The sequence below is a fragment of the Dryocola clanedunensis genome (assembly GCF_038405435.1).
In the GTDB taxonomy this organism is placed as follows: domain Bacteria; phylum Pseudomonadota; class Gammaproteobacteria; order Enterobacterales; family Enterobacteriaceae; genus Dryocola; species Dryocola clanedunensis_A.
Window position 1 is genome coordinate 327,833 of the sequence record NZ_JBBYHZ010000001.1, and the last position, 57,671, is coordinate 385,503.

39 protein-coding genes, 1 tRNA gene and 2 pseudogenes (2 of these 42 running past the window's edge) are annotated in these 57,671 nt (G+C 53.3%); 13 read left to right on the top strand and 29 right to left on the bottom strand.

Annotated features, from left to right (window positions below; all coding sequences use genetic code 11):
* On the bottom strand, window positions 1-1,780 hold the 5' portion of the coding sequence (locus tag AAE045_RS01550; RefSeq protein WP_455546183.1) for an ornithine decarboxylase. The gene continues 356 nt to the left of window position 1, outside the view; 1,780 of the gene's 2,136 nt are visible here — the first part of the coding sequence; it begins with the start codon at window positions 1,778-1,780; the stop codon falls past the left edge of the window.
* Window positions 1,781-2,216: 436 nt separating this feature from the next.
* On the opposite strand from AAE045_RS01550, the gene AAE045_RS01555 reads away from it, so the two are divergent.
* A tRNA-Phe gene (locus AAE045_RS01555) sits at window positions 2,217-2,292 on the top strand.
* Between the two features lie 1,142 nt (window positions 2,293-3,434).
* Here the strand turns inward: AAE045_RS01555 and AAE045_RS01560 are convergent.
* The 10 genes from AAE045_RS01560 to AAE045_RS01605 all read right to left on the bottom strand — a co-directional run bounded on the left by AAE045_RS01560 (window position 3,435) and on the right by AAE045_RS01605 (window position 15,516).
* Window positions 3,435-3,986 (bottom strand): helix-turn-helix domain-containing protein, encoded by a 552-nt coding sequence (locus AAE045_RS01560; protein ID WP_455546184.1) that lies wholly within the window; start codon window positions 3,984-3,986, stop codon window positions 3,435-3,437.
* 293 nt (window positions 3,987-4,279) lie between these two features.
* Window positions 4,280-4,483, bottom strand: coding sequence for an autotransporter outer membrane beta-barrel domain-containing protein (locus AAE045_RS01565; protein WP_455546572.1), 204 nt, complete (start codon window positions 4,481-4,483; stop codon window positions 4,280-4,282).
* A 253-nt stretch (window positions 4,484-4,736) separates the two neighbouring features.
* Entirely contained in the window at window positions 4,737-5,549 is an 813-nt protein-coding gene (locus AAE045_RS01570) for an OmpA family protein (protein ID WP_455546185.1), read from the bottom strand.
* 74 nt (window positions 5,550-5,623) lie between these two features.
* Entirely contained in the window at window positions 5,624-9,022 is a 3,399-nt protein-coding gene (locus AAE045_RS01575) for a YadA-like family protein (RefSeq protein WP_455546186.1), read from the bottom strand.
* A 176-nt stretch (window positions 9,023-9,198) separates the two neighbouring features.
* Window positions 9,199-10,197, bottom strand: coding sequence for a fimbrial protein (locus tag AAE045_RS01580; protein ID WP_455546187.1), 999 nt, complete (start codon window positions 10,195-10,197; stop codon window positions 9,199-9,201).
* 84 nt (window positions 10,198-10,281) lie between these two features.
* Window positions 10,282-12,813, bottom strand: a complete 2,532-nt coding sequence (locus AAE045_RS01585; protein ID WP_455546188.1) for a fimbria/pilus outer membrane usher protein — start codon at window positions 12,811-12,813, stop codon at window positions 10,282-10,284.
* 227 nt (window positions 12,814-13,040) lie between these two features.
* Window positions 13,041-13,553, bottom strand: coding sequence for a fimbrial protein (locus tag AAE045_RS01590; protein ID WP_455546189.1), 513 nt, complete (start codon window positions 13,551-13,553; stop codon window positions 13,041-13,043).
* Between the two features lie 37 nt (window positions 13,554-13,590).
* Window positions 13,591-14,103, bottom strand: a complete 513-nt coding sequence (locus tag AAE045_RS01595; RefSeq protein WP_455546573.1) for a fimbrial protein — start codon at window positions 14,101-14,103, stop codon at window positions 13,591-13,593.
* Window positions 14,104-14,253: 150 nt separating this feature from the next.
* Window positions 14,254-14,925, bottom strand: coding sequence for a fimbrial biogenesis chaperone (locus AAE045_RS01600; RefSeq protein ID WP_455546190.1), 672 nt, complete (start codon window positions 14,923-14,925; stop codon window positions 14,254-14,256).
* A 69-nt stretch (window positions 14,926-14,994) separates the two neighbouring features.
* Entirely contained in the window at window positions 14,995-15,516 is a 522-nt protein-coding gene (locus AAE045_RS01605; RefSeq protein ID WP_455546191.1) for a fimbrial protein, read from the bottom strand.
* Window positions 15,517-15,910: 394 nt separating this feature from the next.
* On the opposite strand from AAE045_RS01605, the gene AAE045_RS01610 reads away from it, so the two are divergent.
* Together AAE045_RS01610 and AAE045_RS01615 are read left to right on the top strand one after the other, a co-directional pair.
* The gene (locus tag AAE045_RS01610) at window positions 15,911-16,573 is read left to right on the top strand and encodes a helix-turn-helix domain-containing protein (protein ID WP_455546192.1); all 663 of its coding nucleotides are present in this window, start codon (window positions 15,911-15,913) and stop codon (window positions 16,571-16,573) included.
* 120 nt (window positions 16,574-16,693) lie between these two features.
* Window positions 16,694-17,344, top strand: coding sequence for a helix-turn-helix domain-containing protein (locus tag AAE045_RS01615; RefSeq protein WP_455546193.1), 651 nt, complete (start codon window positions 16,694-16,696; stop codon window positions 17,342-17,344).
* A gap of 58 nt (window positions 17,345-17,402) precedes the next feature.
* Here the strand turns inward: AAE045_RS01615 and AAE045_RS01620 are convergent.
* The 9 genes and pseudogenes from AAE045_RS01620 to AAE045_RS01660 form a co-directional block, all read right to left on the bottom strand.
* Window positions 17,403-17,653: pseudogene (locus AAE045_RS01620) on the bottom strand (integrase core domain-containing protein); the annotation flags it as partial.
* A 221-nt stretch (window positions 17,654-17,874) separates the two neighbouring features.
* Window positions 17,875-18,537 (bottom strand): 4'-phosphopantetheinyl transferase family protein, encoded by a 663-nt coding sequence (locus AAE045_RS01625; RefSeq protein ID WP_455546194.1) that lies wholly within the window; start codon window positions 18,535-18,537, stop codon window positions 17,875-17,877.
* Between the two features lie 98 nt (window positions 18,538-18,635).
* Window positions 18,636-30,203, bottom strand: a complete 11,568-nt coding sequence (locus AAE045_RS01630; RefSeq protein WP_455546195.1) for an amino acid adenylation domain-containing protein — start codon at window positions 30,201-30,203, stop codon at window positions 18,636-18,638.
* Between the two features lie 224 nt (window positions 30,204-30,427).
* Window positions 30,428-32,374, bottom strand: a complete 1,947-nt coding sequence (gene macB, locus AAE045_RS01635; protein WP_455546196.1) for a macrolide ABC transporter ATP-binding protein/permease MacB — start codon at window positions 32,372-32,374, stop codon at window positions 30,428-30,430.
* On the bottom strand, window positions 32,371-33,483 hold the full coding sequence (gene macA, locus AAE045_RS01640) for a macrolide transporter subunit MacA (protein ID WP_455546197.1): 1,113 nt from the start codon (window positions 33,481-33,483) through the stop codon (window positions 32,371-32,373). The genes macB and macA overlap by 4 nt, the downstream gene beginning before the upstream one ends.
* Before the next feature lie 491 nt (window positions 33,484-33,974).
* Window positions 33,975-34,712: an acid phosphatase PhoC gene (gene phoC, locus AAE045_RS01645; protein WP_455546198.1), complete on the bottom strand. Its 738-nt coding sequence runs from the start codon at window positions 34,710-34,712 to the stop codon at window positions 33,975-33,977.
* Between the two features lie 207 nt (window positions 34,713-34,919).
* The gene (locus AAE045_RS01650) at window positions 34,920-35,417 is read right to left on the bottom strand and encodes a TIGR00645 family protein (RefSeq protein WP_455546199.1); all 498 of its coding nucleotides are present in this window, start codon (window positions 35,415-35,417) and stop codon (window positions 34,920-34,922) included.
* 72 nt (window positions 35,418-35,489) lie between these two features.
* On the bottom strand, window positions 35,490-35,936 hold the full coding sequence (locus AAE045_RS01655) for an NlpC/P60 family protein (RefSeq protein ID WP_455546200.1): 447 nt from the start codon (window positions 35,934-35,936) through the stop codon (window positions 35,490-35,492).
* A 265-nt stretch (window positions 35,937-36,201) separates the two neighbouring features.
* Window positions 36,202-36,705, bottom strand: coding sequence for an ESA_00282 family adhesion-associated protein (locus AAE045_RS01660; RefSeq protein ID WP_455546201.1), 504 nt, complete (start codon window positions 36,703-36,705; stop codon window positions 36,202-36,204).
* Window positions 36,706-36,809: 104 nt separating this feature from the next.
* Here AAE045_RS01660 and AAE045_RS01665 point away from each other — a divergent pair, with 104 nt between their 5' ends.
* A complete protein-coding gene (locus AAE045_RS01665; protein WP_455546202.1) occupies window positions 36,810-37,199 on the top strand; it encodes a hypothetical protein in 390 nt (129 codons plus the stop codon).
* Between the two features lie 3 nt (window positions 37,200-37,202).
* On the top strand, window positions 37,203-37,589 hold the full coding sequence (locus AAE045_RS01670; RefSeq protein ID WP_455546203.1) for a cytoplasmic protein: 387 nt from the start codon (window positions 37,203-37,205) through the stop codon (window positions 37,587-37,589).
* Here AAE045_RS01670 and fucR read toward each other — a convergent pair.
* Window positions 37,579-38,310, bottom strand: coding sequence for an L-fucose operon activator (gene fucR, locus AAE045_RS01675; protein WP_455546204.1), 732 nt, complete (start codon window positions 38,308-38,310; stop codon window positions 37,579-37,581). The two genes, AAE045_RS01670 and fucR, sit on opposite strands and share 11 nt — an antisense overlap.
* Window positions 38,311-38,497: 187 nt before the next feature.
* Between fucR and AAE045_RS01680 the strand changes: the two genes are divergently transcribed.
* Window positions 38,498-39,394: an SDR family oxidoreductase gene (locus AAE045_RS01680; RefSeq protein ID WP_455546205.1), complete on the top strand. Its 897-nt coding sequence runs from the start codon at window positions 38,498-38,500 to the stop codon at window positions 39,392-39,394.
* 38 nt (window positions 39,395-39,432) lie between these two features.
* Here the strand turns inward: AAE045_RS01680 and exbD are convergent, their stop codons facing one another.
* Together exbD and exbB are read right to left on the bottom strand one after the other, a co-directional pair.
* On the bottom strand, window positions 39,433-39,858 hold the full coding sequence (gene exbD, locus AAE045_RS01685; protein WP_455425742.1) for a TonB system transport protein ExbD: 426 nt from the start codon (window positions 39,856-39,858) through the stop codon (window positions 39,433-39,435).
* A 4-nt stretch (window positions 39,859-39,862) separates the two neighbouring features.
* Window positions 39,863-40,597, bottom strand: a complete 735-nt coding sequence (gene exbB, locus AAE045_RS01690; RefSeq protein WP_455546206.1) for a tol-pal system-associated acyl-CoA thioesterase — start codon at window positions 40,595-40,597, stop codon at window positions 39,863-39,865.
* A 256-nt stretch (window positions 40,598-40,853) separates the two neighbouring features.
* Between exbB and metC the strand changes: the two genes are divergently transcribed.
* From metC to AAE045_RS01705, 3 genes are all read left to right on the top strand, one after another.
* Window positions 40,854-42,041: a cystathionine beta-lyase gene (metC, locus tag AAE045_RS01695; protein WP_455546207.1), complete on the top strand. Its 1,188-nt coding sequence runs from the start codon at window positions 40,854-40,856 to the stop codon at window positions 42,039-42,041.
* A gap of 161 nt (window positions 42,042-42,202) precedes the next feature.
* Window positions 42,203-42,862, top strand: a complete 660-nt coding sequence (yghB, locus tag AAE045_RS01700; protein ID WP_455546208.1) for a DedA family general envelope maintenance protein YghB — start codon at window positions 42,203-42,205, stop codon at window positions 42,860-42,862.
* A gap of 327 nt (window positions 42,863-43,189) precedes the next feature.
* Window positions 43,190-45,796: a hypothetical protein gene (locus AAE045_RS01705; RefSeq protein WP_455546209.1), complete on the top strand. Its 2,607-nt coding sequence runs from the start codon at window positions 43,190-43,192 to the stop codon at window positions 45,794-45,796.
* Between the two features lie 42 nt (window positions 45,797-45,838).
* Here AAE045_RS01705 and AAE045_RS01710 read toward each other — a convergent pair whose 3' ends face one another.
* Window positions 45,839-46,729, bottom strand: a complete 891-nt coding sequence (locus tag AAE045_RS01710; protein WP_455546210.1) for an AraC family transcriptional regulator — start codon at window positions 46,727-46,729, stop codon at window positions 45,839-45,841.
* A gap of 192 nt (window positions 46,730-46,921) precedes the next feature.
* On the opposite strand from AAE045_RS01710, the gene yqhD reads away from it, so the two are divergent.
* Both yqhD and dkgA read left to right on the top strand, forming a co-directional pair.
* A complete protein-coding gene (yqhD, locus tag AAE045_RS01715) occupies window positions 46,922-48,085 on the top strand; it encodes an alcohol dehydrogenase (protein ID WP_455546211.1) in 1,164 nt (387 codons plus the stop codon).
* A 105-nt stretch (window positions 48,086-48,190) separates the two neighbouring features.
* Window positions 48,191-49,018, top strand: a complete 828-nt coding sequence (dkgA, locus tag AAE045_RS01720) for a 2,5-didehydrogluconate reductase DkgA (protein ID WP_202308497.1) — start codon at window positions 48,191-48,193, stop codon at window positions 49,016-49,018.
* 138 nt (window positions 49,019-49,156) lie between these two features.
* On the opposite strand, the pseudogene AAE045_RS01725 reads toward dkgA, so the two are convergent.
* From AAE045_RS01725 to AAE045_RS01745, 5 genes and pseudogenes are all read right to left on the bottom strand, one after another.
* Window positions 49,157-51,408 (bottom strand): annotated as a pseudogene (locus tag AAE045_RS01725) (YgiQ family radical SAM protein); the annotation flags it as partial.
* A gap of 107 nt (window positions 51,409-51,515) precedes the next feature.
* On the bottom strand, window positions 51,516-52,928 hold the full coding sequence (gene ftsP, locus AAE045_RS01730) for a cell division protein FtsP (RefSeq protein WP_455546212.1): 1,413 nt from the start codon (window positions 52,926-52,928) through the stop codon (window positions 51,516-51,518).
* A 78-nt stretch (window positions 52,929-53,006) separates the two neighbouring features.
* A complete protein-coding gene (locus AAE045_RS01735; protein WP_455546213.1) occupies window positions 53,007-53,762 on the bottom strand; it encodes a 1-acylglycerol-3-phosphate O-acyltransferase in 756 nt (251 codons plus the stop codon).
* A gap of 86 nt (window positions 53,763-53,848) precedes the next feature.
* Window positions 53,849-56,119: a DNA topoisomerase IV subunit A gene (gene parC, locus AAE045_RS01740; protein ID WP_455546214.1), complete on the bottom strand. Its 2,271-nt coding sequence runs from the start codon at window positions 56,117-56,119 to the stop codon at window positions 53,849-53,851.
* Between the two features lie 196 nt (window positions 56,120-56,315).
* Complete coding sequence (locus AAE045_RS01745; protein ID WP_455546215.1) at window positions 56,316-56,726, bottom strand: YgiW/YdeI family stress tolerance OB fold protein; 411 nt, start codon at window positions 56,724-56,726, stop codon at window positions 56,316-56,318.
* A gap of 203 nt (window positions 56,727-56,929) precedes the next feature.
* On the opposite strand from AAE045_RS01745, the gene qseB reads away from it, so the two are divergent.
* Complete coding sequence (qseB, locus tag AAE045_RS01750) at window positions 56,930-57,589, top strand: quorum sensing response regulator transcription factor QseB (RefSeq protein WP_455546216.1); 660 nt, start codon at window positions 56,930-56,932, stop codon at window positions 57,587-57,589.
* A protein-coding gene (gene qseC, locus AAE045_RS01755) for a quorum sensing histidine kinase QseC (protein WP_455546217.1) crosses the window boundary here: on the top strand, window positions 57,586-57,671 show its beginning. It continues 1,267 nt past the right edge of the window; only the first 86 of its 1,353 coding nucleotides appear in the window; its start codon is at window positions 57,586-57,588; its stop codon lies beyond the right edge, outside the window. The genes qseB and qseC overlap by 4 nt, the downstream gene beginning before the upstream one ends.

Here is a 57,671-nt window from a genome sequence, read left to right on the forward strand (position 1 = left end):
GATCGTGCATCTCCTGGCAGAGCTGGCGCAGCGTGTAGCCTTTGTAGCGCACGGAGTACTTCTGGTAGATAGTCGGCAGCACGTCGGCAAGCGGCGTGTCATCTTCAATATGCTGTTCGAACTGGGCGAGCATCGCTACCAGCTGCGCCATCTTCTCTGCACTTTCCGCAGGCGTCAGCAGGAAGAGGATCGAGTTGAGATCCGCCTTCTCCGGCACGATGCCGTTTTCACGCAGATAGTTTGCGAGGATCGCCGCAGGAATGCCGAAATCGGTGTAGTCACCGGTTTGCGGATCGATACCCGGCGTGGTCAGCAGCAGCTTGCAGGGATCGACAAAATATTCGTCCTTCTCATACCCTTCAAAACCGTGCCATTTCTCGCCCGGTTCAAAGCTGAAGAAGCGCCGCTCCTGAGCGATTTTATCCGTCGCATGATCCTGCCACGGACGCCCCGCTACCGTCGGCGGGATAAACGGTTTGATCATCTTACAGTTGGCGATTATCGCCTTGCGGGCCTCTATGCCCAGCGCCACACATTCCGCCCACAGGCGGCGACCGCTCTCCCCTTCGTGGATTTTTGCGTTCACGTCAAGCGCCGCAAACAGCGGATAAAACGGACTGGTCGAGGCGTGCAGCATGAAAGCATTATTCAGCCGCTTGTGCGGGCAGAAGCGGGACTGGCCGCGAATGTGATTATCTTTCTTGTGGATCTGCGAAGTCTGCGAGAACCCGGCCTGCTGCTTGTGCACCGACTGGGTGACGAAGATCCCCGGATCGTTCTCGTTGAGATCCAGCAGCAGCGGCGAGCAGTCCGCCATCATCGGGATAAACTGCTCATAGCCAACCCACGCGGAGTCAAAGAGGATGTAGTCGCACAGGTGGCCGATCTTATCCACGACCTGACGCGCGTTGTAGATAGTGCCGTCGTAGGTGCCTAGCTGGATGACGGCCAGGCGGAACGGGCGTTTCTCCTGCGCGCGATCGGGTGCCACTTCGCTGATTAAACCGCGCAGGTAGGCATCATCGAAACAGTGCGCGTCGATGCCGCCGATAAAGCCAAACGGATTGCGCGCCGCTTCCAGATAAACCGGCGTCGCGCCCGCCTGAATCAAAGCGCCATGATGGTTGGATTTGTGGTTATTACGATCGAACAGCACCAGGTCGCCACGCGTTAACAGCGCGTTGGTCACGACTTTGTTTGCCGCCGAGGTGCCGTTCAGCACGAAGTAGGTTTTATCCGCATGAAAAACTTTGGCCGCAAACTTCTGCGCATCCTTTGCCGAGCCTTCGTGGATCAGCAAATCGCCGAGCTTAACGTCCGCGTTGCACATATCGGCGCGAAAAACGTTCTCGCCGAAGAAATCGTAGAACTGTCGCCCGGCCGGGTGCTTTTTGAAGAACTCACCATGCTGATGGCCAGGACAGGCGAAGGTGCTGTTTTCCATCGCCACGTATTTTGTCAGCGTGTCGAAGAACGGCGGCAGCAGATCCTCTTCATAGCCGGAAGCTGCCGTTTCCAGCTCCAGATAATCCTGCGCTCTACCCGTGATAACGCCGGTAAACTCCGCCTGCTCGTCAGGCTGGGTTTCCGAGGCCAGGAAAACAGGAAGGTTAAAGCCCGTGCGTTTCAGCAGCGCCAGAATGCCGCTGCGGCTGTCGGCGGCAGACAGCACGACCGCCGCAACATCGGTAAAGTCCGTATTATCGAGCGTGACCACTTCACGATGGGTGGAAAGCGTGGCGGCCACGTCGCGGCTGGCGGCAATTTTCAATGAGTTCATATGCACAAATCCCAAAGCTCAAGGATGAGTGGGTGCCATAAGGCACGGCAAAGGGAGCATTCCCCGACGAATGTGTCTGCGAGTCTGAAGGAGAGTAGCCACTCCGACCGCGAGACATCAGTAAAACCAGGCGTCACCTGATTTTACTGTTGTCCGGCAGCGAGCTTGCGTTGCCCTCACCGCATGGTGAGCGAGGGTCTTAGGGATACGGCAGAAAGGGAGCGGCGCGCCATCGGGTGACGTCGGTGAACATTGACTGTGAACATCAATAAGCGCCCCGTTGCAGATATGCGAAATTTCGCGCAATCATGGCACCTTCTCACGCGGGGTTCAAGCCGCAGAGTCCAACATGGCGCACATTATTCATGCAAACGGACGCCGTAAGCTGACAAAATCATTGACGAAGAATGGGCTTTACGGTTTAATGCGCCCCGTTGCCCGGATAGCTCAGTCGGTAGAGCAGGGGATTGAAAATCCCCGTGTCCTTGGTTCGATTCCGAGTCCGGGCACCACTATTTAAAGAAACCAGCCTAAGGGCTGGTTTTTTGCTTTCTGGCGTCTGGACTCGTCATCGAATTTGGTTCGATTATTCGCTGCGAGCAGCTCACCCCTTCGGGGCCAGCGCGAAGAGCGCGCTGTTCAAACGCCTGCGGCGTTAGTCCGAGTCCGGCACCACTATTTAAAGAACCCGCCCATGGCGGTTTTTTGCTTTCTGGGGTCTGGACTTTGTATCGAGCTCCGTTCGATACATTATACTGATAAATATATGGATGGTTCTGGCTCATTAAGAGAATGAACAGAATTAGATGAAAATAGCAACCTGGTTAATATTTTCATCTCATCTCAATAAATCGGCTTTCCATATATTCGTCTGTAATAAACACGAACCCAACCGCAAATGACTCTAAACCTCATTTTCACTCCCGGGCTCTGGACTCTTTATCTTTTAATCCTTAGCTTAAGTCTATTCATAGTTTTCTCGTTCTTCACGGGAAATAAAAAAAACTATTCATTATCTTTCATACTGAGATAAAACTTTTCCCTTAGAGACTGATTTAACGTTTTCTTCTTTTTACGGTTTTCTTCACAATCAGACCTCAGAAGGTGTTTTCAGCACAGCTTAATAATCCGCGGCTATGCCCTCCCTGAAAAGCGCGATGATATGCCTGATTTTATTATCCCGGTATTAATTGACAACTGCTTTACATTGAGATCATGTCGCCAGCACATAACCACTCTATCTATAACCTCATCACGAAGCATTCCCTACCGGGCGAATGATATAAAAAACATTGCTACCGTTCAATAGCTTCACTCTGTATAAGGTCTAAGTGATTTAAGAAAAAATCACTCCTTGAATACGTACTACCCTGCGACACCAGGGTGAAAATCAAGCCCCCTTTTACCAGATAGACCTAAACCCCACTGTCCCTGCATATCCTGGTGCAGGTGTGCAAACTAAAACCGTTTATTGTCACGTCGCTTCCACAGACTCAATGTTCAAACTGGCACTGAATTCGCTGGGTGGGAAGAAAAAGGACTGATAAAGTTATCCGTCTCTTCATTCCATTATAGCTGCAGACAAACAGGTTTCTCCGTCGAAATTTCAAGGGCTAGCTTTTATTTCAAAATATCTGTCCATTTCCATTAAAAATCAAACTTTCATCATCAAGTACATCCTTCCCCTGTGTATCAAGCCTGCATCACTTGCTGTGCCTAGTTTCTTCATAGCATTTCTTTTGTGTAATGAGATCGTTTTATATTCCCTGTTCAAAATTTTTGATATTGACCCAACAGAAATACCCTGTAGAACTAACTCCATCATCTTTTGTTCCGTATTAGTGAGCATCATGGAACATCTGTTTTTCCTGGATCTACAGACAAATGAGTGTGTGACTGGACTGAGGAATTGCTGCAGGGAGAAAGTGATTTCTTCCATACTCGCACTACAATCTCCGAATGCAATATTTTTCGTCCACCTCATTAACTTTATAAAATCATAAAGCTCCGGACGGGCAAATATCAGAAGATCATTAGCATCACAACTCATAAGTTCATGGAGCTCTTGCTCCCCAAGCCATTTTTTTTCAAATATAAAAACAGCTACCTTTTTACTTAAACAACCGTTACTCCTGACATTGAGAATTAACTCTGCAATAGCCTTTTTTGTGTACGTATTATCACAGATAATCTGAATAGTATCCATGTGTCTCTTCTTATATACAAATATATGCATGCGTTTTTTCGAACGAAAATCACTCAAGTCTGAAATTCGCGGAATTATTTTCATTGCCGCTTAGAACGAATATCTAAAGCCAACTGTGCCAGCGGCATCGTTATAAACCTTTGTCACCGATCTGCTCCGTAACGTTAGCAAGTTATTGGCAGTTTTATTCAGCTTCCCTTCCATACCAACTTTCAGTACAACAATATTACCTATCTGGATCAGAGTGGTGCCATCGAGGCTTACACAGGCATGTTCGATGTTGAGGATCCACTTCACCTCAACATAGGGGTGTTCAGCTTGTCTTTGTCCATTCTAATCACAACGTCGCGGGAAATTTTCGCACTCAGGCTTGTCTGCACGTTGTTAATTCCGGCCGACTTGATGCGCGTTTTATTAGCTTCGGTCAGGCCATTAGAATCTATATCACACCAGGTTATCTGAGCCTGAGGCGTGAAAAAAACATCACCATTCTTCACCGCTGATCTATTTATTACTGCTGGTTTCAAAGATGAATACTGTTGGCGAGATGACTGAATCAACTGTCAACTTTATTAAGTGAAAACATTGATGCTTTGTTGTTCCTATTAGCACGTGCTGCATTCCGTTGAATAATAAACAACTTTCATTAACAATATAAACAACTATATATACTTGGACGACAGGTGTTTCCCCTGTACTTCCCGTGAGGGCACATAACACCAGTCGCCGAAAAAAACAGAATTTATTACATCAAATAGACGCGGAGCTATTAATCACCTCTACACTAATTCTACGGTTCGGTGCCAGGCAGGTAATAATCGCTGTTGATTTCTTTCCAGGACATAATACGCGAGGCAAGGAATCTCCCATCCCTCGGGTAGTTATGATTGAAGGTGGAATACCTCGCTGAACAAGAATATGTTTTACGGACTCAGCACGCGCAAGTGACAATTGCTTATTTTGAATTTGACTCCCTATGCGATCGGTATATCCAGAGATGATAATTTTTTTACTGCTGAAGTTCATACCCTTTATTTCTTCAGCTAAGCTATTTATCTGTACAACACCCGCATAGCTTAATACAACGCTTCCAAAATCGAATAACCCAGCCGCATTCAGTATTTTATTTATTGATTTACCAGGATTCATTTTTGCATCCACTGGCTTTAACTCCCCCAGGCAACCTGCCGGAGAAAACACAAAACTCCGTGCCTGCATACTCAAATCAAAAATAACTTTATATTGGCATGTATACACAGAACCATCAGTACGAATAAAGTGAAAAATATAATCCCACTCCCTTACACGAAATACCCCTTCATTAAAATGTGGCGTACCGATAAGTTCATAGACTTGTTCTTTCGTAAGACCCGGGCGCATTTTCTGCAAATTATCAACATTGACAAAACTGCCTTCATCCCTTACAGCATGGGATGCATCAGGAAATATAGGATTATCTGTTTTACCCTGTGAATCAATATGACTTATTGAACGAGTACAAGCAGAAACCAGGACAACCCCAGCGAATGTTATAGCCAGAATAGCATATTTTGCGTATTTCATTTCCGATCTCATCTGAATTTAGCAATATATCCCCGATATAACCACCGGGGATGATAATTAATGAACTAATCGGGCTACCATTGATAACCCACACCGACAGCACCGCCCATGTCACCTTGACTAGTAGTTGTACCAGAAATTTTAGTGACCCATTTTCCATTGTCGGAGATGGTGGAAACCCCTAATGCCACGGCCGACTGGCTCTGATAAGTTCCACCACCAAGACTAACCATACTTGCGCCAGGCTGGTAAGGCTGCGGTAAACTCGCCATTGCCATTGCGCCAGAGATACCTGCACTGAGCTTATCTTTATTATCATCAACCATATTTTTCAACGCCCCGAACTTGTTATCGGTATATTGATTGGCCTGAGTTATACCTGAATTCAGCTGGTTCACATTCACTGCATCTGTACCGCGCGTCCCTGCTGCAACATGAGCAACCTGACGCTCGCCCCCGGTGTATCCCACTGACACGCTGTTATCCCGGTCTGTTAAAGAATTATTACCTAGAGCAACCGCATTGTTATGTGCGGCCTTTGCACGAGTACCGATTGCCGTACTGTTATCACCGCTGGCAACCGTACCCGCACCACCGGCGACAGCATCTTTGCCCGTTGGACGTGGCTTAGGCTGGCTGGAGGTATTGTTCACCTGGAACATTCCCTCTTTGCCATTAGTGATATTGTTCACTTTGGAATCAACGGCATTAAGCTGTGAAACATTCACCGCATCGCTGTCTTCTGTTCCGGCCGCGAGGTTGGTAATGATGGTCGTGTCCCCCGCCAGGGTAATTTTGTTGTAGTTGGTAGTGCCATCGTTGTGAACATCATATTTCGTTGAACGATTATCCAGATGGGTGACCCCTTCGGTAATATTGTTCACCGCGTCAGCCACGGCATATAACTGTGATCCATTGACCGCATCGGTACTGGTGGCTGTCACCCGCCCTGCAGCCACGTTGGTTACGGTGCGCTCTTCGCCAACATCACCGACACTGACTGTACCGACAGGAGTATTCCCCGCGAACGCGTAATCTTTCCCGCGGATATTAATCCCTTCAGTGCCAACAGTTTCTTGCGTTTTTGCACCATCACCCAGCGCAATACTGCTTGCCGTACTGGCTTCAGCTCCGTGACCAATGGCAATAGCATTCGCTGCACTCGCCGTAGCACTTTGTCCAATAGCGACAGCATCTGTTCCCGTCGCGGAAGAGTCTGTCCCAGTAGAGTTAGCGTGGAAATATTTAGTCCCGCCGCCATAGAGATTATTGATGGTGTTATTGGTTTCGGTCAGCTGCGCAAAGTTCACGGCATCGTCTGGCGCTATACCTGCGGCAACATTAACGATTTTGGTCCCACCGGTTTTGGTGGTGGTGTTGTGGGTGTCACCGCCCAGCGTGATACTGTTGTAATTCGTTGAACCATCGCTATTTTTGTCATATTTGACCGAATTTTCGTCCAGTTCAGTGATGCCAGTATTAAGGGTATTGATTGCCTGATTGGTGGCATAGAGCTGAGATCCATTGACCGCATCTGTACTGTTTGTATTAAGACGTCCTGCCGCTACGTTGGTGATAGTCCGCTCACGCCCCTGGCTGCCTACGCTAACGGTACTGAGCGGATTAGCCCCGGCGAAGGTGTAGTTGACTCCGGCAATCGTCGTGCCAGTGGTGGCTACTACGGTATCGGTTTTAGCACCTTGTCCCAGCGCCACACTGTTTGCCACATCTGCTACTGCACTCATACCAATCGCCACTGCGTCAATACCCGTTGCGGACGAGTCTGTACCCGTCGAGTTGGCATGGAAATATTTGGTGCCGGTAGTAAAGATGTTATTGATGCTGTTATTGGTTTCCGTCAGTTGCGCAAAATTGACTGCATCGCCTGGGTCAGTGCCTTCGGCCACATTGATGATTTTGGTTCCACCGGTATGGGTTGTGGAGTTATAAGTGTCGCCACCCAGCGTAATGCTGTTGTAGTTCGTGGTGCCATCCACATAGGTATCGTAATGCACCACCTGACCGCTGAGTTCGACAGTCTCTTGTTCTACCGCTTTTAACTGACGAATATTCGCTGCATCGGTTTCTTGTGTCCCGCCTGCCACGTTAGTCAACTGACGTTCCCCTCCGGCAAAGCCAACAGAGACCGCACCGTTACCTGACGTAACCGCTACTCCGGAAAACAGCTCTGTCGCCCCGCTCATGCCTACCCGGTTGGCCACGGAATTGCTTCCGATTGCTACACCTTTGCGGGTGCTGGCGACAGACTGGGTACCAATTGCAATCGCCTGATCGGCCGAAACTGCGGCCAGTGTTCCCATCGCAATACCGAATTCGGAGTTCACATCAGCAGAAGCTCTGCGCCCGATAGTGATTGCGTTGATAGCATTCGCGGAGGTTTCAGCGCCGAGTGCAATACTGCGCATCGCGTTCGACTGAGCCTGATAGCCTATCGCCAGGGAATAATCCGTAAGCGCCTTTGCCTCAATACCTGTAGCCTGCGCAAAGCGACCTGATGCCACAGAGTTGGCGCCCGATGCGATAGAATAGCTTCCGGTCGCACTGGCTCCATATCCCGTTGCAATGCTGAACTCGGCTGAATTTGAACCGGCACCAATGCTCACGGAATCCTGACCGTTGGCCTCGGCAGTATCACCAATGGCAACGGCACGAATATCATTGGCATGGGCACCAGGGCCAATGGCCGCCGATCCGAGACCGGAGGAAATAGCATAGTTACCCAGAGCAAGCGCATTAATTTCGTTGGCTTCGGCAAAGTTACCCAGGGCGGTTGCGCCCGTTGTTGTTGCCTTAGATTTTGCCCCGATGGCAATAGCGTTATCGCCTGTTGCTTCGGTCAGGTTACCGATAGAAATCGTCCATTGGCCATTCGCCTGGGATTCTGACCCCAGCGCAAATGCGGCCAGACCATTCGCCGTGGTGTTATTACCCATTGCCATGGTTTCATCGCTAAGCGCCTGTGCATTGCTGCCGATGGCCATCGCAAGATTTCCCTGCGCTTGCGCATTCATTCCGCCGGCGAATGAACCTTCGCCTGAGGCCAGTGCCTGATAGCCAAAGGCCAGAGCATCCAAAGCCGTAGCCTCAGCAGAAGCGCCGATAGCAACCGAGTTATCACCCGTCACCAGCGTGTTATCGCCCAGCGCAATCCCATTTGAAGTAGATGCAACGCTGTTTGGCCCAATAGCGATCGAGCCAGATACACCCGTTGCTTCCCCCCCATTAATAGAAGTATTTGCTACGTTATTACCATCCAGTGCTGCTGAACTAGTTCCTCTTTCAGCTACCCATGCCTCAGCAGGAAAAGATAACAATGCGGCGGTTAATGCTCCAGATGCAGTAATTATACGACGCGGGCCATTTTTGCCTTTGCCATTTGCTCGTGAATATTCCCCGGCAATAACCCAGACAGAATGGACCTTATTCCATACCAGACGATAAATTCTATTCATAAATATTCCTTCCCCGGTGCCATACCGGAAATAACGTTAATTCACTACTGCTTGTAGAGTAGCGGTGAGATCATTAAACAATACATATTCCGAGTGATGCATGGCTCACTCACGTAACGGACTAAAAAGCCATCAAAAGCAAAAGAAACTTTCGCAGTGTAAGTAGTTATTATTTATTATTGGTACGTTATATTAAGCACAGCCAAAGCATTTGCTTCACCAGGCATCACAACAGGCTTTGTCTGATAATAACGGGCAGTTAAAGGTAATGACTCTGACGCTCCCGCAGTGGACTTTAATAACAAAGACTCCCCTATTTTTAATGGCTGGCCATTATACATTAATTGCATTCCGACCCCACTGGCAGTACCCGTACTACCTTGTCCACTTAAGGCAAAGACACTGGTGTCTGCCACATCCGGATGTTGGGTCGCACTCAACGTGGCGTAAACATTCGTACCTGCAACACAGCTCAGACCTAAGTTTTGCGTTGCCGTCTTAGCCGGATTAAATCCCACCGCTGAACCGAACTCGCTGGCATTTAACGTACCCATTTCATAATTTAAAGATGTGGTAGTTAATGTACACACCTGCGGGATGAGCTTTGTAGCTCTCCCAAATGTTGGGCTAGATATGAGGTAGTTTGCTGTTGTATTTGTGGGTTGATAAGCCATGCTAACCATTGTCGACCTCATACTTCCAGTCTCCATTGGTTCGTTTGGCCCCGCTAACTTCACCCATTCAACCGTTAATGTTGTACTTCCAAATACTGTGTTTGCACTATAAGTCTGAAGCAGTAATGTAGAGTCAGGAGTAATATACTTACCCAACGCCGAATCATATATCCGAATGCCAATCCCTATATTAGTTGTTTGATACACATTTGCAAAAGAGGTAACCTGTGTCGAGTTTGCAGTGAAACTTTTATATATTTTAGTTGTCGCACCACACTTTATTGATACATTGATTGAGCCAGACACTCGAGCGATTACTGTTCCCGCAGGATCCGAAGGTTTATAAACAATCTGAGCTCCTGGAGAAAATTCCGGATACTGCTCGAAATCAGTCCCACTGCCAGTACAACCAGGTCCAGGAGCAGCTAATGCTTCAAAACTCGATGAACCTAAAAGAATTGCAATGAATAAAAAACAAATGTGAGACCTTGTTAAACTCATACAATAACACCATAAGTAATTCATACTATAGACTCTGAAATCTTTGAATAGAACACAGAACAATTAAATGAGAAAATATTCGAATTAATTGTTCTTACAAGTTACGTTCAATTGGATAACACCAGTACTTTGATCCGCAGGGAGAGACACAGGTAATACACATTGTTCACCCACACCCTCGCCCCATTCAACTTTCAGCGTTGTCTGCGGAGGCAAACCGGTGATATACGCCTGGCCGCCATCTCCAACAATAAAGCCTTCGGCACTACCGTTATCGGCAAATTTCACCGTGGCACCAAACGGAACCGCTTCACCGTTCGCTTGCCTAATGGTAATGAGCGCCCGCGCACCGATATTAGCTTTATATTCTGCACGCACTACCGCCCCCCGGGTCGGTACCACTGTTTGTGTGGTCAGATCCAGCTCAACGTCATCCGGCAGCGTTTGGGTATCAAGCGTCAGGCTGTTTTCACGATAAGGTGTCAGGCTGGTTGCTACCGTGTATCCGCGCCAGTCGGTTTTCACACCCTGCTGGCTTTGTACGCTCACACCTTTTGCCCCCGGGGCCTTCACCAGGCCAATGGTTTCACCCAGCGGTTGTGAGAACGTCACGCCGTCTTCATGTGCCAGAATCCCGCCAGAAACCCCATAATTCACCCGCTGGCTGTCCTTGTTATAACCATACCCGGCGTTCACTTCTCCATAGGTCCCTTTGTAATCCGCATTCAGGTTACCGGTATTGCCCTGGCCTTTGGTGGCATACCCTTCCTGCACACCCCAGCTCAGCGCATTGTTCTGCAATGCAACCCCGTTCATCCCCACCATATGCGACGTGCTGCCCTGCTTGCTGGAACTCATGTTGTAGTTGGCCCAGGTTCCCGCCATAAATTTATCCAGCGGCACACTCACGTTCAGTGCAAAGACCTGATCCTTGTCATACATCTTGCCACTGCTGCCTGTGCCGCTGGCCGTGCTGTTCTTGCTCCAGGTGTAGTTCATGCCCCAACTGACCCCTTTCCAGGAATTGTTATACCCGGCGCTGTAGGACTCCATCGACTTGTTCTGCGACCAGTAGTCCTCTTTGATTGCGCTGAGGCTTAAAGCCCCAAAAGCTGCGCCCAGGGTCTGGCTGACGGTCAGTTCCATACGGTTACGGCGACGTTCCTGTAACGCGCTGCTGTCGCCATAAGAGTCGAGCACTTCCTGCAGGCTGTAGTAACCGGCAGTGGAGTAGCGGTAACCAGCGATAGCAAAGTTGGTGCCACTATCCACAAAGTTTTTGCTGTAGCGAATACGCCATGACTGGCCATTTCTTTTCGCCATATCCTGCGGAGTGGACCATGCCTGAGTGACGTCAGTTGAAAACGCACCGATGTCACCCATATTTTTACCCACACCCGCCGCCAGAGACTGATAATGACTCGACTCCTGAACGCCACCGTAAAGTGTAAAACCGTGTGGCAGACCATAAATGCCCGTGCCCTGTGCGAAAGGCGTTTTATCCACGCTCCCGTCATAAGAACGATACTGCCCACCGGTTAAGGAATATTTAAGGCGTCCTTCACGTTGCAGAACCGGCAAAGAAGCAAAAGGCACCACTGAATGCTGCTCGGAACCGTCCGCTTCTTTGATGGTGACATCCAGGTCACCTGAGCCACCGGTCGGGAACATATCGGTGATTTCAAACGCGCCGGGAGCAACATAGCTTTGATAAATAATGTAACCATTCTGCCGAATGGTGACCTGTGCATTGGTACGCGCAATACCACGAACAACAGGGGCATAGCCTTTCAGGCTATCCGGTAACATCTCATCATCTGACGCCAGTTGACCACCGCGGAACGGCACTGAATCGAACACATCCGCCGGAGAAGAACTGTCCCCTAACGTCATCTGACTTTTCAGCGAAATAATATTGCGCTGCGCATAGGTGTAGACCGTATCCCAACGGTCCTGACCGTTACTGTCACGGTTCCAGGTTGTGTAGTTTCGTAGTCTCCACGCGCCGAGATTCAACCCAGGACGCAGGTTAGCGTACTGACTGTCGGTGTCACCGCTGTCTGAACCGCTAGTTTGATCGCCACTGAAACTGTAATTCAATAACGCCGCATTAATCCCTTCATCCCACCGTTCTGGTGGCATGTAACCACGCGCTTTTGGCGATAACGCGGCTTGCGGAATGCTAATCAACAGTTTTTGGGTGTTAAAAAGGAACTCATAACTGGCAGAGGGGATTGCCGCAAGATTAGCGCATTCATTGCCCTTTCCTAATTCAGGGAACAGTTCTGTTTTCACACCAAAACTGTTTAATAACGCCACGCTTAAACACGGAGCGAGCTCTTGCTGTTCATTGTTATTAATGGCCTTAAATTCAATTTCTCGCGTATCGACCATTTGATCATTAACAATCACATCTACACGATAGTTACCTGGCGCCTGGATATCATCTTCAAAACCTGATAAATCAGCACCTTTCATCGTTGGGTTGTCTACACCTAAAAATTCCGGGTTGAAATAGTCACGCGCCTGAGTTTCGCAGGAAACACCTGACAGGACCAACGCCACACAATAAGCCAGGCGAGCAGAAAATAATCGATGTAAAAATAACTTATTCATGGCTGTACTTATTCCTTCATTGTGTTGACTGCGCGTCCTGCTTGCGAAATATCAACCTCGTCATTAGCCATCAACAATACACATGGAAATACCAGGCATGCTGAATAGATGTCGCGATTAAAAAACTTAGATTAAATTCCAGAGGCTTTAATTCTTATTAAAATAATACTGCTAAGTAAAATTATTTAACGCGCAGGAAAAACATTAATAACTAATGCCTGCTGCGATTATTGATAAGTAAAATCAGCGTTCACAATAGAGGCAAATGTCCCGCCTTTCGCTCCACCCTGGGGCGTGAAAATCCTCGCTGAAAGTGGAAACCTGGAAAATCGCATCCCATCAGCCTCGCTGATTTCGATATCTTTTGTAATGAGACTCCCGTTGCTGTACACCACATCACGAGTCAAGTTTGTCAGACGCAATGCGACGCGCTCTGCACTTCCTGAATTCGCAAAAGCGGTTACATCATCATCATCTGCTGTCCCGCTGAGAGTGAGTGTCACTTTCTGGACAGACTCAGGGCAATCAATAACCTTTAACTGGAAATTCTGCCACTCTCCACCACTCCCCGCGTCGCTCAAACTTCTTGCCCCAACCGGGCTGAATTCGATCGTTTTCGATACAGTGTTTACATTTACCGTACAGGATGATGCCACCACCACCCCACCGATATTAATATTGGTCGCCCAGGCACTGCCAGACAGTAATGCTGGTATCAAAACTAACCATAAACGGGACACGAAAGCCTCCTGAATGCGTATCCTGAGCGTTCGCCCATTACTGATAGGTAAAATCGGCAACCACAACAGAGCTTATGGTTCCTGGCGTCACAGAACCGGCAGCGGTATACGCACGAGCTTTCAGTTTAAACGTCACAGTGTTATCGGCCAGTACTGGCAGCGTCAGGGTCGTACCGTTAGATAACAGTGAGCTATCCTCTGCATTTGACAGTTCCACCGCCAGAGGGGTTGCCGTACCGGTGTTTTTGTACATGGTGGTGCTGGTTGTATCAGCTGTACCAGTAAAAGTGGCTTTAACGTTGGTGGTGCCCACCGGGCAACTGGTCAGTTTCAGATCCTGTGTAACTGGCGTACTCCCGGAACCCGCCGTTGCTAATGTAGAAGCCTGAATGTTTTGCCCTAAGTCCATCGTTAAATCACCAGAACCTGAGTTAACCACGCAAGGAGAAGCCACGACTTTACCGGTGATATTAATATTCACTGGGTCAGCCGCAAAAACAGCGGCACTGCTCATTAAAAACATGCTTACCGGGATGAATAATTTACGCATTTCCACTTATCTCTCTTTCATTTCACGCCATGCGCGATATTTGATGTTAACCAGCCGCTGTATCCGGCTGGCCTTTTAATACAGGTTGACGATCGGTGACCTCTTAAGATTGGCTTTGAGTATCACCTTAAATACTGCCGCAAACGTTTATTACATTTTTACCTGGTGGATTTCACCCTGAGCACCAAAGTCAGTAATCAGACGGAAGGTAATTGCGCCGCTATTCCCCGCCATTTTAAATTTAGTATTTGCACCAGGGGCGACGTAGGTAACGTCAGGTAACGACTTGCCACCCACTTTAATTTCGTTGAAATTCATATAATAGCCAGTTGGATTCGTTACCTGTAATTCATCACCTACACGGGTCCATTTCAATTGCTCAGCTAATTCCCCTGGTACTTTTCCTTTCAGCGCTTCGGGGCGGTAGATCAGCTTTATGCGTGTTTTTACCGCTATCTGTAGCGTATTGTCTTTCTTAGGCGAGGATGGTATGGATTTAATATTCAACCAGTACATCGACTCTTTGTTTTCCGCTAAATTCCCGGCACGGACAATACGCATCACGTTTTGCTGTCCCTGATTCAGCCGGAACAACGGAGGAGTAATGACAAAGGGGGCTTTCTCAGCGCCACCGCTCTGGGTTTCAATCCAGGACTGGATAAGATACGGAACATTATCCGGGTTGCTGACGCTCAGTGAAGACTCCTTTTTACCGCCGTCGTATATTACGCGAGTGCCACCAATAATGACCCCAGCGTTCGCTGCTGTGATAGATAATATCGCCAGCAGACATGTGAATAAGGTATTTCGAATAACTTTCATTTTTACTCCAGGATTTAAGATTACGGGCTGGACATGCCAGCCCGTATTTCTTATTAAAAAAATAAGAAATTAGTTGTAGTTCAGAGTGAACTGAGTCACTGCATTAGCAGGGCCCGCAGTTACGGTGTCGCTCATTGCAATGTAGCGTGCATAGAACGGCAGCTCATTGTCACCTTCAGCCAGGTCGTATGGCGCAGAAGCGGTAAACAGAGGCAGTTTTTCCTGAGACTTGTCTGCCAGTTCGATTGCTACACCCTCAGCCACGTCTGCATCCTGAGTCAGCTTCAGTACGCTGTCGTCGCCGTCATAGCCAATACCGTCGAACTTAACGGATGCGCTGGTTACGGTGGCCGGGCAATCTTTCACTTTCAGCACAAATTTGGTGGCTGAAGCTTTAGAGCCTGCACCGTCAAAGGCAGAACGCGCAACTTTGCCCAGATCAACTGTCATCGTGTTGTTAGTACCGATATCAACGACACAGGCTTCATCCGTGATTTCACCGGTGAAGTTTACAGTGCCATCAGCAGCAAACGCGTTAGCAGCTGAGAAAGCGACAAAAGCAACAGCAACAGCAATCAGGTTCTTTTTCATTACATTTTCCTTAATATTATTTTAACTAAAGTACAAAAACACGTATAAATAACCCCCTGAGACAAACCAGGAACTCATTTAATTTCAATGTGTATAATTCATTTATACCTACACTAAGATATAAATCTTCCATTCGCAGCGAGTAACATTTTCTGAATCAGAAAACATATAGAAAGGCAGAACTCACAAGACCCAAACACCAGTAATAATGCCGGGTTGTGATGGATATTACCGCCAGGACAATTCTCATATAAAAACGCCTACTGGTTCAAGTGCTTTCTCGGTCTAACTTTAGACCGAGAAAGTCATTCATGAATAAACTTTTGCCGCGCAATAATACGCACCACCTATAAACGAAAGCTTTTTACTGTAATAATTAGCGGGCTATTTGCAGATGATTAAAAAACAAAATTTAGATTTATTTTCAGCAACATACAAAAATGAGGATCGCCGCCCCCATCAAAGCATTTTGAATCTAATCGATTATTTTGACGCTAATTCCAACAAAATTGAAACAAATTCTCAACAGATTATCCACTATATTGAGAATGAAGAGAGGAACGTTTTCATTCTTCACAAGGGGAGCGTTGGACTATATCGCTCCCGTGATTCCATGGTTCTAAATTCAGAATCATCGCCATTTATCTTCGGCTTTAGCAATCAGATATCAGATCCTGACTATCTTTTCATGCGTACTCAGGAGCCATCGACAATCAGTTATTTACCTCTGAGCGAAGCAAACAAGATTGTTGAAAAGAACGATCTCTGGAAAGATTTAGCCTTCCTGCTGGTATATACCGCTGCGAGGGTTTACGAACACTGCTCAAGTATTTCTCAGCCTACATCTTACGAAATCATAAAGTACCAACTGCTCGAGTTGATGAAAGAAAGCGATGAGATCCGAAACAATACTACCGCTGCAGGGTATATCAAGAGCAGAACATTTTTGTCACGAAGTGGAATCATGCGCATCTTATCTGAGCTTAAAGTCGGGGGCTACATCCAGATTGAACGTGGCGTATTAACCAAGATTATCCATCTACCTAAAAAATATTGAGTTTTTTGTAGAGGATGGTATGAATCGTCAGAATCTTTGCACTACGACAAGGGCTGGTCATGCGGTAAGCGCATCGCATTATTTCTGCTATATTCTTAGATAAACTCTTTGCAAGTTTGTATGAATATGAACGAAGAACCTCAAGACTTGGTTGTCTTTTTGAAAGAGCAAAACCCGTATTCCAGGGCACTCGTAGAGCAACTTGGCCCCTATGTCACCTTCGAAAATTATCCTCCGGGGGAGAATTTACATTATGAGATTGAAGGGCAAAAGTACTGTTATCTCATACGCAGCGGCGAAGTCACGATGTACCGGGAATCAGATAATGTGTTACTGGCGCTGATTCAGGCTCCTACATTACTCGGTGCCGGTGCGTTGCTGGCAAAAGAGATGAATCTGTTCATTACGACAAGCCAGCCGTCTGAAATCGCAGTACTAACCATGGATGAAATTTTTACGTTGCTTTCAAAACACAATCTCTGGGAGACATTTTCCAGACAAATACAGATCACTCTTAACAAGCTACTGATTGCTACATCGCGGCTGACTGTCACTGACAGTTACGGTTTACTGCGAGCGCAGTTGATTGAACTAATGAGAGAACCAGAAAATTTTCGTGAGGGGATCACAGCTGAAAAGTATATTCGCAGTAAAACCCGGCTTTCAAGAAGCGGGGTGATGAGAATTTTGTCCGATCTAAAAGCAGGCGGCTATATTGTACTTGAAGATGGAATTTTGAAGAAAATCAACAAACTACCAGAAAAATACTGAAGAGCACTCAGTATGGAATGAGCAAGACCTGTCCTGATCCCAGGAGTAGATACAACGCTCACTTAGTAATCTCGGATCCTTCATTATCATAATTACCCAGTCTCCAACCCACAGTAAATTCAGACGGCATCCGATAAATAAGAGTGGAGCGCGGGCGGCATTCGTTATAATCCTGATGCCATTCACTGAGGGTTTTCTGGTATGGCTTGCGTCGCTCATCCTATGTTCATTCAGGCATTCATTGTGAAAGCGTCCGTTAAAGTTCTCATTAGATTCTTTCTATATCGGCTTGCCGGGCTGGATAAGCCGCGGCGGTATGCACCTTAAAACACGCAATGGATACTTTATGCCTGTTTTAAGGTGCGTTATTGGGGTCCATCAGCACCGTTTTTATGGCTGTTAATGCGTAAAACACTGTGTTTTATTCCTGAGAGAACATCAGACCCGGTATTCGCCCCGAGAATCATGATCTCAAACTTATGCCTGAGGTGCTTTTCTGGCATCTGGACTCTCAACCGAACTCCGTTCGATTATTTGCTGCGGGCCAGGACATCAAACGGTATAACCAACAGGTTGTTTGGGCTGGCTGGTGAGGCTACTGACAGAATATATTCCTCCTCAATATCCTGCGAATACAGATGCCAGCGCTTTCCCGCAACGGTGATGTCACTGTTATTTAGCTGCGGGCTGGGTAAGGTGAATGATGTCGGTGATAAGTAAAAACCCCGGCCATCTGCTTTGATGATGGCTTCTTTTAACGTCCACAGGCGAAAAAAATCAGCTTGCCCGCTCCGGTTGAGCGATGCAAATTCCTCAGGCGTCAGCACCTCTTTATAATCCTGAATATCAATGGCAGTTTTCTTTTCAATATCTACGCCGATGTCGCCCTGAGTCGTATATGCGCACACGGCCCAGCTTCCGGCATGTGAAATATTAAACCCGCCTTTTATACCCGCGACGCCTGGCTTGCCATAGCGGTTATATTGCAGAGGGGGAATAGAGTTTCCCTGATAGCCTTCATGTTTTTTTAACGCATAGCGTAACAGCATCTTCCCCATTAGCGTCCGTCGTTTATCATCATCAAAACGAAACCGGTCGAACGCCGCCCGCTGATTTTCATTCAGGAGGCGTCGCTGCAGATAAAGCTGTTCTCTGCTTAGCCCGTCGATACGAGAGCAGTAAATAAAATTCATGCTTTCCCTTTCCCCTCCACTGAAATCTTCCCCGCCTGCCCGGCAGGGAAATTAATAAGCTGCATGGCGTTATTACCATGCAGCTTAAACGGTTAGATTTAATGGATGAGGTTGATCAGTTCATCCTCCTTTTCTAACAACGTCAGGTGGCTGGCCGCAATTTCAACCAGCTGTAGCTGAGCGATGTCTTTAATACAGCTATCAACATTGTTAAACCGGTACTGCTGGAATTTATCGCGCAGTATTTCGTCCATAGCCTTAAACAGCGTAATCCGCGCATGGGTTAATACTGCGGAAAGCGGCTGGACGTTTAATAAGCGTTCGGAGGCGACCACCGACTCGACGTTGCCCCTTAGATAATGAGGAATATTTAAACGGTCCATCATCGCGTCAAGGTTTAACGATGCCTCATTCAGATGGTCGTTTTCATCACTCAGCAGCCAGGTATCAAGCAGATAGATATTGATCGACGTGATGCCGCGAGCCTCCAGATGAGCGGCTATCTCCAGCGCAATTTTCCCGCCGAGTGACCACCCCAGCAGGATGACCGGCCGGCTGACGTCGAGAATACGATCGATCTGCGCCAGGTAGTAACGCGCCAGTTCATCAATCTGCTCAATCTTCCGATCATGATAGAAGTTATATGAATCAACGCCATAGCAGCAGTAGCTCTCACTCAGCCGGTTGGCCAGCGACTGGTAGACCGAACAGTTGCCCATCCCCGGATGAATCATAAACATTTGCTGCTTTTCGCTGACCCCGTTGAAAGGCACGATCGCGTCGAAGGACTTCCCTTGCGCCTGGGTAATTTCCTGCGCCAGCGCTTTCAGGGTGCGTGCGTTGATAATATCGAGCAGGCGTATCTTCACGCGCAGCGTCTGGTTAATCCGGTTGTTCAACCGCATCGCCAGGATACTGTTTCCACCCAGCGCAAAGAAATTATCCTCCATGCTTATTCCCTCACAGGGAACCTGCAGAATGCTGGCGAGTAATTTACACAGCGTCTTTTCAACCTTATCTACCGGCGCGACATAGGCCACTGAATGCGTGATCATCGGCTCAGGCAGCGCCTTTCTGTTCAGCTTGCCGTTTGAAGTTATCGGCAGTTCGCTTAAATGAACAAACACCCCCGGCACCATATATTCCGGCAGCGTCTCTCTCAGATGATGAATAAGGTTTTCGGTTTCAATTTCCCGTTCGCTGACATAGTAGGCAACCAGATATTTATCTGTGGCCCCACGTTCACAGGCAATCACTACCGCATGATTAATATGCGGATAGCTCGCCAGGCGCGTCTCAATTTCGCCCAGCTCGATACGATAGCCCCTTACCTTCACCTGGAAGTCATTGCGCCCCAGATACTGAATATCCCCCGAGGATAAATAACGTACCACATCACCCGTTTTGTAAATGCGGCCATTATAATCCCGCTGTTTTTCATCCCCGGTCTGGAACGGGTTGCTCAGGAAGACCCTGTCAGTCAACGGTTGATTGTTCAGGTATCCCCTTGCGACCCCAACGCCGCCGATATACAGCTCGCCGATGGCGCCCGGTGGCACAGGCTGCATTTGCGCATTCAGGACATAAGCGGCCGTATTATCAATCGGCCTGCCTATCAGCACATCGTCAATGTCCCGGTCGTTGCAGTCATAGAATAATACGTCGACCGTTGCCTCCGTTGGCCCATATAAATTATGGATCTGGCAGTGCGGTATCAGCCGCTGGCATTTCCTGACTTCGCCAACGTTGAGTGCCTCCCCGCTGCAGAACAGATAGTTAAGGCTGCCAAGCCGGGCCTGCAGCGCGCTCTGCCCTTCCAGCGTTTCAAGGAAGGCGGACAGCATCGAAGGAACGAAATGGAGCGTCGTCACTTTTTGCCGTTCAATCAGTTCGGCCAGATAGTCATTATCTTTATAGGCCGCCTGAGAGGCGAAAACGGTACATGCGCCGTACCAGTTTGCCCAGAACAGCTCCCAGACCGAAACGTCGAAGGTATAGTTGGTTTTCTGCAGGATGCGATCGTGATGGCCGATCGGATACTGCTTGTGCATCCAGACTATGCGGTTTATCACGCTGTGGTGCTCCAGCATGACGCCTTTAGGGTTCCCCGTCGTGCCGCTGGTATAGATGATGTAGGCCAGATCGGTGGACCGTACCGACGAAGGCAGGTTTTCGCCCGGATAGCGGGCTATCACCGCCGACGTTTTCGGATCGGCCACATCGATCGGGCTTCTGCCGCTTGCCGACAGCGCCGGGGCTTTTTCTGCCCCGGAGCCAGAGGTCAGAACGATACCGATGCTGGCGTTGTCCAGCATGTAGCTTACCCTGTCATCAGGCGCCTGCGGATCCAGCGGCACGTAGGCGCCTCCGGCCTTCAGAATGGCCAGTATCGAGATCATCATCTGCTCTGAGCGTTCCATACTGAGCGCCACAAGATCGCCCGTGCGAACTCCATGCTCTTCCCGCAGATAAGCCGCCAGCCGGTTGGCGCGCTCGTTCAGCTCCCGGTAGCTCAGGCTCACCTCCTCGTACACCAGCGCCGTATGCTCCGGCGTCCTCGCGACCTGCGCCTCGAACATGCCGTGAATGGTCATCTCACGCGGGTAGTCGCACTCCGTGGCGTTCTCCCCGTCGATAAGGCGCCGGTACCCGGCGTCATCCAGGTACTGCACCGCCGACAGAGCCTGCTCCCGCGCGCACAGCGTCCCCAGCTGGCTCAGGATATGCCGGTAGGTCGCTATATAGCCCTCCACCGTCCCCGCGCTGAACAGCGACGTCGCGTAGTTGAACACCCCGCCTATCGCCGCTTCGCTGTCGTCCATCATCACCGTCAGGTCAAACTTCGCCATCCGGTACGCCCCCTCCTGCGCGTCATACTGCTCAAAGCAGCTTTCACCGTCGCAGCACCCCGCCGCGCCGAACGACTGCAGGCTGAACATCACCTGGAATATCGGGTGCCGCGACCCGTCCTTCTCCGCCTTCAGCGCCTCCACCAGCTTTTCAAACGGCAGGTCCTGGTGCGCGTGCGCCTCGTTCACCTTCTGCCCCGTTTCACCGATAAACGCCCCGACCGTCTGCCCCGCGTCTATCCGCCGCCTCAGCACCAGCGTGTTCACGAACAGCCCCATGGTCTCCTCCACGCCCGGATAGTGCCTGCCCGCAATCGGCGTCCCCAGCACGATATCCTGCTGGCTGCTGTAAACTCCCAGCATCAGGCAGTAGCCGCTCAGCAGCACCGTGTACAGGCTCACGTTCAGCGTCGCGGCAAGCGCCCGCAGCTCCGCGCTGGTTTGTTCATCCAGCCGGAAGCGGATGTCCTCCCCGCGATAGTCCATCTGCAGCGGACGCACGTGGTCCGTCGGCAGGTTCAGCGGCTGATGGTCCGCCAGCTCTGCGCACCAGTAGGCCAGCTGCCTCTCCAGCGTCGCCCCCTGCAGGTGCTCGCGCTGCCACAGCGCGAACTCCCGGTACTGCACCGCCGGAAGCGGCAGCTCGCCGCTCGCCTCCCCCGCGCTGACCCGGTAGTAGTGCAGCAGCTCTCTGAGCAGCAGGTCCACCGACCAGCCGTCAAACGCAATGTGATGGATGACGAGGCTGACGTAGCCGGTTCCCGCAAGCGTGAACCGGTGCGCCGCAACCGGGCACTCCCGCGCCAGGTCAAACACCCGGTGCTGGTGCGCGTGCAGCCGTTCGTGCAGCATCTGCCTGCTGTCGCAGGCCGTGTGCGGCACCGTCAGCCCGCAGGCCTCCACCGGCAGTACCTGCTGGTAGCCCTGCCCCTCCCCGTCGCTCAGGATGACGGTGCGCAGCACCTCGTGCCGCGCGATGACCTTCATCAGCGCCTGCGTCACCTTCTCCGGGTCGGTTCCGGCCCGCAGCCTGAAGGTGAGCGGAATGTTGTAGGCGTTGCTCCCCTCCTCGTAGCTGTCGATAAACCACAGCCGCTCCTGGGCAAAGGAGAGCCGCTGCTCCTCCGGGCGGCTTATCCGCGGGGCCCGCATGACCGTGCTGGCCTGCGTCCCACCGTCGATAAAGGCCGCCACCGCCCGGATGGACTTCAGGCGGAACAGGTCGGCGACGTGGACGTTTTTCCCGAGCTGCCGGGTCAGGCGCCCCGCCAGCTTGATGGCCAGGATGCTGTTGCCCCCCAGGCGATAGAAGTCGTCCAGCACGCTCAGGTGCGCCTGCGGGATGCCGAGCTGCTCCGCGAACAGCCCGGTAACCTGCTGCTCCGTGGCCGTGGCCGGGGCTACCCGGTCCGCCTGTGCCTCAAGGACCGGCGCGGGCAGGGCGGCGCGATCCACCTTGCCGTTGACGGTCACCGGCAGCGCGGCCAGGTGCACGAAGGCCGAGGGGATCATGTAGTCGGGCAGCGTCTGGCGCAGAGCCTCGCGCAGGCTCTCTTCCGCCAGCGCGGCGTCGGCAACGTAGTAGGCCATCAGCCGGGTGTCCCCGGCCGGGCCGCGGTTCGCCAGCACCAGCGCCTGATGCACGCCGGGCAGGTCGTTCAGCCGCGCTTCGATTTCGCCGGGCTCAATGCGGAAGCCGCGGATTTTGACCTGGAAGTCGTTGCGGCCCAGATATTCGATGCTGCCGTCCGGGAGGTAGCGCGCCCGGTCGCCGGTTCTGTAGAGGCGGCCGTTTTCGCCGTCGCCGGAGAACGGGCTGGCAATGAACGCGGCGGCGGTCGCCTGCGGGTTATTCAGGTAGCCGCGCCCGACGCCGGGGCCGCCGATGTACAGCTCACCGATAGCCCCCAGCGGAACAGGCCGCAGATGCTTGTCGAGCAGATACAGCTGAGTGTTAGTGATTGGCCGACCAATAGGCACGGTGTAATCAAACGGCTGTGACGCCGAGTTGGTCAGATAGGCTGCGGCAAAGGTGGTCGTTTCCGTCGGTCCGTAAGCGTTAACAAGCCTGACCTGAGGATAAAGCGTTCTGAAACGGTTAACGTGGCTCACGGACGCCTGCTCGCCGCCAATCAGGACATAGCTCAATGACCGTAAGGACGGCAGCTGCGCATCGACGAGGGTATTGAAGAAAGCGGGCGTGGCAAAGAAATTGGTGATCCTGCGCCCGGCGATAAGCCGATCGAAACGTTCCAGGTCCAGAATATTTTGCTTATCCGCCAGCACTACGGCTGCGCCATTCAGCAGCGAGCCGAAGATGTCATAGGTCGAGGCATCAAACTGATAGCCTGAAATAGCCAGGATGCGATCCTGCTCGCCGATCTCCACAAAATTCGTGTTGATTACCAGCCGGTTTACGCAGCGTTGTTCTATCAGCGTCCCTTTTGGATAGCCGGTGGTGCCGCTGGTATAAATCACGTAGGCCAGATCGCTGGAACAGGTTTCGCTGTCCGGATTATCGTCCGAACAACCCGCCAGCTGCTCCAGCGTGTGCTGCGCATCCAGCGGTATCAGCAGCACGTCAGGTGCCATGTGGGTTAGCGCCTGCGCATCCTGCTGATGGCAAAGTACCGCTTTGACCTTCGCATCGCTGATGATGTAGCCGTTGCGCTCGTCCGGTGACTCGGGATCCATAGGCACATAGGCGCCGCCCGCCTTCAGTATTGCCAGAATGCTGATGACAATCTGCTCGCTGCGATGAAGATAGAGCCCCACAAGATCGCTGGCGCGAATCTGGCAGCGTTCCTGCAGGTGGTGCGCCAGGCGGTTCGCCCGCTGATTCAGCTGCGAGTAGGTTAAAACTACGTCCCCATACTCTAAGGCGATGCTGTCCGGTGAGCTTGCGGCGCGTTCCTCAAACAGCGCGGCAAGGGTTTTATCCCCCTCGTAAGGTTTACAGGTGGCGTTCCAGTCGTGGATCATCATCTGATACTGCTGCTTTTCCACGGCGTTCAGCGCATTCTGCGGCTGGTGCGCGTCGTGAATAATATTGCCGACCAGCGTAGCCATCGTTTTCAGCAGCTGGTCGATCGTCGCGTCGTCGAACAGCTCACCGGCATAGTGCAGGCTCAGCGTCAGGCTCTGCTGTTCAAATGCGGTGATCACCAGCGGATAGTCCTGCTTTTCCGCCGTGCTGCCGAAGCGCAGCCTTAGCTCGTCACCTAAATCCGTGTCGGGCACAGGATAGTTTTCGAAGACAAACAAAGAGTTAAACAGGCGTTTGCCCGATGGCTGCAGCTGAGCCAGATTGACATTGCTGCGGGTGTTGGCCTCGTTGATATCGTCCTGCAGCCGCTGAATGGCCGCCAGTACGGACGCCTCTTTCTGATGATCGACGATCAGCGGCAGGGTGTTGATCAGCAACCCTACCGTTTGATCGACCCCCTCCAGCGGCAGATTTCGGCCCGATACCACGGTGCCAACGATGCTGTGAGGGCTGCCGGGATAAATACTGAGCACTTTATGCCAGCAGTACTGCAATACCGCATTCACGGTGACGCCGTGCTCAGCGGTGAAAGATTTCAGCTGCCGGTAACGCTGCTCGTCAAAGACCAGCGGTTTCGTTTTCGCCGTCTTAACGTGCCGGTATTCATTTAAATTCGTGTGCTTTGCCTGCCCGCTCAGCAGGATAGTTAAATCTTCGGGCTCGTCCATACGGGCCAGATAATCCCGCCAGTACTGCAGATGCTCGCTGCGGTGCGCTTGCATATAGCGCTGCACCTGATGGAAAGCAGCGTCGGTCCCCTGCTCCTGCTCGTCATTACGCAGCAGGGCCAGGTAGCGCTGATGTACGGCCTCAATCAGCAGCGGATTACTCCAGCCGTCGAGAATGGCGTGGTGGCAGCTGAAAATGCAGCGATAGTGCGTTTGCGAATTTTTGATCGTATAGACCCGGAAGAGTCCGCCGACCGATAAATCGTAAGGCCGCGCGCGATCCTGTGCGCAGAGATCGGCGAAGAACGTGCTTTGCTGCTGCTCATTCTTTTCGCTGAGATCGAAGAAGGACCAGTTTAATACGGCCTGGGTATCCACAATCTGAATCAGCTCTTCGCTCCAGTCAAAACGCAGGCGAAGCGTTGGATAATGCTCCTGCGTCTGCAGCCAGGCCTGCTTCAGGCGATTAATATCCAGCGCATTGTCATAGTCCCAGAACATCTGGGTATGGTAGGCATCGTCAACCTCCCCCTGCGAGACAGCATGGTAGATAAAACCTTCCTGCAGGCTGTTGGCCAGATAAACCGATTCCAGTTCGCCGTTGTGTTGCAGGCGGTCCAGCGTCTGCTGGGAGATCACGCCTTCAATATCTTTTGCGGTCAGATAAGTGCGCGTTTGCGCAAGCAGGTGGCCGATGGCGTCTGTAATCGCAGCAAGATAGCGCTCCGCCAGCTGCTGCATTGCGCTTTCAGCCAGATAGCCGGAAAGGCGGATTTTCAGCTGCCCGCCAATAATCCCCGCGTTAACGCTGAGCAGGTGCATCTCACCGTTTTCAGGCGAAACGGCAGCCCCTGCGTCTTCGCTGCTGAATCGCCATCCCTCCTGCAGCGACTCATCAAAGCGGCCTAAATAGTTAAAGCCGATCGGTGGCAGCTGCTCCCTGCCGTATCCCACCAGCGGCGCAAACCCCACGCCCCGGTGCGGCACCTCGCCGAGGCTCTCTTTGACGGCCACGATCTGCCTGAGCCAGTCGCCGCTGCACGCCAGGCGGACGGGGTACATATTGGTCAGCCACCCCACCGTGCGGTTAACGTCGACGCTGGCGTCCAGCGGCTCCCGACCATGCCCTTCCAGCGTCAGATACTGGGTATTCAGCCCGTTAAACGCGTTGAGCGTGTGAGCGAAGCTGGCGAGCAGAATATCGTTGACCTGCGTGTTGAGCACCGCATGGATCCTGCCCAGCAGGCTCTGCGTTAACGGCTGGCCCAGCGACACCTCGCACTGGCTCAGCGATGGCGAAGTGAAAATCGGCGCTAATTCCCGGCAATAATCCTCCATGCCACGCATCGCGTTATGCCAGTAAACAGTCTCCTGCTGGCTGGCGTAGCCCTGAACGTGCGCAACCCATTGACGATAGCTGGTAGGTTTATCGCCTAGCACTTCAGCGGGATCGCTTATCCCGGCCGGACTGGCTTCTACAGCCAGATAAAGCCTTTCCAGATCCTGCCTGATAATGTGCCAGCTAACCGCATCTACGATCAGGTGGTGGAAGGCGAAATGTAACTTCGCGCGCGGCGCAGTTTCATGGTGAATGTAACCAACGTGACACAGCTTTCCGGCAAAGATATCGAATCCGCGCTGCCACCGATCGAATAGCGCAGCTTCCCGCTCTTTATTTTCGGCGGCCTCGACGACCGACAGCGGAACTTCGGTTATTTCTGGCTGGTAGCACTGGCGGTAACCTTCCTGTCCGTCACGGACAAAGGTCATCCTCAGCGCGTCATGGTACGCGAACAGCAGCGCCAGGCTCTGCCTTAGCACGTCCGCATCCAGGCGGGGAACATCCAGTATGAAGGACTGGTTCCAGTGCTGATAGTCGGCAAAAGTGCCCCGATCTGCCTGCTCGAAGAACCACTGCTGGATCGGCAGCATCGGCACCTGGCCCGTCAGCACCCCCGACTCGGAGAGATGTTCGACCCGGCTGTCCTCGTCAAAAGCAATTCTTTTGGCCAGCAGACGGACGGTTTTACATTCAAAAATATCTTTAACGGCGATCGTTCCCTTCAGGCGCTGGCGGACCAGCCTGATGGTCTGGATAGCGCTGATGCTGTCGCCGCCGAGCCTGAAGAACTCGTCGTTCACCCCGACCTGCTCCGGCGCCTGGCCTAATATTTCACTGAATATCCGGCACAGCTCGGTTTCCGTTTTGCCTTCGGGCGCGACGTAGCTGTCCTCCCTGCTCCAGTCCGGCTGCGGCAGGGCTTTGTGGTTTAGTTTCCCGTTAACCGTCATCGGGAACGCGGTCAGGTGAATATACGCCGCCGGGACCATGTAGTCGGGCAAACCACGGCTCAGATGCTCCGCTATCCGCTGTTTGTCCAGCGCCGCATCCGAAACATAATAAGCGACTAACGCGCGCGCGCCGGTCGGCAGCTTATGCGCGACGACCGCGGCCTGGATGATTTCCGGGATCTGGGCAAGCTGCATTTCAATTTCGCTTAGTTCAATCCTGAAGCCGCGGATCTTGACCTGAGAATCGCGTCGGCCAACGTACTCAATACGGCTGTCAGGCAGTCGGCGAACGAGGTCGCCCGTTTTATACAGGCGTGCTGCCTCGCTGTGCAGCTTCTGCTCGTCGCTCTGGAAAGGGCTGGCAATAAAGGCCTGCGCGGTTTGCCGGGCGTCATTCAGGTAGCCCCGGGCCAGGCCCACGCCGCTGATGTAGAGTTCACCAATTGCGCCGGGGGGCACGGGATTCAGGTTTTTATCCAGAACGTGAACGTCAATATTCGGCAGCGGCAGGCCGATGTTGAGGTTGCTGTCGCCGCTTTCGAAATAGTGCAGCGTCGCGCAGACGCTGCTTTCCGTCGGGCCATAAGCATTAATAACGGTGGTGCCCTGCGAACGGTAACGTTCCATTATCTCGCGGTTGCAGGGCTCTCCGGCCACCACCAGCGTAGCGAGAGGCAGCGGGCTGTTTTTATCCAGCAGCGCCGGGGGAATGGTGGCGATATCAATTTTGTGGTCGGAAATATACCGCGCCAGCGCGTCATAATCCTTGCGCACCGGCTCCTGCAAAATATGCAGCGCATGGCCGTTGGCAATCGCCGTAAATAATTCAGAAACATGAGCATCAAACACGTACGCGGCATACCACAGGCACTGCTTAGCGGCGGCATCCCCCTGCCCCAGGCCAAACGCTTCCCCCTGGGCGAGGGCAAGGTTGATGAGGCCCGCATGTTCAATCATCACGCCTTTGGGTTTGCCGGTCGTGCCGCTGGTATAAATGACGTAGGCCAGCTGGTTCAACGCTATTGCGGCATCAGGATTACCTGATTGCTGAAAAGAGACCAGATCGTTCTGGAATGCAGGATTATCAACGGTGACGACGGGCAGGTCCGGGATCGGGTTCAGGCGGGCCACGCTCTCACCGTCGCTTAATATCGCTTTGGCTCCGGTGTCCTGCAGAATGTAGCCCAGGCGGTGCTCGGCCTCCCCCGGGTTAAGGGGAATATACGCGGCTCCCGCTTTAAGTACGGCCAGAATACAGACCGGCATCCAGGCCGATTTTTCAAGGCAGAGGGCAACGAAATCCCCGGCGCTGATTGCCAGCTCGCGCTTCAGGTAATGCGCCAGGCGGTTGGCCCGCTCGTTAAGCTGCTGATAGGTCAGGACGTCATCGCCGCAGATAATGGCGCTACGCTCCGGCCAGGCCGCAGCAACGTGCTCAAACTGTTTGACGATGGAATGCTGCGACACCGGCGAGCTCGTGCAGGCGTATAGTGGGCTGCTCTGCAACGGCTGCGAAGCGATAAGGTTAATTTTATCTACAGCCAGGTCCACGTCCCCCGCGTTCAGGATATCCAGCGTAGTAAGAAAAAGATTTTTATAGAGTTCGATGAAGCTTTTCACCAGCGTCGCATCCAGCACGCGGCCGTCGAATTTAACGCGGTAGCTGATGCGGTTCGCCTGCGCCTCCTGCTCAAACAGCAGGGTGTTCACGAGATCGATTTGGAACTCGTGATTCGTTGACTCATTCACAATGCCGCTAAAATGCGTCCGGTGATCGCGCAGGAACGTCTGGACAAAAGCCACATCCAGTAGGCCCGTGCCTTCGCCGCAGGCGAGGATTTCATGGACGGGCAAATATTTTGCGCTGGCCTTTTTTAGCGACTTGTAAAAATGATGAATATTGTCAATAACGCTGCGCAGGGTCGACGCATTCTCAAAGCGATAATCTATCGCCAGGGTGTTGATGTGCGCGCCGTACAGCAGCTCTTTCCCTTCGGTGATAGCCACCGGGTAGGCAATCGCTACGGCTTTTTGCCCGGACATTTTATGGAGCAGCATGCCCATAATCATCTGGCCAAACAGATAGGGCGTGAGCTTATATTTACGCAGCAATGACGCGACGCTGCGGGACTGCTGCTCGTCAAAACTGAAGAGCAGCTCTCTTATCTGGCGGCGAGCCGAGGTGGCAGCAGGCTGGCGACCCGGTTGTAAAAAGCGCAGGTCAGGGCCTTCAAGGTCGCTCAGCCGCTCGCGCCAGAACTCACGCATTTGCGCGCCTTTTTCTTCCATAAGCGCGGTCAATTTTTGGTGAAGGTTCTGGTGCATCTCGCTTTGCACCGCAAGGGACGGCACCTCGTACTCAATGCCGTTATAGCGCTTACGCCACTTATCCCAGATTTCTTCGGTGCTGATGCCGTCGACGATAATATGATGAAAAATAAATATGGAGCGGTAGCGGTTATCACCGAGATCGATTAAATGGATGCGGGCCAGCGGCCCCTTTTTTAAATCAAAAGGTGCTGAAACCAGATCATAAATTTCCTGTTCGGTGAGAGGCTCATCGTGAAAGACGGCGATATTTAAAACAGACTCTCGCGCCACCCAAAATGGCCCTTCATCACCGTCATCAATAGTATGGCGGGAAATAAAATGCTCGTTAACAACCTGCCCAATACTGTCGCTGTATCTTTTCTTATCTATTTCACCCTCAAGGGTGTTATCGATCACAATGTTGTAATCGCTGCGCTCAGGGTTTTGTAACCATTCATAATAAAAAATCGTCTGATAGGGGGTGAGTTTTATCATGTCCATGTTGTTGTCCTTAACCATGAGTATTTATTTAGATGACTTATTAATAAAATAATCTGCGCGGCCTGAATAAAGTCGCGCTGAATATTGTCCGTGCTGAATGACGGCAACAGGGAAGCCGAGAATGCGATTGCGTCATTCCACTTTTTGCTTCACCCGGCTTCAAACGGCCAGAAACGGCGGCCGGGTGAATTTATCCGTAATAGCGATACTTTGAGTCTGGCGTATTATTCGCGCGCTAACGCTTCAATGGGATCCAGCCGTGCAGCGCGGCTTGCTGGTAAATAGCCGAATACCATGCCAATGCAGGTCGAGCACAGGAAGGCCCCCCACAGGGCAGCCGGCGGAAAGCTTATCTGCCAGCCGGGCATCGCCCACTGCACGCTTTGACCAACGGTGAGCGCCAGCGCGATCCCCAGCGCCCCGCCCACCAGGCAAACCAGCACCGCTTCGATCAGAAACTGCTGCAGTACATCACCAGAACGGGCGCCTACCGCCATGCGTATGCCAATCTCACGCGTCCTTTCGGTTACCGAAACCAGCATGATATTCATCACGCCTATTCCCCCAACGATCAGCGAAATCACCGCGACGAGAGCAAGAAACAGCTGCAGTGTGCGAGTGGTTTTCTCCGCTGTTTGCACCACGTTGTCCATATTGAAGGTAAAGAAATCTTTCTTGCCGTGGCGCAGGCTCAGCAGCCGCGTTAAATGCTGTTCTGCCTGCTGGCTGTTATAACCCTCACGAATGCGCACGGTAATCGAATCGAAATAGTCATTGCCCATCAGCCGGTTAGCCATGGTGGTATAGGGCACCCAGACGTTGAGCATCTTGCTGCTGCCAAACATCGACTGCTTCTCTTCCGTTACGCCCACCACCGTCGCGGGCATATTACCCACCAGGATAACCTCCCCGATTGCGCTTTTCTGATGGGGAAAGAGCCGACGCTGCGTATTGATATCAATGACCACCACCTGGGCCTGGGAGGCGACGTGCTCAGGGTAAATGCCTGCCCCCTGATGAAAGGTCATGCCGTAAACCCGAAAATACTGCTCGCTGACGCCCGAGACGTTAGCCGACACGTCAATATTGCCGAAGCGCAAACGCATGCTGCTGCGGGTGTTTGGCGAAAGCACGCTGACATAAGGCTGTTCACGCAGCGCGCTGAGATCGTCATACTTCAGCGCCTGGCGGAAGGTCGGGTCATCATCACCAAAATCTTTACCGGGATAGATATCCACCGTGTTGGTGCCGATGGATCTGATTTCGGCCAGAACGCTCTGTTTGGCCGCATCGCCAATCACCAGGATAGAGACAACCGAAGCGATACCAATAACGATGCCCAGCATGGTCAGCACGGTTCGCATCTTATTGGCAGCCATTGCCCACCAGGCCATCAATAGCGCCTCGCGGAACCGGTCGGCCATCTGCTGCCAGGACGGCGCGGGCGCCGACAGCGCCAGCGTTTTCGCCTGCGGCTGCGCCTTTGACAAAGGGCGGGAGTCGTTAAGGATTTCCCCGTCGCGGATTTCAATAATTCGCTCGGCCTGGCGTGCGACGGCGGGATCGTGGGTCACAATGATCACGGTGTGCCCCTGCCTGCACAGCTCTTTGAGGATGGTCATGACCTCCTCACCAGAATGGCTGTCCAGCGCGCCGGTGGGTTCGTCCGCAAGGATGACCTGTCCGCCGTTCATCAGCGCCCTCGCAATACTGATACGCTGCTGCTGCCCACCGGAAAGCTGGCATGGACCGTAGGTAATACGCTCGCCCAGCCCCAGGCGCTGTAGCAGGGCCGCCGCTCTTTCACGCCGTGCGGTGTTGCTTACCCCGGCGTAAATAGCGGGAACCTCAACGTTATGCAACGCGCTCAGATGCGGCAGTAAATGATAGCGCTGGAAGATAAAACCAAAGTGCTCGCGCCGTAGCGCGGCCAGCGCATCGCTGCTGAGCGACGCCACGTCCTGCCCGGCTACGCGGTAGGTCCCGTCGCTGGCTTTATCCAGGCAGCCAAGAATATTCATCAGTGTTGATTTGCCGGAGCCAGACGCGCCGATAATCGCCACCATCTCCCCGGCATGGATCCGCAGACTGACGCTTTTGAGTACCTGCAGGCTTTGGTCGCCAGACTGATAGCTCCGACAGATCCCCGTCAACTCCAGCAGCGCCGTCATCCATTAACCTCCGCGCCGTCGTTGCTGACAATTACCTCTTCTCCGGCCTTCAGTCCGTCGACAATCTGCACTTCCAGGTTGTTACGAACGCCAATCGTCACCTCCCGCCTGTCGGCCTTATTCTGGCGCAGCACCGAAACGTAATACCGGTTATCGGCAATCTGATCCCCTAAGGCGAGCAGCGGAATAACCAGCGCGTCTTTGACATCAGCAAGCTGGATATGGACCTGCGCGGTCATTTGCAGGCGCAGCAGCCCCTGGGGATTGGGCACCTCGAAGCGCGCGTAATAAAAAATGGCGTTATTGACCTTTTCTGGCGTTGGCTGGATGTCTTTCAGACGCCCCTCGTAGCGCTGGCTCGTGTCCCCCAGCACGTTGAACCACGCCTTTAACCCCGGTTTAAGATGGATCACATCCGCCTCGGAAACCTGGGCCTTAACCAGCATGGTGCTCATATCGGCTAATGTCAGAATATTCGGTGCCTGCTGCGCCGCGATTACCGTTTGCCCCTGCAGGGTAGTGATTTGCACCACGTCGCCGTCCATCGGCGCTTCAATACGGGTATAGGCGAGATTGATTCTGGCGGTGTCCAGGCTGGCCTGATTTTTGGCAATCTGCGCCCTGATGGTCTCAACCTGCGCTTTTTTTACCGCCAGTTCGGTAGCCAGTTTGTCTAAGTCCTGGCGCGATACCGCCTGTACTTTGGCCAGATCGCGGTTGCGCCGCAGGGTGACCTCAGCAAGCTGTTGCTCCGCCTGCGCCTGCTGGCGTTGAGCCTGTAAATCCAGCAGCGTGGCTTCCCACTCGCGTATGCTGTTTTGCGCCTGCTGCGGGTCGATAATGCCCAGCAGCTGTCCCTTTTTTACTTTATTGCCAATCTCAACGTTCAGGCTGACCAGCTGCCCGCTAACCTGAGCGCCCACGTCAACTTTCCGCACGGCATCCAGCTGCCCGGTAGCCAGGACGTTATTTTGAAAATCACGCTGCACGACCTTAACCGTTTTATAATTTTCGGCTGCTGCATGATTAAAATGCCGATAAACCAGCAGGGCAAGCACCACCAAAAGGGTACCGCCTGCCAGAATTTTTTTTGTTCGTCCTGTTAACATAGGGATATTTCGTCCTTGCTGCTTAAGATTGTTAAAATAATCTCGGTGCACTCGTCCTGAGTTTTATAATCAATAAAATATATAATATAAAAATCTAAAATTCATATAACCAATGAATTGCGATGAGCGTAACGGGTGGTAAATACAAACTCCCTTTTAATTCTAAGATAATCCTAATATTTTTCTAAGCGATCCCTTATCATTAAAGTTCATGTATATAACATGTTACTTGTTAGATATTTTTCTTCGTTAATCTGTTGACGATCAGGTTAATTATAAGAACCCGGAAGCTCCTATTATTAATGACTTTGTTCAGTAGCTCAAGTGAACTCTTCGTTGGGATTAATAATTTTATAATTCTGGACTTCAACGCTAAGGAAGGAGGTAGTTAAAATAAAGCGTTTAAAAAATAAGCCGCAAAAAGATTGAGATTGCGGTCTGCATCTCAGGCTGATGCAGACCGCAGGGCTTGATATGCCCTTATTTGTTAATCATTTCGCATGACGGGCAAATTCATCTTTAGCCTTTTGCAGCTGCTGCTGGAAAGCCGGGTTAGTGTGTAGCGTAGCAACCACGGCGGAACCAACGATACGCGCTGCGTCAACGTCGCTCTGCCAGTGATATCCGCAGATGACCCTGCTCTGGCCCAGGTCATAGCCGCGCTGAAGGATCTGATCCTGACGCTGCGGGTTGATTTCGGTCAGCACCAGCGCCGTCGCCCAGCCGATAGACGTGTGGCCCGATGGGTAAGAGCCATTTTTGGAGAGCTTGTCCTGCTCCGTGGTGTTGCAGGTAGGGACGCCGTAGAACGCAAACGGACGAATGCGCATGTACTTCTCTTTCGCGCCGCGTGTTGCCAGATCGCCTGCGTCCTCAATCATATTGGTGAGCAGCTTGTGCAGCTCCGGTGAATCTTTGGCGGTAATAGGCGAACCGAACGCCGCAGAGAACGCGTTGGCTACGCCACCACCGCTCAGGTTTGCATCCTCTGCCGCCTGCTTGCCGCGCTCGGTTGAGCGAAGCAGGCGACCCTGTTCATACATCGCCTGATCGTTAAGGAAGGCGATGCTGCCTACCGCTGGCGGAGGCGGAAGCAGCGTCAGGCTGTTGATCGCCTGATCGTTCTTCAAATAATACAGGTCGGGTTTGGTGGTGGCATCGTTGCCGGCAAGGGCAAAAGCGTTGAGGGAGAAAAGGCTGGCCAGACAAAATACTGCAACATTCTTCATCGAAGTTTCCTTACTTATTATCGGGATATTGTTACGCGTCAGGTACGTAACATTTATTAACATCCCGTCAGTAAACCAAATTACGCGCGAAAAAGAGTGCGGGGTATCGCAAAACGACAGATTGATAATTTATATGAATGAATGTTGGACAGAATAGAGGGATAAGGAACAGCAAAAGGGCCTTACCTTTCGATGAGGCCCCTGGGATCAGTATTTTCCCTGGCGGGAAAGCTTATCGAGATAGCCCATTGCGAAGGCGGAAAGCACGAAGGTCAGGTGGATAATCACATACCACATCAGCTTGTTATCGGGGACGTTTTTCGCATCCATAAACACGCGCAGCAGATGAATAGAAGAGATAGCCACAATAGACGCCGCCACTTTATTTTTCAGCGACCCGGCATCCATTTTACCCAGCCAGCTCAGCTTTTCTTTGCCTTCGGAGATGTTCAGGGTGGAGACAAAATTCTCATAGCCCGAGAACATCACCATCACCAGCAGCCCGCCCACCAGCGCCATATCCACCAGCGAAAGCAGCACAAGGATCAGATCCGCTTCGGCGATGGAAAAAATATTCGGCAGTACGTGGAGGATCTCCTGGAAAAACTTAACCGTTAAGGCCAGCAGCGCCAGCGACAGCCCGAAGTAGACCGGTGCCAGCAGCCAGCGTGCGGCATACATCGCATTTTCGAAGAAACGTTCCATAGTGTCCTTCCCATTAAACAAGGACGGGCAGTATAGCGAATCCGCACGCGGGCTGTCCTGAGCGTTTACTGGTTAGCTCAGCAGATCCAGACGGCGGGCCGTTTCGTAATGGCTTTCCCAGAACCGGTTGCTCAGGGAAGAGATGGTTACGCCTTTCGAGCCTGAGGCGTGCATGAACTCGCTGTTACCGAGATAAACCCCTACGTGACGCACGCCGGGTTTGGTGTGGAAAAAGACCAGGTCGCCCGCTTTCAGCTCGCCCTTACCTACATGCATACCGTTTTTGATCTGCTCAAAAGTCGTGCGCGGTAAATTTTTATGCAGCGAAGCGCTAAAGATGTGCTGCATCAGAGCCGAACAGTCGACCCCCTTGTGCGATGAGCCGCCCCAGTGATAGCGGGTACCCTTCCACTGGCTGTACTGCGAGAGCAAAGCGCTTTTTATCTCCGCAGAGCTGGCGCCTTTATGAATGCTTTTATCGTGCAGCAATTCGGCATGAGAGAGCGACCGCGTGCCCACAGACGCAAATTCCTTTGGCATATTAAAGGCAAAGGAATTTGTGCTAAATAAGGCGGGTACGGCTAAAAATAAGACGGGAATAAATTTTTTAATCAGGGACATATTCGTATTCTGTAGCAGAGCTGTAACAAATCCTTACCAGTTTACCAGCAGCGTGGTGGGTGACTCTTCTTGAGTGTGCAAATAATAACCGATGCGCATTTTTTATACAGGACTTCATTGGTCCAATACTGGACGGGCAATGTTCATGCTTTAAAACAGCCAGTTAGACTTTATCAAGTTCCACTTCCGGTCGCTGATAGTGCGGCCAGACAACGGCGACAAGGCGGGGATAGGCCTCCAGGCTTAGCTCATTAAAGCACTGGCGCAGGTTCAGAACCTCGATATCAGAAAGGGAGACGCGTTCGCCCTCGGCGCAGCGCTTTTTAATATTATCGTAATATTTATAGACGGCAGAATTCAGATCGCTACAGCGCCGCTGGGCATTGAACAATTCCGGACAGGTCGTTAATTCATCAATCCGCATTCTTTTAATAGTCGTATGGATAAAGTCGCTATATTCATTATTGACCCGCCAGAAATAACCCGGCGTTATCTTCGACATGATCATCGAAAAATAGTCTTCCCGTTCTTCGGGGCTGCTGTCCGGAATTTGACTTAAATTCTCTGTCACCGATGCCTGAGGCTCCTCCACCAACGCCTTCATTAATGCCAGTACGACACAAAGTAAAATCAGAATGGCGACGATAAAATAGAAAAGGCCGTGCATCCGAAACTCCTGTTTTTTTTATTTTAAAAGTAAGGCATGATATCGCTTATCTGCAAGAGGGATAAAACCATACGCAACTGATTAATATCACAGGACTTAACCGCATGTTGCCCAACAACTTTACATCCTGCTGCCGCAGCGTTTTAAACGATACGGCAAAATCGGCAAACCCTGAACAGCCAACGCTGCAGGAGCAGCTGTTAGCCCATGAGAAAGCTATTCTCAGCGGCAAGTATTATGCCGGACAAGCAAAAAATGCGCTACTGGAAGAAACCGACCGTCATATAAAAGAGCAGCTTTTCTGCGGCGCTAAAATAGAAGCGATGACTGCCGTACTGAATGAACTTATCGAAACTGGCCAGCCCAGCAAAGCAGATCTTGATATGCTGACCGCGGATAAAAAAGCGGAAATTTCCCTTAAAGAAGAACAAATCTGGGTGAATCAGCTGACGGGGAATAATAAATGGCCATTATTTTATAAATTCGAGGAGTAACAGGTGTCAGAAATAACTGCCTCTCCCACCGCCGGGGATAATGAACTTAACGAAGACGCGCTGCTGGAATTTACCTTAAAGCAAAATATTGCCGAACTGACCGCCTGCCGGGATGAAAATATCAACAAATATACCCAGGCCGTAACCGACATAACCGCAACATTAGTCGACCTGCGCTGGAAGCATCGCCATCAGCTATTCCCCTACAGGGTTAAAGAAGAAGTGCTGGGCGCGGTGTTAAGCGAAATCATCGCCGGGCATCCGGCGTTGAAAGAAAAGATCCTTGAGCGCCTGGAGGCGAATTATCAGCAGATTCGCACCCGCGAAGCGCAAACTCTGTCGCTGACCAGGTCAATGCTTGAAGGGACTTACAAAACCCCTAATCTGTAGCCGTCCATATTTCCGGCACGGCAGAATCGCTGATAATCTGTGTCACCTGCGACATCTCCCCTACTTTGACATCTCCGGCCCGTGCAAACTTGCTTTTGTCGACCAGCAGCAGCGACTGCGCGGCTCGCCGGAGCAAAACGGTTTTGTACTCCGCGTTCCAGCTTCGCGCATCCCACAGCGCCCCGCTGCCGTCTACGCCCTTGCAGGAAAACAGAAACAGATCGATAGCGAGATCTTTGAGCTGGGCCACCAGCGGCGCATTGATATAGCAGGCGTATTCACGCAGCAGAAGCCCGCCGCTGCAAATGACCCTGATGTGCCGACGCTTTGATAACGCCTGGCAAATGCGCTCGCTGTTGGTAAACACGGTGACGGGAATATCCGGCAGCAGGCGGGCCAGATACCAGCAGGTGGAGCTGGCGTCCATGGCAATCACCATACCTTCGCTCACCCAGGCCAGGGCCCGCCGGGCAATCACTGCTTTGCTGTTCAGATGGCTTTTTTGCCGCTCGGCAAAGGGATCGCCGGTTTCGGCGGCGCCCTGGCCCAGGCGTTTAGCCCGGCCGTGCTGGCGCAGGATCTTCCCCTGCTTTTGCAGATCGGTTAAATCGCGACGCACGGTTTCAAGGCTGACCTCCAGCAGGCGTGCCAGCTGCTGGGTTGTCAGGCTGTCGTACTGTTCCAGCAGCTGTAGCAATTCGTGGTGGCGTGCTGTTTTCATTCCCTCTCCGTCATCGGCCCGCATGCTTATTTACATTAAGGCATTAGGGCCGCTCAGGCGAGACGAAACGCAGGAACAGTGGCTATCCAGCAATGAGTACAGACCTTAGGAATAACCTGTAAAGGTTCGACAACCCAGCAGGAATAACTACCCTTTAGGGAGGTTAACTGACAATGGAGAATGATTAATGGCAGATCAACAGTCGAAGATCCAGGACCCGCGCAACCAGTACTACACCGGAGAATACCCTAAGCAGAAACAGCCCGCGCCGGGCGTCCAGTCGAAAATGGACCCCGTTCCCGACTGCGGTGAGAGCAGCTACGTCGGCAGCGGCCGTCTGCAGGGGCGTAAGGCGCTGGTCACGGGCGGCGATTCAGGTATCGGACGTGCCGCAGCGATTGCCTATGCCCGAGAAGGGGCGGACGTCGTCATTAACTATCTTCCCGCCGAGCAGGAAGATGCTGAGCAGGTAAAAGTCCTCATCGAAGAAGCCGGTCGCAAAGCGGTACTGATACCCGGCGATCTCAGCGACGAGAAGTTTGCCCGCTCGCTGGTCAATCAGGCCGTTAAAGAGCTTGGCGGGCTGGATATTCTGGCGCTGGTCGCCGGCAAGCAGGTTGCCATCCCCGAGATTGCCGATCTCACCAGCGAACAGTTTCAGAAGACCTATGCGGTCAACGTTTTTGCGCTGTTCTGGATAACGCAGGAAGCCCTGCCGCACCTGAAGCCAGGCGCCAGCATTATTACCACCTCTTCCATTCAGGCCTACCAGCCCAGCCCGCACCTGCTGGACTACGCCTCCACTAAAGCCGCGATTCTTAACTACAGCCGTGGCCTTGCCAAACAGGTGGCGGAGAAAGGCATTCGCGTGAACGTGGTTGCCCCAGGCCCTATCTGGACCGCGCTGCAAATTTCCGGCGGCCAGACTCAGGATAAAATCCCGAAATTTGGCCAGCAGACGCCGATGAAGCGCGCAGGACAGCCTGCGGAGCTGGCGCCGGTTTATGTCTATCTGGCAAGTCAGGAATCAAGCTACGTTACGGCGGAAGTCCACGGTGTTTGCGGTGGGGAACATCTGGGATAAATGCTAACCCCTCTCCCGGGCGGGAGAGGGGATAAAACTTACTGCGTTTTTGTCACTTCCTGACCCACAAGACCAATCTTGAGATAGCCTGCCTGGTGCAGCGTATCCATGACGTTCATCATGGTTTCATAATCGACCGTTTTATCCGCGCGGAAGAAGATGGTGGTGTCTTTCTTCCCTTCGGTGACGGCGGTAATGGCGTTAACCATATTCTCTTTCGTCACTTCGTCGTTGCCGACAAACATCGTCTTATCGGCTTTAACCGACAGATAAACCGGTTTTTCAGGGCGCGGCTGCGGCTGGCTTGAGGAGGCGGGAAGGTTGACCTTCACATCCACCGTCGCCAGCGGCGCGGCAACCATAAAGATGATCAGCAGCACCAGCATGACGTCGATAAACGGCGTCACGTTGATTTCATGCATTTCACCGTTATCGTCGAGATTTTCGTTAAGACGTAAAGCCATGGGATCAACCTACACGCAGTTTCTGAGCCGTACGAACCGGGCGAGCCTGGGAGCTGGCTGCTAAATCCAGGTCACGACTTTGCAGCAGCAGAACCTGTGCCGCCACGTCGCCCAAAGACGCTTTATAGCCGCCAATGACGCGGGCAAACACGTTATAGATAACGACCGCAGGAATCGCCGCAACCAGACCGATAGCCGTTGCCAGCAGCGCTTCTGCGATACCCGGGGCCACGACGGCGAGGTTAGTAGTTTGCGACTGGGCAATACCGATGAAGCTGTTCATGATGCCCCAGACGGTACCAAACAGGCCCACGAACGGGGAGATAGCACCGATGGTGGCGAGGAAACCATTACCCCGGCCCATATGACGGCCCACGGCGGCGACGCGGCGCTCGAGGCGGAAGCCGGTACGCTCTTTAATGCCTTCGTTGTCTTCGCTGCCTTCCGAAAGCTCCAGTTCGTTCTGGGCTTCGTTGATAAGCAGCGTGCTGAGGCTGCGGTTACCGAACGCGGCGGCCATTTCGCTGGCTTCGTCCAGTGAACGGGCGTTTGCCAGCTGCAGCTGCTCACGTTTGAGGCGGCGCTTCTGGGAGAACATCTCCACGCTCTTGCTGAAGAAGATGGCCCAGGTGACGATGGATGCCAGAATGAGGCCAATCATCACAATCTTTACCACGATGTCGGCATGTTGATACATGCCCCAGACGGAAAGGTCCGTCTGCATCAAATTATTCGTCACACTAATCTCCACCGCGAAAACAATACAAAATCTGAACGTAATAATATCAAAACGACATCGAATTGATAGTAGTTCTCATTAGTATTTCCAGAGTGCCTGAATTTGTCTATGCATTCCTTGCGTTTACACAGGAAAAGCAGCCGACCGCCGGATTTTCCGCTTTTTTTGGCAACCTGAGGAAACGGCACGAGGAATGCTTATAAAAGCATGATAAGTTAACTTTAGACATCCAGATGGTTAAACGGGGTAGTAACAGATGGCAGCGAAGCACATTGAAACGGCGCTGGTAAATGCCGGGCGCGATAAAAAATTCACCCAGGGATCGGTTAACAGCGTCATTCAGCGCGCCTCATCGCTGGTCTTTGAAACCGTCGCCGCCAAACGGCAGGCCACCGCAAACCGCGCGAATGGCGAACTGTTTTATGGGCGCCGCGGCACCCTCACCCACTTCTCTTTGCAGGAAGCCATGTGCGAACTGGAGGGCGGCGCGGGCTGCGCGCTTTACCCTTGCGGCGCCGCCGCCGTTTCAAATGCGATTCTGGCGTTTGTGGCACAGGGCGACAACGTGCTGGTGACCGGCAGCGTCTATGAGCCTACCCAGGACTTCTGCACTAAAATCCTCGCGAAGCTCGGCGTCACGACAACCTGGTTCGATCCCCTTATCGGCGAAGGCATTGCCGGGCTGGTTCAGCCGAACACTAAAGTCGTGTTTCTTGAATCTCCCGGCTCCATCACGATGGAAGTCCACGACGTGCCGGCTATCGTGAAGGCGGTTCGCCGCGTTGCGCCGGACGCCATCATAATGATCGACAACACCTGGGCTGCGGGCATTCTGTTTAAGGCGCTGGATTTTGGCATTGATATCTCTATTCAGGCGGGCACCAAATACCTGATTGGCCATTCGGACGCCATGGTCGGTACCGCCGTTGCCAACGCCCGCTGCTGGGATCGGCTGCGTGAGAACTCCTACCTGATGGGCCAGATGCTGGATGCGGACACCGCTTATATGACCAGCCGCGGCCTGCGCACCCTGGGAGTGCGGCTGCGCCAGCATGAAGAAAGCAGCATTAAGATCGCCGAATGGCTCTCCCGGCACCCGCTTGTCGAGCGCGTTAATCACCCTGCGCTGCCGGGCAGCAAGGGCCATGAGTTCTGGAAACGTGACTTTACAGGCAGCAGCGGACTGTTCTCATTCGTGCTGAAACAGCGCCTGGATGATGAACGGTTACAAAATTATCTCGACCATTTCCACTATTTTAGTATGGCCTATTCCTGGGGAGGCTATGAATCGCTTATCCTTGCCAATCAGCCGGAGGAGCTTGCGGAAATCCGCCCGGCAGGCGGTGTAGATTTCTCAGGAACGCTGGTACGCGTTCACATTGGCCTCGAAAATGTCGATGACCTGATAAGCGATCTTGAAGCAGGGTTCCAGCGTATAGCCTGAAGTTGCCAGCATGGACACCTGAGGAGACGGAGATCTTGCCGCCGCTGTGATTAGTTGAGCCCACGATCAAGGTGCTGTGGGCTTTTTCGCGTTACACTATGTCTTAATAAAGGTTCGTCCTGTCCGGGGCGGCTGACTTAAGCGGTTTCACAGGATTTTCAATGGCTGTAATACAAAATATTGCTGAAGCGCTCTGGCATCACGACTTTGCCGCATTAGCGGACCCTCATGTGATTGGCGTTGTCTACTGCGTCATGTTCGCAACGCTGTTTCTGGAAAACGGTTTGCTCCCCGCCTCTTTTTTACCGGGCGACAGCCTGCTGTTACTGGCCGGAGCGCTGGTCGCGAAGGGGGTAATGGATTTTGTCCCGACGATGGTGATCTTAACCACGGCGGCAAGCCTGGGCTGCTGGCTGAGCTACCTGCAGGGGCGCTGGCTTGGCAACACCGAAACGGTGAAGGGCTGGCTGGCACATCTGCCGGACCAGTATCATCAGCGCGCCACGCATATGTTCGATAAGCACGGCCTGCTGGCCCTGCTGGCCGGTCGCTTCTTAGCTTTTGTGCGCACCCTGCTGCCAACCATGGCGGGTATCTCCGGCCTCAGCAACCGCCGCTTCCAGTTCTTTAACTGGCTAAGTGCCCTGCTGTGGGTAGGCGTGGTGACCAGCTTCGGCTACGCGTTAAGCATGATCCCCTTCGTGAAGCGTCATGAAGATCAGGTGATGACCGTATTGATGATCCTGCCCATCGCGCTGCTGGTTGCGGGCCTGGTCGGCACGTTGTTCGTGGTGATCAAAAAAAAAGTCAAACTGGCATAAATAAATAACGTTTTCTCTCATTCTTATATAAAGAAGCCCGAATATCAGTCTTTCTCTGATATTCGGGCTTCTTTATAGCGGTACGCTACCCCTAAAAATACCTCATTTAAAAATCACATAAAAATAAAAATATAAACGACTCTCACATAACATCATCGACCCCATTAAATGACGGTAATGATGCCGCCAATGCCTTATAAATTCTCCACCGGTAGCCTGTCCCGACGGGTTATCCGTTCATTGAAATAACGCTGTTGGTCAGCGGGCGGTGCTTTAGCGCAAAGGCCCATGACACAGCGACATAACCTGACCTGATGGAGAAACAAGATGCAACTGGACTTTACCCTCAATATTACTGATGACACCTGGTATCCCACTGCCGAAATTAAAAACTTCAAATCGAAATCCGGCGAAGCCGTCAATATTAATGAAGAGTTAATTATTGTATTCAGCGCACCGGGACGAGTTACCGAAGGTGATGTTACCGTGACATCCGATCCGTGGAGCTCTTTTACCGCTGAAATAGAAGCAAGAGAAGTGGGCAGCGGTATTTATGATACAAAAGTCATCATTAAAAAGGCGGACGGCAAACGCATCGGCAATACGATTACCAACGTCCATATCGGGGTCAATGCAAGCTCTGATATTGAACCTAAGTGGTCAGTCATGAGCAACACGTTTTCTGCCGCCGCAGATGAAGAGCCAGGCATAACCGGGCAGCTGGTTATCAACTCCAAAAATCATCCTGCCGGTCTGGAAAATGTGCAGGTCGAATTAAGCCTGATCCGCGGTGAGCAAATTGTCACTTTAAATCCTGCGGCTGGCACTTCAACCTTCGATGTCACTGTCGGAACCTATAAGGTTGTCGCGACCGACCTGAAGACCCCGGACGGCACCGTTTCCGCGCCGGTCATCCTGAGCAAATCTGAACTGTCCATCGGCAAAGGTGAGTCCACCGAGCTGGATATTGATTTTGGTGCAGAGGTTCACAGCACTACGCTCGATATTTCCATCGATACCAGCAGCATTCCCGCCCTGAATGGCGAAATCTTCCAGCTGGCCTATCTGGAAAATGGCGTTGAAAAACTGACTGCCGCGCTGCGCGCCGGGGAGCAGCTGCGTCTGGATAACCTGCCGGTGAGCGGCAGGTATGCCGTGCGCATCGCCGACGTCAGGCTGAACAACGTTCATTATACTTTTAGCGAGATTGACGGCAGCCTGGACGCACGGTGCCATGCCATCATCTTTGACCAGTCCAGGATCGGCCAGTCGAGTGATTCACAGCCGGACGCCGCAAAGCTGACAATCAATATTGCAGCGGAAAAAGCCGTCGACGTGACTTTTGGCCTGCGCCTGCGTGAAGTTAGCAGCACGCCGCGCGAGTATCGCTTTGATAACCTGCCTGCCCAGCAGTCTACCCACGTTGAGTCCGTTACCCTCGTTCCGGGCACTTACCTCGTGGTTTCTGGCTCGTTCATCCATGACGGCGTGCTGTATTACACAGATGCCAGCCCTGAACCTCTGACCGTTGAATCAAACACGCCGGTGCAGCTGACCTTAACGATCGTCGAAGGTGCTAACCTGCGCGTTAAAGGCTTCCCGGACTTCCTGAGCTTCGGTGGCTGCGCGAACATGTCGCCGTCTAACGCGGATGATTTCGTCGAGGCGCGCGTCTCTTCCCTGTTCAAATATTCCGGCGATGACGGCATGGGCGATGCGGGCGGCTTCCTGGATCCGGCGAAAGAGCCAACCTCACAGGTCATCGCAATGGCCCGTCAGGTCGCAGATAAGCTGAACCAGCCGGTGCTGCCGGTGATGGTCTCCTACACCTGTAACCTCTCTTTGGGTGACGTCTCGCATATCATCAAAGATGCCGACCGCCTGATGTACAGCTTCGCGAACTTCATTCAGGCCCTGCAGATCGCCCAGGCGACTAAAGATGATGAAAATGAAGTACCGGCAGGCTTTATCGTCAACCCGGACTACCTGGGCGAATGTCAGAAGAACGGTTTTGCGCCGACCTATGAAATCCCGGTGCGCGGCCCGCTGGCTGAAGCGCTTGCGCATCACAATGTGCAAATCGCTATTCCGGCAGACATCACCGACACCCTGAAAGGCTATATCAAAGCCGTGAACTGGGTGGTGCGCGTTGTGGCCCCGGACGTGGTCCTTGGCTGGCAGGTTAACCTGTGGAGCGTAGCTGGTTCACAGTGGCTGTACAGCGATTTCACCTACGATGACGTTTTCGATCCTGCGGACTGCACGCACAAGAAAATGACCATGACCCCGGAGCTGGCAGGTAAGCTGACCGCCGAGTATGCCCTGCTGGTCGGCGTTTTCGAAGAGACCCCGTACACCCAGGCTGACGGTACCGCCGCCGTGGCGAAAGGTGCTGACTTCATGGCAACCGACCGCTACGAAGCCGACGACTTCACCATTCGTGCCTACGACAACGGCTACTGCTACTCGCCGTTTGAGTGGGACCGCACTTTCGACTTCTGTGCCTCACTCAGCCGCCACCTGCGCCAGCCGGTGATGCCGTGGCAGATGCCGGCCAGCCGCCTGGCTGACACCAACGAGGCCGTGACCGTACTGGAAGATCAGTTCTGGGGCACCGGCGGCAGCTACCTGATGGGCCATGCGGAGATCGGCAGCGATATCAACGCCATCAATAAAAAACTGATGGAGATTGAATTCCCTTCCGCCTTCGCCGATATGATGGGCCACAACTCAGGCGAGCTGTTCAGCCGCCACGAGTGGGACTTCACTACGCCTAAATATCTGGACTTCCCTTCACGCGGGATTTTCCACGTGCAGGTTGGTGGCGGTGCGACAACGGGCGTTGTCAGCGCGGTTAACCAGAACAGCAGCAGCTGGATGCGCACGAAGCTGAAAGCCTATCGCGATAATCCTGTTAAGTTCGACACGAAGTAATGCAGTAGCGGCGTGCCCCTCCCGGGGCACGCTCTTCACCACTTATATCGTCCTCATTCGCGCCACATCCTCGCCCGGCGTCACGCCAAAGTAGCGCTTAAACTCGCGGCTAAACTGCGAGGCGCTCTCATAACCAACCTTTACCGCAGCGGTGCTGGCCTTCAGGCCATCGTGCAGGATCAGCATTCTTGCTTTGTGCAGCCGGTAGCTTTTCAGGTACTGCAGCGGCGAGGTGCTGGTGACGGATTTAAAATTATGGTGGAAGGCCGACACGCTCATGTTGGCTTCCGCCGCCAGTTGGTCAACGGAGAGGTTTTCCGTGTACTGCGTTTCGATGCGCCGGAGCACGCGGCTGATCAGGCTAAAGTGCGTCTGGCGACTCACCAGCGCCAGCAGCGCGCCGCCCCGTGGCCCGGTCAGAATATGGTAGAGGATTTCGCGGATGATCTGCTTGCCCAGGATCCTGGCATCCAGCGGATGCTCCATGACATCCAGCAGGCGCTCCACCGCGCAGAGGATCTCCTCGGAAAGCTCGGCAGAGTTTATGCCCGTGGAGCACGCCTGCGGGTGAAATAAATCATCCTCACCGATGTCCATCAGCAGATCCTGAAGCTGCAAAATATCCACGTTGATACGCACTCCCGCCAGCGGCACCTCCGGCGTCGCGAAAGTTTCACACTCGAAGGGTAAAGGAACCGTCAGCAGCAGATATTCGTTGGCGTCGTAGCGGAACACGCGGTCGTTGATATAGCCCGTTTTATGCCCGGAGAAGAGAATTACTATCCCCGGCTCATACATCACCGGCGTTCTGCCGTTGGGCTTAGTCCCGTACAGCAGACGCACGTTCGGCAGCGTCGGCCTGGCAGTATTTTCATTTTGTATCAATTGATTAATCTTTTCCGTCAGCTGCTGGCAAATCGCTTTACGGTTCATTCTCATCGGCTCCACAAGGCTTTTTTAGCGCTATCAGTGTGCGTCCATTTTCGATAATTCTCCAGCCATCAGGAGAAATGGGCAAGACAAAGGCAGGAATATGCATTGAGAGATAGCCCCCACAGGCCGACAATGGGCACCATCGAAAAGCGCGATGCTTTCCTTTTTCACCCACATTACGGGAAACACAGAATGAACAATTTTAATTTACACACCCCAACCCGCATCCTGTTTGGTAAAGGCGCTATCGCTGAACTGCGTGACCAGATCCCGGCCAACGCCCGCGTTCTGATTACCTACGGCGGCGGCAGCGTGAAGAAAAACGGCGTGCTGGACCAGGTTTACGCCGCGCTGGAAGGTCTGGACGTGCTGGAATTTAGCGGCATCGAACCAAATCCGGCCTACGAAACGCTGATGAAAGCCGTAGAAATCGTCCGTAAAGAGAACGTGACGTTCCTGCTGGCTGTCGGCGGCGGCTCCGTCCTGGACGGCACGAAATTCATCGCGGCCGCGGCCAACTATCCGGCTGACGTTGATCCGTGGAATATCCTGCTGACCCACGGCAACGACGTACAGAGCGCCATCCCTATGGGTTCCGTGCTGACGCTGCCTGCAACGGGTTCAGAATCTAATAAAGGTGCGGTGGTTTCCCGCCGCGAAACCGGCGACAAACGCGCGTTTATGTCCGAGCACGTACAGCCGGTCTTCGCCGTACTGGATCCTGTTTACACCTACACCCTGCCGCCACGTCAGGTAGCTAACGGCGTGGTTGATGCGTTCGTACATACCGTTGAGCAGTACATCACTTATCCGGTTAACGCGAAGGTTCAGGATCGCTTCGCAGAAGGTATCCTGCTGACGCTGGTGGAAGACGGCCCGAAAGCGCTGAAAGATCCAGAGAATTATGACGTGCGTGCCAACGTAATGTGGGCTGCGACTATGGCCCTGAACGGCCTGATTGGCGCCGGTGTTCCACAGGACTGGGCAACGCACATGCTGGGCCACGAGCTGACCGCAATGCACGGTCTGGATCACGCCCAGACGCTGGCGGTTGTCCTGCCTTCCCTGCTCAATGAGAAGCGCGCCGAGAAACACGACAAGCTCCTGCAGTACGCGGAACGCGTGTGGAATATCACCGAGGGCAGCGAAAAAGAGCGTATCGATGCGGCAATCGAAGCGACCCGCAACTTCTTCGAGAAAATGGGCACCCCAACCCGCCTGTCCGCCTACGGTCTGGACGGCAGCACCATCCCGGCCCTGCTGAACAAACTGCAGGAAAAAGGCATGACCCAGCTGGGTGAGCATCAGGACATTACCCTCGACGTCAGCCGCCGCATTTACGAAGCCGCCCGCTAAGTAATTTGCCCATTTGGTTTTCGTTTTCGGGTATATGGTCCAGACTTAAATGCAATTGTTTCACCGGGGTTCGCCCCGGTGCTATCGCTCATTAAGGAGGAACGCATGGCTAATCCAACAGTAATCAGGCTCCAGGACGGGAACGTGATGCCTCAGTTGGGCCTCGGCGTATGGCAGGCGACTAACGAACAGGTCGGGCTGGCCATTGAGAAGGCGCTGGAAGTCGGCTATCGCTCAATCGATACCGCCGCGGCGTATAAAAACGAAGACGGCGTGGGCAGCGCGCTAAAAAATGCTGGCCTGCCGCGTGACGAGCTGTTTATCACCACCAAACTCTGGAATGACAACCAGCAGCGCCCGCGTCAGGGGCTGGAAGAGAGCCTCGAAAAGCTACAGCTTGATTTCGTCGATCTCTACCTGATGCACTGGCCGGTACCGAGCCAGGACCATTACGTAGAAGCCTGGAAGGGGATGATTGAGCTGCAAAAGCAGGGGCTGGTGAAGAGCATCGGCGTCTGTAATTTCCAGGTCAACCATTTGCAGAGGCTGATTGATGAAACGGGCGTTACGCCGGTTATCAACCAGATTGAGCTGCACCCGTTAATGCAGCAGCGTCAGCTGCACGCCTGGAACGCCACGCACAAAATCCAGACCGAGTCATGGAGCCCGCTGGCCCAGGGCGGCCAGGGCGTATTCGATCAGAAGATCGTTCGCGATCTGGCGGATAAATACGGCAAAACCCCGGCGCAAATTGTTATTCGCTGGCACCTGGACAGCGGCCTGGTGGTTATACCGAAGTCGGTTACGCCATCGCGCATTGCCGAGAACTTTGACGTCTTTGATTTCCGTCTTGATAAGGACGAGCTGGGGGAGATTACGAAGCTGGACAGCGGTAAGCGGCTTGGTCCGGACCCGGACGTGTTCGGCGGTTAAACTGGCTGGTAGTGTCGGATGGCGCTTACGCTTATCCGACCTACGGTTGAATTTGTAGGGCGGATAAGCGCAAACGCTATCCGCCCTTTTTATTTAAGGCTTCGGCGCACGTCTCTTCGTGCCCGCAGCCTTTGCTCCCGCAGTCTTCGCGCCAGCGGCGGCTGCCGCAGGACGACGCTGATGCGCAATCGGCGTGTGCTTCGTCAGTGCCGGACGTGCGCCGCGGTTATAGCGACGGGCTTCGCGCATCTCTTCCAGAGTCGGCGACGGCACCAGGCACTCGCGGCGACCGCCGATCAGATGCTTTTTGCCCATCGCTTCCAGCGCTTCGCGGATCAGCGGCCAGTTAGCCGGATCGTGATAGCGCAGCAGCGCTTTATGCAGGCGGCGCTGACGATCGCCCTTCGGCACCACGACCTCTTCACTCTTGTAGCTAATCTTCCCGAGCGGGTTCTTGCCGGTGTAATACATGGTGGTCGAGTTGGCGAGCGGTGACGGATAGAAGTTCTGCACCTGATCCAGACGGAAGCGGTTCTTCTTCAGCCACAGCGCCAGATTCACCATATCTTCATCACGCGTGCCGGGGTGCGCGGAGATAAAGTACGGGATCAGGTACTGCTCTTTCCCGGCCTGCTTAGAATAGGTATCAAACAGCTCTTTAAAGCGCTGATAGCTGCCCATTCCCGGCTTCATCATCTTCGACAGCGGCCCTTCTTCGGTATGCTCCGGGGCGATCTTCAGGTAGCCGCCCACGTGGTGGGTCGCCAGCTCTTTGATATAACGCGGATCTTCCACCGCGATATCGTAGCGGACGCCAGATGCGATCAGGATCTTCTTCACGCCCTTGATCTCACGGGCGCGGCGATACAGGTTGATCGTCGGCTGGTGGTTGGTATCCATGTGCGGGCAAATGTCCGGGTAAACGCAGGACAGGCGGCGGCAGGTTTGCTCTGCACGCGGCGACTTACAGCGCAGCATGTACATGTTTGCGGTTGGGCCGCCCAGATCCGAGACCACGCCGGTAAAGCCCGGTACGGTATCGCGCATCGCTTCAATTTCGCTGATGATCGAGTCTTCGGAACGGCTCTGAATAATGCGCCCTTCGTGTTCGGTAATAGAACAGAACGAGCAGCCGCCGAAGCAGCCGCGCATGATGTTGACCGAGAAGCGGATCATCTCATACGCCGGGATACGCGCCTTGCCGTAGGCCGGGTGCGGTACGCGTTTGTACGGCAGGGCAAACACGCTGTCCATCTCTTCGGTGGAAAGCGGGATGGCAGGCGGGTTGATCCAGATATAGCGGTCACCGTGCTTTTGCATCAGCGCACGCGCGCAGCCCGGGTTGGTTTCATGGTGCAGAATGCGCGATGCGTGGGCGTACAGCACCTTGTCGTTTTTCACTTTCTCGAACGACGGCAGCAGAACGTAGGTTTTCTCCCACGGCTTCGGACGCGCGGGTTGCACAACAACCGCTTTAGATTCTTGCTCTGCCGGGGCTACCGTCGGCTTGCCGGTATCCGCACACGGCAAATCTTCGCCGTATGGGTGCGGAATGGGGTCGATGCGCCCAGGCGTATCCAGACGGGTGGAGTCCACGCCCGCCCAGCCCGGCATCGCTTCTTTACGCATCATCGCGGTATTACGCACATCGCAGATCTCGTCGATCTTCTCGCCCATCGCCAGACGGTGCGCCACTTCCACCAGCGGACGCTCACCGTTGCCGAAGATCAGCATATCGGCTTTAGCATCGACCAGGATTGAACGACGCACGGTGTCAGACCAGTAGTCATAGTGCGCGGTACGGCGCAGGCTGGCTTCGATACCGCCCAGAATCACCGGCACGTCACGCCAGGCTTCTTTACAGCGCTGGGTATAAACCAGGGAGGCGCGATCCGGGCGTTTGCCCGCCACGTTATCCGGCGTGTAGGCATCGTCGTGGCGCAGCTTGCGGTCTGCGGTATAGCGGTTAATCATTGAGTCCATGTTGCCCGCGGTCACGCCGAAGAACAGATTTGGCTTGCCCAGCGTCATGAAATCTTCTTTGCTGTTCCAGTCCGGCTGGGAAATGATGCCGACGCGGAAACCCTGAGCCTCAAGCATACGGCCGCAGATCGCCATGCCGAAGCTCGGGTGGTCAACGTAGGCGTCCCCGGTAACCAGGATAATGTCGCAGCTGTCCCAGCCTAAATCGTCCATTTCTTTGCGTGACATAGGTAAAAACGGGGCCGGACCGAAACAGGCCGCCCAGTACTGCGGCCACGAAAAGAGTTCGCGGTCCGGCTGGATCAAGCTGATAGAGCTCATAATGCTTCCGAAAAAATGATGTAAAAGTAACCAAAGCCGGCGATTATACGCCGTTTTGCGATGAGATTTGTACGTTTAAACGACAGTGCAGGTGGTTTTCTTAATCGGGCGGATAATCACCACGCCATCCGCCACTTTCTTCTCTTTTCGGTGGATGCCGCAAAGGGCATCCACCCTGCTGATTTGCCTGCGGTTATGGCGCAGGCTGCACCAGCAGCTGTCCTATAGAACCTCGGTCCGCCATCTCTAACGTCTGGCTGGAGTAGAGGAACGGGAAATGCTCCCAGGACGGCTGTCCGAAGTAGACCAGCAGTTCAACCTGCCCGTCTACCCATACGGTATCTTTCCAGCCGCGGTCTTCGCCAAACGGCGCGGCGCCGTTGACGTTGCGGATCAGGAAGGTCACGCCTTCAATATGGAAGGACTGCGGCATGTCGGAACGCACGGTCCAGCGTTCCCATGTCCCCTGCTGGGTCTGAATATCAGTCCGTTTGATATCCCACAGCTGGCCGTTAATACCCGGATCTTCACCCAGGGTAATATCACGGCTGCGGGCCGGGCTGCCGTTAATAATCTCATCCGGCAGCAGGCGCATCGGCAGGCTGTCGGTGACCAGCGGCAACAGGCCCGTCGGGCGCAGCGTGAGCACCAGGGTCGAAATCAGAATGCTGGACGGCTCGAAGAAGCCGCGAATACGATCCATGATCCCCGCCGCTTCGCCGCAGGTAATCGACACTTCTTTCCCTTCGGTCATATCGACCAGAATTTCGCGACGTTCGCCCGGCGCCAGAGAAAGCTGTTTCACCGACACGGGCGCGGGCAGGAAACCCTGATCGCTGGAAATCACGTGCATCGGACGGCCATCGCTCATCTGCAACAGATAACGACGCGCGTTCGACGCGTTCAGCAAACGCAGGCGTACCCAGCCGCGAGAAACCTCAACAAACGGCCCCTGCACGCCGTTTACCAGCAGCGTATCCCCTACAAAACCACCGCTGCCCGGCTCAACGTATTCTGGCGTGCCGAAGTTATCCAGCCGCTTGTCCTGAATAATCACCGGGAAGTCATCTACCCCGTAGTGGTTGGGGATGGGCAGGGATTTGCTGACCTCATCTTCAATGAGCCACATACCCGCGAGGCCGTTGTAAACCTGCTCGGCAGAACGGTTCGGCGTGCTGGCGCGGTACCAGAGCGTGGCGGCCTGCTGGCGAATCGGCAGCACCGGTGCCCAGTCAACGTTCGGGGACATCATGCGCGGCGCCCCGCCCATAAGCGGACCCGGCACCTGAAGCCCGGCAACCGTCATGCCGATATTTTCCTGCAGGCGGTTGCTGTAAATCATCTTCACGTCATCGCCGTTCCATACGCGGATGGTTGGCCCAAGATAGCGCCCGTTCAGCCCCCAGACCTGCGCTTTCGCGCCGCCGGTAAACGACCAGTGCGCCCGCTGTAAAGTCAGAAACAGAGGCTGCCCACGGCGGGACTCAAGCAGCGGCGGGACGGGTAAAGGTAACTGCTGCCCAGCTGCGTTTGCCCTCAGTGGCACGCTACCTGCACAAAGCGCTATTCCCGATGCCTGAATAAACTGACGCCGACTGAGTGACATAATTGCTCCATGTAAAACGTAAAACGTGGGGCGGTACAAACCGTACCGCCAGAGGGGCGAACCCCGGCATGAGACGAATTAATTCGCCTGTTTCTTTTCAATCGTTTTGGCTGCTTCTCGCTGCGCAACTTCTTTATTAAGCTCGTCAATTCTGGCCATCATAATTTCGCGGCAGTGGGTCGCGAGTTTGCGCACCTGATCTTTACCAAACTCGCTGGTATCAATCGGCGGCAGCATTTCAACAATAACCAGACCGTTATTCCAGCGGTTCAGCTTAATTTTATTACTGGTATTGGAAACGCACACGGGAATAATTGGGACGCCTGCGGCAATTGCAGCATGAAACGCACCGGTTTTGAACGGCAGCAGGCCGCGGCCGCGGCTACGCGTACCTTCCGGGAACATCCAGACGGAGATTTTACGTCTCTGCATCTGCGCCACAACCTGGGAAATGGTGCTGTGCGCCTTTGCGCGGTTATCCCGGTCAATCAGGATGTTACCGGTTAGCCAGTACAGCAGCCCGAAAAACGGCACCCATAACAGGCTTTTCTTGCCCACGGTGACCGTTGGCGGCTGGACGATATTCGCGGCGGTAACCATATCAAAATTGTTCTGATGATTACCGATATAAATGGCGGTGGGATGATTTTCAACGCCCGCCGGCAAACGGACCTCCACCTTCAGCCCAAAAACGGGCGCAAGGCGGCCAAATAAATGGCCAAAGGTCGCCACGTGACGCGGATTGCGCGGGCTGAAAAGGCAGTAAATACAGCCGAAAATACAGACCAGAATGCAATAAATCACAACGATGATAAAACGGATGATGGCTAGCATAACAACCTCTGAAACCTGAACCGCTAAACAAGAATGACTTATTTAGCGTAAACCACACCGATTGGGCGACAGGTGCCGCCCTCGGATTACTCTTCGCTGTCGCCAGCGCCTGCGCGGGCCGGGGAGTCAACTTCCACCCGGTCAATGCGCTGCAAACCACGCATTAACGTACCGCGACGGCCACGCTCTCCGGTGATCTTCTGCAGCTCTTCCGGACGCAGTTTGATTTTACGCTTTCCAACGTGCAGCGTAACGGTACTTTGTGGTGGCAGAATAAAGAGATGCGCCAGTTTATCATCTCCTTTCGCCGCTTCAGCGGAAGGGATAGAGATAATCTTGTTGCCCTTGCCTTTCGACAGCTGCGGCAGATCGCTGACCGGGAACATCAGCATGCGCCCTGCGGCGGTAATCGCCATCAGCATATCGTCGGCGCTGGTGATCTCCATTGGCGGCAGCACACGGGCGTTTTCCGGCAGGGAAATCAGCGTTTTACCGGCACGGTTGCGCGCCACTAAATCATTGAATGTACAGACGAAGCCGTAGCCTGCATCCGAGGCCATCAGCAGCTTCTGGTCGTCCGGCGCCATCAGCACATGCTCAACAACCGCGCCCGGCGGCGGCGTCAGCTTGCCGGTCAGCGGCTCGCCCTGGCCGCGGGCGGACGGCAGCGTGATCGGATCCAGCGCGTAGCTGCGCCCGGTCGAGTCGATAAAGGCAACCGGCTGGTTGCTCTTGCCCTTCGCCGAGGCCAGGTAGCTGTCCCCTGCTTTATAGTTCAGGCCCTGCGCGTCGATATCATGGCCTTTGGCGCTGCGCACCCAGCCCATCTGCGACAGCACGATGGTGACCGGCTCGGAAGGGGTCATATCGTGTTCGCTCATGGCTTTGGCTTCTTCGCGCTCGCGCAGCGGCGAACGGCGATCGTCACCGTAGGCGTCTGAATCTGCCTGCAGCTCTTTCTTCAGCAGGGTGTTCATTTTACGTTCGGAGGCGAGGATGCTTTGCAGCTGGTCGCGCTCTTTTTCCAGCTCGCCCTGCTCGCCGCGAATTTTCATCTCTTCGAGTTTAGCGAGGTGGCGTAATTTCAGCTCGAGGATGGATTCAGCCTGGGTTTCGCTGAGTGCGAAACGCTCCATCAGCACCGGCTTCGGCTCATCCTCGGTGCGGATGATGTGAATCACTTCATCAATGTTGAGGAACGCCACCAGCAAGCCTTCGAGGATATGCAGGCGTTTAAGGACTTTTTCGAGACGATAGTTAAGGCGACGACGCACCGTGTCACGACGGTAAACCAGCCACTCGGTCAGAATTTCAAGCAGGTTCTTCACCGATGGACGGTTGTCCAGGCCGATCATATTGAGGTTAACGCGATAGCTCTTCTCAAGATCGGTGGTGGCGAACAGGTGGTTCATCACCTGTTCCATGTCCACGCGGTTAGAGCGCGGCACAATCACCAGACGGGTCGGGTTTTCATGGTCGGATTCGTCACGCAGATCTTCAACCATCGGCAGCTTTTTCGCACGCATCTGGTTGGCAATTTGTTCCAGCACGCGAGCGCCGGAGACCTGGTGCGGCAGCGCGGTGATTACCACGTCGCCCTCTTCTTTCTTCCAAACCGCGCGCATACGGACGGAACCGCGCCCGGTCTGGTAAATCTTGCGAATTTCATTACGCGGGGTAATGATTTCGGCTTCCGTTGGGTAGTCCGGGCCGTGCACGATATCCAGCAGCTCGTCCAGCGAGGTTTTCGGCTGGTCGATAAGCGTCATTGCCGCCTTCGCCACTTCACGCAGGTTGTGCGGAGGAATATCCGTCGCCATCCCTACGGCGATACCGGTGGTCCCGTTCAGCAGGATATTTGGCAGGCGCGCAGGCAGCGTTTTTGGCTCCTGAAGCGTACCGTCAAAGTTTGGGGTGTAATCCACGGTGCCCTGGCCGAGCTCGCCGAGCAGGACTTCAGCGTATTTCGACAGGCGAGATTCGGTATAACGCATTGCCGCAAAGGACTTCGGATCGTCCGGCGCGCCCCAGTTTCCCTGCCCGTCTACCAGCGGGTAGCGGTAAGAGAACGGCTGCGCCATCAGCACCATCGCTTCGTAACAGGCGCTGTCGCCGTGCGGATGGTACTTACCCAGCACGTCACCGACGGTACGGGCGGACTTCTTAAACTTCGCGCTGGCGCTTAGTCCCAACTCCGACATGGCATAAACAATGCGGCGCTGAACGGGCTTAAGCCCATCGCCGATAAACGGCAGCGCGCGGTCCATGATGACGTACATGGAGTAGTTGAGATAGGCATTTTCCGTGAATTCGTGCAGCGCAAGGCGCTCTGCACCATCATGAGTCAGATCACTCATTAATCATTCATCCTCAAACTGACGAGCCGAGTGTGGCCACAAACGGCGTAATTGCCGCCGATAGTACCTTATCTGGCAGGTGTAGTCACAGGGGAGGAATGATTTGCGCAAAGTTTGGGCCATTACCCGCGGCGGGCAGACAAGGATTGACCTTACCTGCCCGCCCTGGTTGTCCGGACGTCGCGCTCGGGGTGAATTATTTCACTTTAGTCACGTTTTTTACGTCAATTTCAACGGAGTTCCAGTCCTTATCCACTTTCCCTTCCAGCTGCACGGTATCCTGCGGGGTGATGGTTTGCCCATTCCAGCGCTTGTGGTCAATATCCACGTTGATGGTGCCGGTGCTGTCGCGGAAGGTGTAGTCATCGCCCCCGATGCGCTGTTCGATTTTCCCCGTCAGCGTAACCCAGGTGTCGTCAGATAATGTTTTGGCCTTTTCAACGGTGGTTTTACTCCCGCTTGGCCCGACAAAGCCCCCCTGAGCCTGAGTCTGGGTTTGCTGCGCGGCAGGCGCGGCATTCGGGTCAACGAAGCCCCCCTGATTTGCGGCAAAGGCAGGTGCGGCGGTAATCGCCAGGACGGTCATCATTGCGGCTAGTTTTTTCATTGTTGTTTCTCCCTTCATGTATGTCGTAACTGGTACCTATTAAAACGCAGAGATCTTAACGCGATCTTAATTTCGCCACGACAAATCGCTTTTATTATGAAAATGCGGCGCCCGCCGAAGCAAGCGACTTTTCTCCTGTACAGCCCGGCATAATCGTTATTAACTTCCTGCACTTCCCGTCATGGACAATAAGGGACAGCGCTATGCGCATATTGATAATCGAAGATGACAAACTGATCGGCGACGGCCTGAAGGCAGGCTTAACGAAAATGGGCTTTACCGTCGACTGGTTCACCGACGGCAAACTCGGCCAGTCGGCGCTGGGACAGGCCCCTTACGACGCGGTAGTGCTGGATCTAAGCCTGCCGGGTATCGACGGTCTGGAAATATTAAAGGGCTGGCGGCGCAGTGGTCAAAGCGAGCCGGTACTGATCCTCACCGCGCGGGATGCGCTGGAGCAGCGTGTGGAAGGCTTACAGCTTGGTGCGGATGACTACCTCTGCAAGCCTTTTGCCCTCATCGAAGTGGCGGCCCGGCTGCAGGTCCTGATCCGCCGCACTCACGGCCAGACGCTGCCCGCCCTCACGCACGCAGGCGTTGAACTCGATCCGTTAAAACTTACCGTCACACAGGACGGTGAACCGCTCCAGCTTAAGCCGAAAGAATTTGCCCTGCTGGAACTGCTGATGCGCAATGCGGGCCGCGTTCTGCCCCGCACGCTTATCGAAGAGAAAATCTATAGCTGGGACGATGACGTCTCCCGCAACGCCCTGGAGGTGCATATCCACCATCTCAGGCGCAAACTGGGCAGCAGCTTTATCCGTACCGTTCACGGCATTGGCTATACGCTGGGTGAGGAATGATTAAGATACTGACGCAAAGCCTTCGCGCCCGGCTGCTTGCCGGTTTCGTTCTGCTGCTGCTCGCCGCCTGGGCAGGGGCCAG

What these genes read in the sequence shown, in the direction of transcription:
- fucR (WP_455546204.1), bottom strand. Translation starts at nt 38,310, where the DNA reads ATGAAAACAGCACGCCACCACGAATTGCTACAGCTGCTGGAACAGTAC.
- AAE045_RS01615 (WP_455546193.1), top strand. Translation starts at nt 16,694, where the DNA reads ATGAATATGAACGAAGAACCTCAAGACTTGGTTGTCTTTTTGAAAGAG.
- AAE045_RS01585 (WP_455546188.1), bottom strand. Translation starts at nt 12,813, where the DNA reads ATGAATAAGTTATTTTTACATCGATTATTTTCTGCTCGCCTGGCTTAT.
- AAE045_RS01680 (WP_455546205.1), top strand. Translation starts at nt 38,498, where the DNA reads ATGGCAGATCAACAGTCGAAGATCCAGGACCCGCGCAACCAGTACTAC.
- AAE045_RS01650 (WP_455546199.1), bottom strand. Translation starts at nt 35,417, where the DNA reads ATGGAACGTTTCTTCGAAAATGCGATGTATGCCGCACGCTGGCTGCTG.
- AAE045_RS01630 (WP_455546195.1), bottom strand. Translation starts at nt 30,203, where the DNA reads ATGGACATGATAAAACTCACCCCCTATCAGACGATTTTTTATTATGAA.
- phoC (WP_455546198.1), bottom strand. Translation starts at nt 34,712, where the DNA reads ATGAAGAATGTTGCAGTATTTTGTCTGGCCAGCCTTTTCTCCCTCAAC.
- macB (WP_455546196.1), bottom strand. Translation starts at nt 32,374, where the DNA reads ATGACGGCGCTGCTGGAGTTGACGGGGATCTGTCGGAGCTATCAGTCT.
- yqhD (WP_455546211.1), top strand. Translation starts at nt 46,922, where the DNA reads ATGAACAATTTTAATTTACACACCCCAACCCGCATCCTGTTTGGTAAA.
- AAE045_RS01710 (WP_455546210.1), bottom strand. Translation starts at nt 46,729, where the DNA reads ATGAACCGTAAAGCGATTTGCCAGCAGCTGACGGAAAAGATTAATCAA.
- yghB (WP_455546208.1), top strand. Translation starts at nt 42,203, where the DNA reads ATGGCTGTAATACAAAATATTGCTGAAGCGCTCTGGCATCACGACTTT.
- metC (WP_455546207.1), top strand. Translation starts at nt 40,854, where the DNA reads ATGGCAGCGAAGCACATTGAAACGGCGCTGGTAAATGCCGGGCGCGAT.
- AAE045_RS01560 (WP_455546184.1), bottom strand. Translation starts at nt 3,986, where the DNA reads ATGGATACTATTCAGATTATCTGTGATAATACGTACACAAAAAAGGCT.
- AAE045_RS01610 (WP_455546192.1), top strand. Translation starts at nt 15,911, where the DNA reads ATGATTAAAAAACAAAATTTAGATTTATTTTCAGCAACATACAAAAAT.
- macA (WP_455546197.1), bottom strand. Translation starts at nt 33,483, where the DNA reads ATGTTAACAGGACGAACAAAAAAAATTCTGGCAGGCGGTACCCTTTTG.
- AAE045_RS01600 (WP_455546190.1), bottom strand. Translation starts at nt 14,925, where the DNA reads ATGAAAGTTATTCGAAATACCTTATTCACATGTCTGCTGGCGATATTA.
- ftsP (WP_455546212.1), bottom strand. Translation starts at nt 52,928, where the DNA reads ATGTCACTCAGTCGGCGTCAGTTTATTCAGGCATCGGGAATAGCGCTT.
- AAE045_RS01735 (WP_455546213.1), bottom strand. Translation starts at nt 53,762, where the DNA reads ATGCTAGCCATCATCCGTTTTATCATCGTTGTGATTTATTGCATTCTG.
- AAE045_RS01595 (WP_455546573.1), bottom strand. Translation starts at nt 14,103, where the DNA reads ATGCGTAAATTATTCATCCCGGTAAGCATGTTTTTAATGAGCAGTGCC.
- AAE045_RS01575 (WP_455546186.1), bottom strand. Translation starts at nt 9,022, where the DNA reads ATGAATAGAATTTATCGTCTGGTATGGAATAAGGTCCATTCTGTCTGG.
- AAE045_RS01745 (WP_455546215.1), bottom strand. Translation starts at nt 56,726, where the DNA reads ATGAAAAAACTAGCCGCAATGATGACCGTCCTGGCGATTACCGCCGCA.
- AAE045_RS01705 (WP_455546209.1), top strand. Translation starts at nt 43,190, where the DNA reads ATGCAACTGGACTTTACCCTCAATATTACTGATGACACCTGGTATCCC.
- AAE045_RS01625 (WP_455546194.1), bottom strand. Translation starts at nt 18,537, where the DNA reads ATGAATTTTATTTACTGCTCTCGTATCGACGGGCTAAGCAGAGAACAG.
- AAE045_RS01570 (WP_455546185.1), bottom strand. Translation starts at nt 5,549, where the DNA reads ATGAAATACGCAAAATATGCTATTCTGGCTATAACATTCGCTGGGGTT.
- qseB (WP_455546216.1), top strand. Translation starts at nt 56,930, where the DNA reads ATGCGCATATTGATAATCGAAGATGACAAACTGATCGGCGACGGCCTG.
- AAE045_RS01605 (WP_455546191.1), bottom strand. Translation starts at nt 15,516, where the DNA reads ATGAAAAAGAACCTGATTGCTGTTGCTGTTGCTTTTGTCGCTTTCTCA.
- exbD (WP_455425742.1), bottom strand. Translation starts at nt 39,858, where the DNA reads ATGGCTTTACGTCTTAACGAAAATCTCGACGATAACGGTGAAATGCAT.
- AAE045_RS01665 (WP_455546202.1), top strand. Translation starts at nt 36,810, where the DNA reads ATGTTGCCCAACAACTTTACATCCTGCTGCCGCAGCGTTTTAAACGAT.
- AAE045_RS01660 (WP_455546201.1), bottom strand. Translation starts at nt 36,705, where the DNA reads ATGCACGGCCTTTTCTATTTTATCGTCGCCATTCTGATTTTACTTTGT.
- dkgA (WP_202308497.1), top strand. Translation starts at nt 48,191, where the DNA reads ATGGCTAATCCAACAGTAATCAGGCTCCAGGACGGGAACGTGATGCCT.
- parC (WP_455546214.1), bottom strand. Translation starts at nt 56,119, where the DNA reads ATGAGTGATCTGACTCATGATGGTGCAGAGCGCCTTGCGCTGCACGAA.
- AAE045_RS01580 (WP_455546187.1), bottom strand. Translation starts at nt 10,197, where the DNA reads ATGAGTTTAACAAGGTCTCACATTTGTTTTTTATTCATTGCAATTCTT.